Source organism: Cohnella sp. GCM10020058 (assembly GCF_042683485.1).
Taxonomy (GTDB): Bacteria; Bacillota; Bacilli; order Paenibacillales; family Paenibacillaceae; genus Cohnella.
This window is the reverse complement of record NZ_JBHUJV010000009.1, coordinates 948,206-1,005,876: the sequence shown is the minus strand read 5'-3', so window position 1 is coordinate 1,005,876 and position 57,671 is coordinate 948,206. Positions and strand designations below refer to the sequence as shown.

Sequence of the window (57,671 nt, the reverse complement as noted above, 5' to 3'; positions counted from 1 at the left end):
TGCTGCCGAACGTGGCGATCGCCTTGGTGTCGAGGTCCAGATTCTGCAGCAGGATTCCCGCGAGCAGGCCCAGCACCAGGCCCGTAATAACGCGAAGGCCGAAGCCGACGCGCTTTTTGGCCAAGAAATAGAGAATGAAAAACACGAAAATTGAAACGACGAAGCTGTACCAGTTCGTCTCGATGGCGGATAGCAGATTGTTGTCTACGTTGTTCATAGGCTTGATATCATCTCTTCCCGATTAAAATCATTCGACGAGCGATTCGACGACCGAACGCATCTCGTCTTCCTTCATCGTGCCGAGTTTACGGTAAGCGATGCGGCCTTCCTTGTCCACGAACACGGAGACGGGTATCGAGGTTACGCGGTAGGACTTGGACACGCTTTTGTCCGAATCGAGCAGCACCTGAAAAGGGTAACCGCCCCGTTCGATGTACGAAGCGACCTTGTCGCGGTCCTCGCCGATATCGACGGCGACGATCGCCAGGTCCGTGCCTTTGAACGACTCGTAAACCCGCTTCATGGCAGGCATTTCTTTTTTGCACCATTTGCACCAGGTGGTCCAGAAGTTGAGGTAGACGGCCTTGCCCCGCAGATCCCGCAGCGACACGACGTTCCCGTTCAGGTCCTTGAGGGTAAAATCGGGCGCCTCCTCGAGCTCCGCTTCTGTCCGATCGGCACCTTGCCGCCCATCGGGAGCTCCTTGCCCATTCGGACCAGCCTCCCCCGCCGAGGCTCCCTGCTTCTCCAAACTTGCCAGCCCTTCCAGCATTCCCGGTCTATCCGGACTCCCCTGCCCTTCCAGCGTTCCCGGTCCATCCGGACTGTCTTGCCCTTCCAGAATCGCCTGCCGCTCCTGCCTGGCCTGCGCGTAGCCGCCCTCTTCGCCGAAGTTGCCGGAGACATAGAGGGCAACGGCAAAGAGAACGAGCACGGCGCCGAGGATTATCAGTTTACTTTTCATCGCCCTGGCTGCTCCTCGCACATCCGCATCAACACGGGCGGAATGGACGGCCGTAGGCCGCCCATTCGCGCTTCTTGCTATTCAAGTCATCGTTCGTCTTGCTCATTCATTCGTCTTGCTATTCGTTCGTCTTGCTCATTCGTTCTTCTTGCTATTCGTTCGTCTTGCTCTTTCGTTCGTCTTGCTCTTTCGCTCGTCTTGCTCATTCATTCTTCTTACTTCTCACGTCTCCATCCAATTACTTGGACAACAGGTTGAACAGCACCTGCGCGACCTCCGCACGCGTCGATACGCCCGCCGGAGACAGCTTGCCGCCGTTGCCCGATACGACGCCGCTCTCGACGAGCGCCTTGAACGCATCCTGTGCATACGCCGCAATCGCACCCGCATCCGAGAAGCCGGTCACGGTCGCGCCCGTCTTGGCAGTCGGGAGCTCGCCGAGCACATTCAGCGTGCGGTAGAGCAGCGTGAACAGCTCTTGCCGCGAGATCTGGCTGTCCGGGGCGAAATTGCCGCCGGCGCCGGTCGCGATGCCGAGGCGTTTGGCCGCCGCCAGGTAGCCCGTGTAATACGTGTCCCCGGCGTCCGCGAAATTGTCCGCCTCGCCGGCGTCGGGCGCAATGCCGTAAGCCTTGAGCAGCAGCGTTACGAACTGCCCTCTCGACACGGTCGCGCCAGGGCTGTAGTGCTCGGCGTCCGTGCCGGTCGTGATGCCGCGCGCCGCCAGGAATCCGACAGCGTCCCCGTACCAGGACGAAGCCGCGACGTCAGCGAAGCTCACCGGATTGTAGCCGACGATGTATTGCGAGAAATGCGTGGTCGTGAACTTGACGGAGCCGTTAGAAGCGTCGAACTTGCCGCGGACCGTCTCGAGTTCGCCCGTCGTCTCGTTCACGTAATAAACGATGATCGCGTTCGCGGACTCTCCGCTCTTGAGCGTATACGGCAGGCTGACGTTCACCTTGCCGCCGCCGAATGCGGATATGTTCGCGTCGCCCACGGTGACCGCCAGATCGTAAACCGGACGGTCGCCGAGCACTTGCTTGCCTTCATCAGTCAGCTCGGATTTGGTAATCTGAATGCCGATGTCGCCCGTACCTTCGGCCGCGCCGATCGTTGCGAACGCCTTCGCATCGAACGTAATCGTGCCGAAGCCCGCATAGTTAATTTTCACTTCGGCCTGAGTCGTACCCGCTAGCGCCTTCAGCGCGTCGCGCGGCAGCGTCAGCAGCCCGGACTTGGTGTCCGCAGCCGCTTCAATGTTCAGCTCGATGACGGCAGCCTTGCCTTCCGCTTCCGCTTTTTTCGCGCTGTCGACCAAGCCCGAGACTTCGCTTGCCGTGACGGCTGCGGAGGTCAGGCCGTTCGACGCATCGTATTTGGCGGCGAGCTTGACCGAGACGACAGTCTTGCCGTCGCTCGCGCCCGATCCTTCCGGCGGCGCAGTCGGCGTCGGGGTCGGCGTCGCCGTCGTGCCTGCCGGCGGTACATAAGGCGCTACGTATTCAGGTACCGTCACTTCGGCGTCGGCGCTGGCGTAGAAACCAGGCTTAGCCGCGACGCGCACATGATACTTGCCAGCCGCGAGGCCAGTGATCGCAGAGCCATCCACCGGCTTATAGGAATCCGCGCCATGCGCCTTATACTCCAGATCGGCCGTGACGCCTGTAATCTGACCGTCGTTGTTCGCCGCGCTCGTCGGCGCTACGCCTTGCAGTCCGGTCGGCGCGTCTTGCGCCTGCTTGGCCGGCACGACGACGTCGACGGACGGTCCGACCGCAAGCTTGTCGGTGGCCGCGTATCGCAGCGTGTATGTGCCCGGCTCAAGACCGGTCAGAATACCGTTTGTGCCATTGCCTTCGATTTTCGTATAAACGGCATCATCAATGGATGCATTCTTGTATTCCAGACCGCCAGTAATCCCCGTGATCTGTCCGTCCTTCAGATCCGGTCCGCTCGGCGCGATGCCCGCGAGACCCACCGGCGCAGATTGCTGGCCGTACTTCGGCACGGTCACGAGCGTGTCCGGGCTGGCGTTAATGCCGTCCTTCGCTTTTTTGCGGACGAGATAGTCGCCGTAGACAAGGCCCGTAATCGACGGTACACCGGCGTCCAGGTAAGCGTCCGCGCCGACCTTCTTATACTCCTGCCCGGCTGCCGTACCCGTGATCTGACCGCCGTATACATCGTTCGCTACCGTCGTCGCGATGCCCTTCAGGCCTTGCGGCGCGTCCAGCTGCAACGGCGTCGTGTTCTCCGGCACCGTGATGCGTACCGACTGACCCGGCTTGTAAACGATCCTGTCGTAGCTTTTCGTCGTCGAGTTTTTCTTTTGCGCACCGAAGATCGATGCGTAACGAACGTCGTAATCGCCGGGCGCGAGGCGCCAGATGGACGAGCCGGTGACAGCCGTATATTCGGTGTCCGACGCCTTCTTGTACTCGAGCGCCTTTCCGCCCACGCCGTCGATGCGTCCGTCCGTGCCGCCGAACTGCGAAGGCTCGACCCCGACAAGGCCGCTAGGCAGCGATTCGGTGCGGGACAGCACGCTGTTCAGCGCTTCGATGTAATTGGCATAGGACTTGGTCGCGTCCGCGTCCTTCTTGGACGTATCGCCCCAGCCGTACATGAGCTCGATATGACCCAGAATCGGCGCGGCGCTGCCGTCCGCGTCCTTGTTGTCCTTGTTGTAAGTGAAGAAGTAAGGCACTTGCAAACGAATGGCCTCTACCTTGGCGCCCTTGCCGTCCGTATACGAGATGTTGGAAGCCGCCCTCGTCTCGTATTCCGCGTGCAGATTGGTCAGATATTGCTTGGCCAGATCGACGTACAGGTAAGCATAAGCGTTTTTGCTGTCGCGAATCATCAGCTTGTCGTTGTCGTGATAATTGGCATCCGGCTTCGTGACGTCCAGGCCTGCGTCGATACGCGGGTCAAAGAAGTACACTTTGTCCACGCCGTACTTTTTCGCATATTCGTTGACGTACTTGACCGCCGCTTGCGTGTTGGGGCACCAGGAGCCGCCGAACAGCAGGACGTAGTCGCCCTCGCTGCGCAAAATGCCGATCAGCTCATCGTAAGTTACGTGCTCCAGCACGAGGTCCTTGTCGGACTCGTCGAAGATCGGGGCAGCTGTCGGTGCGTAAAACGGACCGTTGTGGTTAAAGCCCGGCGCGATCAAGTCGTACGCGCTGATGGTGCTGAACGCGTTCGCCTGGCCGAATACGCTGCGGATCTGCGCCTTGTAGGCGTCGATCTTGGACGCGTCCGCGTTGCCGCCCGTCTGGAAGTCCGCTGCGACCGCAGCGCTCTTGAAGCCTGCGACGACCGATCCGCCGTCGTTGTCTTTGTTATACACGAAGACGTAGGTTTGATTTTGCACGTTCGCCGCATCCGGCGCATTCGTCAGATAGGCGTGAATGAGATCCGTATACTTGTAGGCAAAAGCGTTGGCGCTGTTCGCGATATCCAGGTCGTCCTTGCCGTCGAGGCGGGTGTCGAAGTTGTAGACCTTCGCGATCCCTTTCTCTTTGGCCACCTGGTTAATGTAAGCGATCTGCGCCTGTGTGGACGGGTTGGCCGCGCCGCCGAATACGACGGCATAGGTGCCGGACGTCTTGAAAATCTGTGCGATATCCTCATAGGTAGTCGTCTCGAATACATGCGACTCGTTCTTGAGCGCAGGATAGACGTCACTGAAGTAATCGTAATGGCCGACGCCGCTGCCGCTTGACGTGACGACGCCTTCCGGCGCTTGATCGGCCGCGTGGGCCGCCAGTGCCGGGACCGCCACAAAGACGGCGAGCAGCAGAGCCAGGATCCGTTGTGCTTGTAATTTCAATCCGAACGCCTCGTTTCTATATCTTCTGGGTTAAATAAGAGCGGTTCGTGCGCGAGAGTACGAGTATAAGAGATTACGATATTATAAGGTGTCGCGAGATTGCGATTATGGGCAGATCTCTTCTTCCGGCGGGCAGATCTCATCGGAAGAGGACGAGGCGCTCGAGGAGGACGTTGATGCGCTCGAGGCTGCAGCCGCGGTCGTCGCGGACGCCTTAGGCGCATCTACTTTTTTGACGAACGTCGTCGCCTTGGCAGGCGCGGCGTCTGCTGCCTTTTCTACAGCCGCCGATGCTTGCGGAGCGGCTGTCGGCGCAGGCGACTTGGTCGGCTGCGCGACTGCAGCAGCAGTCGGCTTTGCGGTCGGCGCAGGCGTAGCCTTGGGCGCAGCCGTCGACTGTGCGGTTTTCTCGGTTTGCACGGATGCGGTCTTTACGACAGCTGCCGCAGCCGCCTTTTCGTTCGATTCGGCCGCAGCCGCTTTTTCAACCTTGGATTCGCTAGAAGCCGTCGTGGCCGCAGGCTCGTTTTGCTTCACGTCGGCGACCTTAACGGCGGCATTGGCATTGGTTTCGGTATTGGACGCGGCGGCGACTGCTTCTACGGCTTGGCCGGAAGCTTCGGCAGCGGGCGCGACGGCCTCGCTCGCCGGTGCTGCCGAGGCTACGGGCGCAGCAGCTTGTGCTTCGGCCGCAGGTGCGGCAGCTTGTGCTGCAGGTGCAGCGGCTTGCACTTCCGGCGCTGCCGTCGCTTGCGGCGCGGCTGCTTGCTGCTGCTCGGGCGCGGAAGCGGCGGCCTCTGTCTTTTGGTTGGCCGATACGGCGGCATAGGTCAGCCCGCCAAATACGACGGTAGCGGCTACTACGGAAATAGCCAGTTTGGAAAGCGTGAGTTTCTTCATTTCTAAATCATCCTCCCCAAGATGTATGAGCGCATCGAAAACAAAAAAGACCCAACCGCAGCGCTATTCGCGCTTCAGTTGAATCTCCGGTTCGTCCAGTCGATTCTTGACCTCTTTTTATTCCGATCGCCTTTGTTTACATTGAGTTCATATTATAGGTATAATCCCGACCTGTCAACTAGTATTTAAACTGAATTTCCCCTTTCGCAACCGCAATTTATCGAATGTTCACAACTACATTTTGTAGTGTGGCCGCGCCTTTATGTCGCTTCAAAACAAAGACGCCCCCGCTTGATCTGCCGATCGTCGGGTGGCGCCTGAGCGACTTGCCATATGTATGATACCTGCTGTTGCGATCTTGCGTATAGGCGTTACAGCGTCACCCAGCCGAACTTGATCGAATTGATGACGGCTTGCGTGCGGTCGTCGACTTCCATCTTCTGCAGGATGCTGCTGACGTGGTTCTTGACCGTCTTCTCGCTGATGAACAGGCTCTCGCCGATGTTCTTGTTGCTCTTGCCCTCCGCCATGAGGCGCAGCACTTCGGCTTCGCGGCGCGTGAGCGGATTGTTGCCCCGCGGCACGAACTTCGTGATCGTCTCGCGGCTTGCGGCGGCACCCGATGCGGCACCGATCTCGTCGAGATACGTCATGCGGCGCAGCTGATTGATCAGCTTGCCAGTGACCTTCGGGTGGATGTACGCATGGCCGTTGGCGACCGTGCGGATTGCCTCTACGAGCGACTCGGCCTCCATGTCCTTGAGCAAGTAGCCGGTAGCGCCCTTGCGCAGCGTCTCGAACACATAGCTCTCGTCGTCGTGGATGGACAGGATAATGACCTTGATCTCGGGAAAAATGTCGCGGAGCTTCTCCGTCGCGATCACGCCGTTCTCCGTCGGCATGTTAATGTCCAGCAGCACGACGTCCGGCTTTTGCCGGTTGCAGAACTCCAGTACCTGGATGCCGTCCCCGCACTCGCCGATCACCTCCAGGTCGGGCTCCATGTTCAAGATCCGCTTCAGTCCCTCGCGGAACAGTTGGTGATCGTCGGCAAGGAGGACTTGAATCTTGCGGCCCGAGGCGATGTTCGAATTCTTACTCTCCATTAATGTCCAACTCCTTCCGCATTTCGGCTTTGATAGGTACTTGAATGGTAATCGTGGTGCCCTGCCCGATGGCCGAATCGATGTCGATCTCTCCCATCAGCAGATCCACGCGCTCCTTCATGCCCATGAGTCCGAACTTGTTCGTCTTCTTCGCCTGCGCTTCCGCCAGATCGGTGTGGAAGCCCTTGCCGTTGTCCTTGATCACCATCCGGATCGTCTCTTCCAGATAAGTGATATCGAGCGACATGTAGGATGCTTCGGCATGCTTGAAGGCATTGTTGAACGCCTCCTGCACGAGCCTGAACATCGCGGCCTCCAGTGCGGTCGAGATTCGCTTTTCCCGCCCGCTCGTCTCGAAGACGGAACGGATGGAGGTGCGCTCCTCGTAGTCCTGCACGAACTTGCGAAGCGTAGGGATAAGACCCAGATCGTCCAGCGCCATTGGCCGAAGGTTGAATATGATTTTGCGAATCTCCCCCAGTCCGGAACGTATCTGCGATTTTAAATCGACCAATTCGCTGCGCACAAGCTCCAAATCCTTCGTGTCCAGCATTCTCTCGGCAATTTCGGTCCGCAGCACCAGATTCGCGAGCGATTGGGCGGGACCGTCGTGGATCTCACGGGCCATGCGCCTGCGCTCTTCTTCCTGGGCGAGAATGATCTTAAGACCGATCAGCTGGCGGTTCTTCGCGGACTCAAGGATGCGGGTAACCTGATTGAGGTCGCCCGAGAAGTAATCCAGCACGACGTTCATCTGCGATCCGATCATCTCGGCCCGCTCGATGGACAGCTCCACGTTGCGGACACGGCTCTGTAGATCGTCGCGGCGCGCCTTCAAGTAATTCTCTTTTTCCCGATACACGGTCAGATCCAGCTGTAGCTGAGTCGCCTTCTCGTAGGCGGACTTGATGTCTTTCTCCGAGAAACGTACGAAATCCCTGCTCACCTCGGTGAGCCGGATGCGCGATAGCTTGTAATCCCGTTCGAGGCCGTCGACCTTGTCGATCGTAGTGGAAGTCTCTCTCAGAACGTTCTCCAATTCCTTGCCCAGCGATACAAGCTCGCGTCTCGCAGCCTCACAGATCTCGAATACTTGCATCTTGCTGTCTTCCATGACGCGCATCGCGTTCTGTATAACCCGGTCAATCTGTTCTACCCGATAGTCCAATCGAGCAACTCCCCTCCGCGCCCTACTCCGGACCGTCTCGCGTCGCACGCTTCCAGCCCCGGCGGGCTTGAATGGAGACAAGTTATGCCTCCATCATATCATATTTGCGTGCGACGTGGACGGGCCTACTAGGACTGGCTGCGCAAGATTAGCGAATTGTAATCGTCTTGGTCTTCTGGTCCCATCCGACCTTGCGCCCGAGCTCCGTGGAAACGACGCGCACCGGCACAAGCACCCTTCCGCTTCGCAGGATCGGCGTCGCGGCGGCCGTCGCGCGGACGCCCGTATTGAGCAGGTCCGGCTTGCCGACCCACAGCTCGACGAGCTTGCCGCCGCCCGTGACGGTCGCCTTTTGCGCCGCCTGGTCCCAGCCGATGTCCGCGCCGAGCGCGTCGGACACGAAGCGCAGCGGCAGATACGTCGTCCCGTTCAGCAGCAGCGGCGCGATGTCGAGCGCTACGCTCTTGCCGTCTACCGTAGCGGACTTTTGACCCAATTGAAGCACGATGTTCGACTGCGCCCCATCCTCGACGACCGACGGGTACTGGAGCGACAGATTGTCAAAAGCTACCGCGCCGGTCAGCGCGCGCTCATCCTGCCCCTCGGCCAGGTTGACGACATAAAGCTTGGTGAGCGTCGCCGGATAAGTGATGCCGCTGCCCGACAGATCGACGCGGATCTGCTTCCAGCCGGTCCAGTTGGCCATTTTGGCGATGTCCACCAGCGCCAGCTTGCCGTCCGCGCCTTTGAACTCGGCGCGCAGCCAGTTGTTGGACCCGTCGCCGTAGACGTCAAGCGTCAGCGCGCTCGGGCTGCCCGAGATTGCCAGGCCCGTGCTGCCGTTCGGCAGGGCGTAGGCAAAGCGGTTGCCGGTGCCGACCGTAAAATCGTAAGTCAGCTGCAGCACCTTGGAAGTCTCGCGCCCCGGCAGTCCAGTGACGATCGCGGCCGTGCCGGCCGTCTCCGCCGGGAGCTTGTCGAACGTCACCGGATAAGTGGCGTTCTCGAACGTCTCGAAGCTCTTCTCCGCCCCCGCGCTCAGCGCGAATGCCGTCGAGAAGCCGTCATACCTGGCGATCGCGTAGCCTGTCTTCGTCTGTTCGCCGACCGCGCCGATCGTGATGACGCCGCCGCTCGCAGCCGCCGTGAAGCCTTTGAACTCCCATTTCACCGAGTCCGCCGGCACCTCAAGCGTGCGGCCGTCCGCGAGCGTCGCCGTCAGCTTGACCGTAATCTTCGCGCCTTGCTGGAGCACGGTCGTGTTGGGACTCGCCTTGAGCTGGTTGATCTGCGAGCCGCCGATTACCTCGATGCTCGCCTTGTCGCTCGCGGCGCCGGACTTGACCGTCAGCTCGCCCGTGCCCGCCTTGGACGCCGTCAAGACGCCGCTTGCGAAGCTGCCGAGCCCGCCGCTCACGCTCCACGAGGCCGTCAAGCCTCCCGGATCGACCGGGTTGTAGTACGTGTCGTACGCCTTGAGCGAATAGGTCGCCTGCTGGCCGATGAACAGCGTCTTCGACCCGCTGACCGTAATGCCCTTGGTCTCGCCGGCAGGGGCGGTCGTGAATACCCCGATGCCGTCAGCCACAGCCCGCTGCGTCGTGCCGTAAGTCGTCGAGTGCGCCAGCGTCGTCGCCGTCTCGCCGAGCGGCCTCGTGATCATCGTCGTCGATCCGCCGCCGTCCAGATTGACCGCTTTCCATACGCCAAGCGACGTCAGGATCTTCTGGAAATCAGCCAGCGTAGCGCCGTTGCTGGTCCCATACTTTTCAACCGTCACAAGATATGCCGTCATGCCGTCCTTCGCATACCCCACTGCCGTGCGGGCAGTGTTGGACGAACCGCTGACGCCGCTGACGTCCCGACTGAACGCCGAAGCCTTGCCGCCGTCCATGAGCAGCGTGTGCCCGCTCACGATCATCTGGAAGTCGCTCTCGCTGTACGTCTTGCCGCTCGTCTGCGACACCAGATTGTACGCGCTCGTCACCTTCGTGCCGACCGGCAGATTGTTGAGAATGAAGTTGCCGGAGTCCTTGCCCTTGTGCCCGCGCAGAATGTAGCCGTTCGCCGGAATCGGCGTCAGAATCTGCACGCCGTCGCCGATCTCCGTCACCGTACCGTCCACGACCAGCGCCTCCATCGGCGTCGTGCCGCTGTTGGAAGGCCGATTGGCCGCCGTCCATGCGCTCGTGTAGATGTACAACGCGTTCACGTGGCTTGCAGTCTTGTCCGGATACGTCGTATAGGAGGAGTTATTAAGTCCCGACAACTTGAACTGCGCCCCGTTGTCCGCCTGCACGCTGCCCGAGAACGCAAACTGATCGATAATCGGCGTCTTGTCCTTCGTCAGCGCAAAAGCATACATTCCCTGCAGCTGCGTCGGCGCGACGATCAACTGTCCCGACACCAGCTCCGCTCCGAGCGGCGCACCTTCGCTTGTGGTGCCCGTCTGGAACACATCCCCGTTCACGCCTGCCACCGCGCCGGTCGCCTTCGTCATGGCCCCGACCGATTGACCGGTCGTGACGCTGCCGCCCTTGCCGCTCATGGCGTTCATCTGCACGTACGGATTCGTCAGATCGATCTGCATGACGTGGACGAGCACCGTGCTCTTTTTCGTATCGGAAGGCACCCAGCTATAGTTGATCTGCTTGACGCCCGACGTCACGATGGCCTCCGTGGACTTCACCAGCTTGTACGTGACCGCTGCCGTCGCCGCCGAGGCGACGCCCAGTTGCAGCTGCGCAAACGGCGTGGGCCCGGTGCCCGCGAACGAAGCAACGACAAGCGTCCCGGCCAACATCGGTATACATACGACTCTAGCGGCTCTCAGAATATTAAACTTCGATTCAGACATTAGATGCAATACGCTCCCATGTTGTCATAGATTTGCGCGGGGCGGCACGGCAGCCGAATCCTACCAAACTCCCAATACTTCCCCTCTAATAGTAGACTCCGTAATCTACAAAAAGTTACATGCGATAAGAGAATTATATAAATTTCGTGTTTTCGCAAAATAAAAATAATCCCTGCCGCCTGGTGCGGAGGGATCATGCTTATAAGAGTTTTAAGAGTTATATAAGTTGCAAGTCCTCTTGCGCCAATCGATCATAGCCATTTGGATTTTGACTCTGCCATCGCCAGGCATCTGCACACATCTCTTCAATGCCTCTAGTTGCTACCCATCCTAATTCATCACGTGCCTTGGAAGGATCTGCATAACATACTGCAATATCGCCAGCTCGGCGCTCCACTAACGAATAGGGGATTGGGCATCCTGATTCAATCTGGAACGCTTGAATGATTTCCAGCACGCTATACCCTCTGCCAGTTCCAAGATTGTAAGCTTCGGAACCTGTTGTCGACATCACTCGTTCGATCGCTTTGAGATGACCATTCGCAAGATCCATGACATGAATATAATCGCGCACGCCGGTGCCGTCATGCGTCGGATAATCATTACCATATACATGCACCTGATCCAGCCTCCCAATCGCCACCTGCGTTATATAAGGCATAAGATTGTTAGGCCTGCCATTTGGATGCTCTCCAATCAAACCGCTCGGATGTGCGCCCACGGGATTAAAGTAACGTAACAGAACAATGCTCCATGTTTGATCGGAGACATAAAGGTCCCGCAACATTTCTTCAATCATCCATTTAGTGCGACCGTAGGGGTTAGAAGCCGTCAATGGAAACCCCTCTGCTACCGCTCCGTAATCCGAGGGGGCATAAACCGTAGCGGAGGAACTGAAAACAAGGCGTTTCACATCATTTTCTTGCATGACCTGACAAAGATTAATCGTGCTTATCAAGTTATTTTCATAGTACTTTAAAGGAAGAGCCACCGATTCCCCGACAGCCTTGGATCCGGCAAAGTGAACAACAGCCTCGATATTGTGCACCTTAAACACGGACTCAAGTTGCTCCCGATCCAGCAAGTCCATTCTGTAAAAAGTAATCTCTCGCCCCGTGATCTTCCGGACTCGATTCAGCGATTCCTCGCTGCTATTAGAAAGGTTGTCAACGACAACAACGTCATATCCCGACTCTAACAGCTCAACGCATGTATGGCTGCCGATATAACCTGCTCCGCCGGTTACCAGTATGGCCATCCAGAGGTTCCGCCTTTCTTTTAATCTATTGTGCTATTATACGCTTGCTCTTGAGTCTCCGGTAGACTACTATTGCTGCAAGCAGTACGACCTGACCGATCATAGCCCCGCTAATGTCCACCATCACATCGAGCGGCGTCGGCGTCCGGTCTCCCGTGAACGATTGGTTCCATTCGTCCAGACTGGCGAACAGCGCTACGACTACCAGCGCACCCGTTACACGTAACGCAAGGCTGTGAATCCACGGCACCAGCAACAAATGCGCCAGCAAACCGAGCATGAAGTACATGAACAGATGCGCGCTCTTGCGGAACAGAAACTCTACGAATCTGTACGGATCCGCCTTTGCATGAATTGCGCTATGATTATATCGAATCGTTACGTCCGGCACGATCTGCTGCAGACGATGCTCCGGTATACGCTCCCTCATAAACGGGATGATGCTCTGCTGCGAATACGTCTGCGAGGAAAAGTCGAAAATCAGCAGCAGCCACAGCACCAGCGGCATGGCGTACAGCAGCTTTTTCAGCGTAGAGATGCGTTCGTCCTCCTTGCGAGACAAGCTACCCGCTCCTCGCACATCCGCGGGAATGAATAGCTTGCCTTGTATTGCCATTATGTTACCTCATAGACTCGAGCACTTTTCTCCCCGATTCCATCTCCGCTTCAAAAGTCGCACGATATTCTTTAAGAACATCCGTGCTATAACCGTTGCTTGTCAACTTGGCGTCCGTAGCGGCAATAATCACCTCAAACTTCGCTTTGCAGGTATCGATCTCAGTCAGCGCCTGAGCTTGGATCGCTGTTTGCTTCTCAGCAGATGATGCTGCCTTGTATGCCAATGCCAGATCAAAAATCTTATTTACGCACTCGGACCGCAGCGCGTCCAACTGGCTATAGGCACTGGATGTAATGGAATCATAGCTTGGTTTGTTAGTCGAACTGCCTGTTCCAGTCCCAGTACCGCTGCCCAAATTGCCATTCGCAGCACCGGAATTACCGCTACCTGCCCCGCTGCCGCTTTGCCCGTCTCGTTCGCCATTCGCCTCTACATTGCGATACGCCTTCGATTCTCCCGACACCGTCCCCGTCTTCGCATCCCACAACACCATCGTTCCGACAGCTTCCGCGATGAAACGAATCGGTACGTAGATTGAGCCATTCACGTTATAGGCTTGCTGTCCTGCCGGCAGCTTTTTCTCCACGCCGTCAAATACCAATTTGACCGTCGTCGGTACCAGTTTGACCTTGGCCGCCGCCGGCGCCTGTCCTGTCGAAGCGCCAGCATTCGCCAGATACTCCTTCAAAGCGACCTTCTGTCCAGAAGTCGGCTCGGCAACAGTCACCGTTTTGGTCTTCGCATCGTACTCGACTTGCTTCTGCAGCGCATAAGAGGCGAACCGCAGCGGTATGTACACCTTCGACTGGTACATGAACGCCGCCTGCCCCGAAGGCAGCGCCAGCTTCTTCCCGTCAAACTCCATAACGATCGGCTTAGACTCCACCGCGATCGTCGTCGTGGCTGCAGATGCCGCTATCGGCACGGACAACAGCATCGCGCCGAGCAACGCGGCCGCTATGATGCTTCTCTTGCTCTTCATATTACAGCTCATCTCCCTATAGCTACTCAGCCTGCCAAGCGGCCAGAATCTTCGACATCGCCGATAGCCTCGACTGGGCTTTGCCGTTATCATACTCACTCTTCCACACTGCGAGCTTCGTATCTACGACTCCTGCGTCCTTATAAGCCTGCTCCGCTTGCGCCAGCGTCGTGCTAAACTGCTTATCGCAACTTGCCTCGGCTGCGGCAACCTTGCCCAGGAACTTCTTCTGCAGGTCCGCAATTGACACCTCGCCGTCCCCCGACTTGGCCCCTGCAATATAAGACGTCACTTCTCCGGTTAAGTTGCTAACTTTTTCCTGACAGCTGGAGCGGATGGAGGAGAATCTGGCTTGAAAGTCGGCATCAATCTCACTTTTTTTCTCAACTGACTTATCCGACCCAGAAGGCGAAGGAGAAATTGAGTTTGACGGCGAAGAACTTGAAGGCTTCGGTGTCTCTGATGCAGCAGGGGCCGTAGGCGCTATTTCAATACTTTGGCTTGAACCTGGCGTAGTTGTCGAGGAGAACAGTTCGCTTGAGTCCACACTATCCGATATTGCAGACGATGTCGGAAGAGCACTTTGTTTGGTCGCATCAGGAGAAGCCGTAGCAACAGTAGGATTATCGGTCGATTCCAAAGTTATTGTTTCATTGACTCGATTCTCTGACTTACATCCAGTCAATAAGGCAACTATTATAATAACGATAGCAGCTGTAATATAGTTCGTAGTTTTTCTCATTTACGGATTCTCGCTTTGCATTCCGGGGTCCTTAATGGAATCCTCATAACTTTTACCTTCACTAAGCCCATATTTCTTAGCAATTTTAATAAGATCGTCATATTCTTCTTCTGTCAGCTTCTGCAAGATGATTTTCTTGGCTTCAACCTTCTTCTCGCCGCTTAAACCGCCACTAGCCAATTGTGAAAGTGTCTTGATATCACTTGCGTCCAATCTTTTCAGCATGATTGTCATTAACTTCGTTTTTTCAGAAAAAGAGATGTCTTCTTTAACTGTTTCCGCTTTCTCTTGTGACACATCAGGCTCATATTCATATTTTGAATTCGACTGTGGCGAATTATTTGTAGTTTCAATAGGTGCATCATTATCATTCTTAGATTTAATTGGATGTATTGTAACCTCCGGCTTAGTTTCAGCACTTCTGTTATTTTCAGTTAAACTTTTCGGAGAGTTCTTCTCTTTGGAAGCGGACGCCGCCGGAACTTCCTGTGTACTTGATGTTGAATTTGTAGCAGAGTGATTTCCCTCATGAGTAAATGTTAAGTCGGCTTCAATTTGTTCTGAGCTTTGAATAGCAGAGTCAGCCAATTCTTTTATTAATTTATCCACAGTGTAATTTATAACAATGTAAACGCTTGTAATAATTACAATTACGAAACTCAATGCCCCTATTAACCATTGTTTAAGTTTTTTCCTTTTTTTCATAGAAAGTCTCCTATCTAAAAACATTTAGATTTATTTTAAAAACCGTCTCACCCTTCCGACCAAAGAACCTGAACAATACCGAAAAACAAAGCCGCAGAGGTAGAATTTATAATGTCCAGCCAAGTCCAGAAAGTCTGATGTAACAAAAAGCTAACGCCATAACAAATAGGCAAGTAAATAAAAATAACACTAAACGATATCTCATCCAGAAAGAGGCAATGAAGGATTTGATAGCTACAGAGTTCTATGCCAAAAATATAAATAACACCGCTCCAAGTTCAATTCCCCATCTACCACCATTAATACACATTCATCTGACTTAGGCGCATAAAAGTAATCTCAGAATATGGAGTTATTGTTTTTACACAGTTATTTTAACTTATAAAAAATACACTAATCGTATTATAGATTTTTTACAAGCAATATACGAGATCAACATACTAAATGTAATGTAAAGAATTTATACAGTTTGTAGAAAAGCCTACAGACTTTTCGATTCCCCCTGCTTTACTTAGAATAATACACCTGCTCAACAGTAACGCTATGAATAAGAGTTTTTATAGTAAAAGATTAAAAATAGTACTAAAGCCTAAAAAGTTAATATTACAAGCCCTAGCATCGCCACTAGTGAAGCGACTCCTTGTTGAGTAATACCAGTTTCTTTATAGAGCTTGGCTACTTCTTTAATAATTTCAAGTACTGATATTTTTTTTACGCTTCTTTAATTCTTTTAAAAAAGTCATAAATCCTCTAGTAGTTGAATTATTAAAAACAAAGTTACCAATAAATAAAATAACAAATGATGCTATACCTAGAAAAAACGAAGCCTCCACCCAATCCGCCCAGGTTCGGGGAATTAGCCTACCATAAAAAAGAACACTATTAGCAATGGCTACTGTAATTAACCCCAATATTAAGTTAAGCAATATAGGCTTTTTTGACTTCCAGCAGCTTCTACGTAAAATTTTGTTATTAGCAAAAATCAAAATAGAGAATATTCTATATAATGCTGCACAGAGTGCTCCTACTAACACGCCAGAGATACCTAAATACTTTACCAAGCTTAAAGAAACAACAAGACTAATTACAACTTCGATAATTGCACTAGTTTTTGTTTCTTTAAAACGACCATCTGCATAAATTAATGTCAGTGCAGGCACTCTCAAATTATTTATTAAGTTCACTGCGACAAATAATATCGCCACCGTTGGTTGAATATAATTGGCATCCGTTATACCTGCTGTATACAAATTCATAAATGGAATAATGAGAAGAGAAGCAAGACTATATAACCAAAAAGTAATAAAGTAATAGGCAAACTCAAATAAACTATAACTCTTGTTTAGGACGTCCCCCTCCCCCTTTGCTAGAACATTCCCAAAGCCCGCAATAAGTCCATTTGAAAAAGCAGTTGCCATTGAAGTTAGAATTACAAAAACCATATTATAAACCGAATAAACACTGACATTGCTTAAAGAAGTAAAAAGTGTGAGTATTAAAACCGGAGAATTAAAAACTATCATGCTTGCAATTTGATGTATGAATGCATCCCATCTTTGTGGAATTAACTTTTCTGTTGTCCCAGATTTAAAGTTAATATATTGATACTTTTTTTTGATAAATACTATTAAAACAGTCACCATTAGTATATTTAATATTGAAGAAGACCAAAGAATTATTAGGATGTCATACTTCATAAATACAAGAAGCATACTTAAAACTGTGTTGAGGATCGTAGTTATTATTTGTGCAATACTTATTATGTAATTCCTTTGGTCCGCTACTACTAGAACTCTATACTTACCGAATAGCAGGTATTCCATAATCCCACTAATACCTAGTACGACTACCATAGACATTACATATATATTAGAGATATACTCTCTCACGGCGAATGGATAAACACATGTAAGAACACAAATCAACAATGAGAATAAGCTTCCTGACTTCAAATAAAACTCTTTTGTCGATGTAAGAACTCGATTAATTTGCTCTTTATTATTTTGAGCGAGTGGGTTATATAAAGCCTGTGCTGAAGATGTTGCAATTCCAGCTTCAACTAAATACAAATAAGAGAGAACTTGTTTAATAGAATTAATTAATCCGTTTATAGTGGAGCCATAAGTACTTATAAAAAGCCGAGGCAAGATTAACCCAGATAACGCATTGACTACTTGCAAAATCAAACTAAATAGCAAGTTATTAATCGCTTTTTGAAGTCTCATTTTTATTTTCGCTTTCTTTATATTTCATATAACTCAGGTAATCACTTGGCTCATATAATAACCCTATATTTTTTCCTATATTCTTCTCCGACCAATTCCACCATGGCTCTTGAATCTCTAATAAAGATTTTATAACCTCTTTATTATATCTATACTTTATTATTTTTGCAGGTATTCCTCCAACAATTGAATAAGGCTCTACATGTTTAGTTACAACCGACCCGCTAGCAATTATGGCACCATCCCCAATTACTACTTTATCTTTTATTGTAACATTAGCTCCAATCCAAACATCATTACCGATAACAATCTCTTGTCCACTACCAGGCTTAGATATATTTTTAAATTTTGAATTGCCTTCAATGAAAAAATTCTTTCTCCAATATTGCTCATACAAAATGGGATGAGTAGTTACAGTATGATATTGATGATTTCCTAGTCCAATAAATACATTCGGTCCTATGGAACAAAACTTCCCAATCTTGACCTTACCTTCAACAACGATTACACCCCAACCTCCATCATTGAAGTACGTATAAGACCCTACTTCAACTTCACTACCAATATGCACGTTTTTCCCCACAGATACCCTATATCCAATATCGGATTTTTTAGCAACATATGGACTGCGAACTGCTGATTTGGATTTACTATAAAAGTAAATTAAATTGTATATTTTTTTATACATCCGTGTGTATATCCGCACTCTAATTCTTCTTTCTGTATTTAAATGTATACAGCATTAGTGCTAAGGGAAAAGAAATAATCAATATTGACTTCGACAATCCTGGAAACCAAATCATATCCCGCGAGATAAAACAACAATTTATATATCTTGCTGCATTTAAATAAGTTTGAAAATTAACTTTACTACGACTTCTCATAACCCGATTCCGAAAAAACAATGCATATCCTTTTGGATTCTTTATCAATAACTCTATTGCTCTTGCAGAATATCCATCTGCTTGATACTCAACTAAATAAATCATTTTATTAATCAATTTCCATTTATAATGCACATCTAGTATGTCATATAAGTACGCTTCTGTAATAAAAGTTTCATTCTCAATAATAGGATAGGGTACATTAACTATTCGTTCTGTACAAAACACCATTAATTTGTCGCCTTTAACCTTATGCTTAAAGTAAAGATCCTCCACAGTACTGTTGTTAACACTTGGAAGTTCGCTCCCTAACATCGAACCATCCATATTTCCTTTACAGAATATTAAACCTACTATCTGACAATCCTCAGACCAACCATTAATAATTTGCTCTATGGCTTCTTCAACAAGTGAGTCATCAGAGTCAAGACAGAAAAACAACTCCCCTTCTGCCTTTTCAACTCCTACATTAAATGCTTTATGTTTACCCTGATTTAACTGTTTAAAGTAACTAATCTTTATTTTTTCTTCGAAGATCCATGCATTAACAAGTTCTTCAGTGTTGTCTGTTGAACCATCATCCACAATAATCCACTCAAACGATTTTGAGGTCTGCGAACATAAAGAATAATAACATCTTAATAGGGTAGCGGCTCGATTATATGTTGGAGTAAACACTGATACCTTCACCGATATTTCCTCTTTCGCAAGCTATCCTGAATGTTTTGGATAATAAAAATAAGGATTAGTGGCCCAATAACATAGAAAATAAATTCTCGAAACAAAAGCAACATGTCTCCTCTAGCAGAAGCAATCAAAAAGTAGACCATTACCGATATAAATGCTGGCTTAATAATATTGAATCTTTTCCAGTGTGCGTCTAAATTTAAGCACTTTAAAAATACAAAACCGATTAAGGCCATAAAGCACGCTCCAAACACCCCGAAATTATAGTAGCCCTCTGCCAGAAGTGAAAAGCCTGGTCCATAATCCATATTTAATGTCTCCATAAGCCAATTTGGTAATGAGACCCTACTTATAAATGGCTGGATCATAAAATTGGGGAAAACTGCAAGTAACGCAGAGATATACGACTCTCCATATTTATAAGCGAAGCTTTGAGGTAGTAGCTCAGTTACTTTAATTAAAGGGAACATAGATCCCCCCATTTCCCCGATAGTATTTACAACCGGGTTATTAGTAATCAATTCGTGTAAAAAGACCAGAAAAATAGTTTTCCCATCCCTACTTGATTCACCTCTTAATACACCAACTGCTGTAAATATACTAAACAAGGATAATCCAGATATCCCAATTACAATCAATTGTTTGATTTTTAACTTTTCCTTGTTGCTTAACCATAAAATCAAAGCGCTTATAAATAAGGCTGCTGCATCTGTTCTTAAACCCGCCGCGAAACTGGCAACTATTGAGAACATAAGCGTAATCAATGTAAGCAGTCGAATCAAACTATTTTTATATAACAATAGTATAAGAAAAATTGATGGAACAAAAAAAAGTTTTAAAGTAAGAATTAAATTAGTTGTCAAAGAAGTTGAAGTATATTGGTTTCTACTATAGTCATAGAGTGACATATATCCGTTAAGCATAGAAGCCTTCAAATTATTTAGCAATGAGGAAAAGAAAAAATAGGATGACGCTAACATCAAAATAACAGCAACAATTCTGGAAGCTTCAACTATGCTGGAAATGTCGGATTTATCTTCTGTATATAAAACCTTCTTCTCATAAGCAAACATCGCACCAAAGTGCAAAAAAGTTATTCCAACAATAGTGTAATAGTGTGCTTTTAATAATACCAAGCTATCAAATAGAGAATAGAGATCCCATGGTCTATACTTTATTCCAAAAGAGTTTAAAATACCTTGACCAAAGGAAAAAAAATAAAAGGAGATTAGAAAAAAGATGTATGGAGAAAACAGCTTCCCTGTCATTCTCTTCCAAATTATTATAGAAGTTATAAATATAAAATTGCCCAACCAACATAGAACAAATAATTTTGTTTCGATGCCACTATAGCTGTTTTCAGCTAATATGCCCAAACCAAATAAAATTAGGCAAATAAAACTATAATGGAGCATATTTTTGTATTTATTATTCAAAATAATTTTCATTAAATGCAAAATTCACTCCCTTAATATTACTTTCACTTTCCATGCATATAAAGATTCATATAAATACTAATAGATTTAGCCATATCAAAGCCACTTTCAGAAAATATCCTTTCTAGTTGCCGATCATTAATATCAACAGTCATTTTACTTAATTGGAGTATTTTATCAACCCATTTATCAATATCCTTTTCTTTGTTAATCCCTATAAAGTTTACTAAATTAAGGCCTATATCAGATTCCGTGGTGATAGTATTAGAAACAATGCAAGGCAATTTAGCAGCCTGTGCTTCAATAAGAGCGACCGGCAATCCCTCGTATATTGAAGGCATAATAAATATATCTAAAGTATTCAACAATTGCGGTATGTCCTCTCTCAATCCTAAAATCGTTACGTATTTACTTAACCCCAGCTCTGATATATTTAATTCTAATGACTCTTTCTTATTTTCAGTAATTCCACCGATAAACAACATACGAAAATTCATTCCTGTTTCGAGAAGTTTTTCTGCAACTTTCAAGGAGAACAAATGATTTTTTACCGGCTTTATATTACCAACTTGCCCAATTATCGTGTAATTTTCATTTATATTAAGTTCTTTTTTCAGCTTGTAGATCATTTCTATATTTCGAGTAGAATAATCTCCAATGTTAATGGCATTGGGAACGACTTTCGCCTTCCTAGCGTTTTTTTCCCCGAATAGATAAACCCCTGCTTCTTTGCTACATGCCAATAAAATTGTTGAATTCTTGAAAATCAGAAATCTCATAATTTTCTGATAATAAATTCTGACTATCGAATCTTTTAAAGTATCACGAGTACTATGAGAGTGGGCTATTTTAAGTGGTATTTTAGCTATTCTAGAAAGCAACAAAACAATTCCAATATTAAATAGAGTATGAACATGAATCGCATCATAATAGCGTTTTTTTTTACTAAAAAAGCTTAATAAACTCAAGAAAAATGACCATGGATGTCTAAATCTCATGGGTGTAATATAAAAAATCTCACCTCCAAGAGCTAGGATTTCATCATCATAATCAGCCTTTTTATCGGCTAAAGATAGAAAATGAAAATTAATTTTTTCTCTATCAATCTTTCTAAATAAGTTCATAATGAGAGATTCAGCCCCGCCACGATTCATCCCCCCTGTAACATGTAAAACGACCTTTCTTTTCATAAGTCACTCTTCCTTGAATTTAATTAAATTTCATTAAACAGGCTTTTTTTCTTAGTATTTTTAATATATAGGTACAGGATGAATCCAAAAGGAAACGCGAGTGCTATTGTCATTTTTTTTGGCATTCCTGAAAACAAACTGTAATTGTTAGAAATCAGAGAACTTGCCACGTAATGTGTTGAATTTCGGAAGTTAATTTTAAAAGAAGTATTATTGGATAACATTAAAATCTCTTTCCTAAAAAACGAGAAACCCTTGGGGTTATTACGATACTGAATTAAGTTATTTCGCGTTCCTCCATCAGGTAGATACTCTACATAGCAGAGGATTTCATTCAAAACCAAGAGTTTATAATTCATATCGATCTTATAATATTTACAATCTAGAGGAACATATTTTTCACCTTCAAATAAAGGCAGAGGATCTCCCTTTAATAATTCACTCCGAAAAGCGATTTTGTAGTCACAATTTAGTCTGAGTTTTTGTCTAATTTCAAAAGTTGTAGTCTCTTTCATTTCTAACTTAACACTTATTAAATCACCATTAGGGTATGCATCCCAGCCAATAACCCCACTATGTCCTTCTTTTCCGCAACTATTCCACTTTTTTATAATAGATTCCAATGCTGTATCACTTAAATAATCGTCAGAATCGCAGCACAAGCATAATTCCGTCATAATATTGCTATACGCGGTATTATGAGCGCCATGCATCCCTTGGTTTTCTTGATATAAATATTTTATTTCTATAGCCCCATCCTTTATCCATTTATCTACAAGGTCCCTCGTATTGTCAGTTGAGCCATCGTCTATAACCAACCAACAAAAATCTTTTCTAGTTTGTCGTAATAAACTGTTATAGCATTTTTCTAATGTGTATGCACGATTATAAGTTGGAGTAAAAATAGTTATCGTAGGATTCATCTATACATTTCTCCTTAATCAGTTGCTGACAAAGTGATAAAGTTTAATGAGTCTTTGACTCATTAATTCCCATGAATAATATGTATCATATATTCTTTGAATCTCACTCTCCTTGTTTTTCCATGTTTCTTTTTCTCTAGTTAATTCTGCAAGAGCATTTTTAAAAGAGATTCTGTTATAGTCAATAACTAAACCCAATTCTAACTTTTCCACTATTTCATCAATCCCTGTGCCTTTACAAACAATTATGGGCTTACCGAGCATCATTGCTTCATATAGTTTGTTTGGAGAAGAATATCTGTGATTTTCAATTAAAGGATTGTAGGTGGCAAATAAAACATCACATTCAGTCTCAAGCTTTAATGTATCATTATATTTAATCCTTCCATAATATTCAATATTTTTATAGGTAGTAGAATAATTGTAAATCATCGTCTCTAGTTGGCCAAAACCAGCGATATGTAGCTCGCAAGCTTCAGATTCAGAAATTAGCTCTACCACTTCTTTTAACAATCTATTTTCACTAAGAATTCCTACGTAGACTACTTTCAACTTCTCGTTTGAACCTAAAGTGCTATTCATTTTTATTTTTTCAGGAGAGTTATGAATCACTTCCAAATATTTAGGTCTGCTTTTTTTGATTTGGACCCTCCTGCTTTCATTGGTGATTATTACGGCATTCGAATGATTAATTACTTTAAGATCCAAAAATTCAACTAGGCTCTTTAACAAACGAGGAACATTAAAGGAATCTATATAATAATCAAAGATATCATACACTATTTTTTTCTTTAATATTTTTGAACAAACTAACCCTGTAAGTCCCGTATCGAAATCACAAGCATGAATACAATCATACTTATTACGATTTTTTATTAACCAGTAACTTAACAACACTTGAAAAAAAATTATTGGTAAAAGTGTTTTTAAGCCATTACCGTAGTTAGCCTTAATATTTAACCAAGTGGTAGAGATAGAGCCGCATTGAACTTTAATATGCCCTCTCTCCTTAAGTCCTTTCCCACCATTTCTATTCCACGCAAGTATCTGAACCTCATATCCATTTTTAAGCAGTTCGTTTGCTTCTTTTTCAACTCTTGGATCCGGTAAAACGGGATTAGAACGCAAAATAACAACTCTCACTTGTTCACACCACTTTAAACTTAGTTTTATATCTCGTATATTTTTCTCATCTTACTCATTACTTCTTGAAGAGAATAGTTACACACAGACAAAGTTGCATTTTCAGAAAAAACAGTTGTCATTTTTTTGTCAGCAAACATTTTAATAACCAGTTCCGACATATATTCATAATTATTTAATGGAGTTAGAAATCCGTTAAAACCCTCTTTTATTAAATCTCTATTTCCCCTTACATTAGTAGCAATTATCGGTCTTCCTATGGCTAAAGCTTCAACTATATTGATTGGCAATCCTTCCTGTCTACTGGATGAAACGATAATATCACTCAATCCTATTAATTCTTTAATATCGGTTCTAAACCCAAGTAATCTCGCATTCTCTTCTAGACCTAACTTTTTTATTTTTGTTTGAAGTAATTTTTGCTGTTTCCCTTCCCCTGCTAAAAGAAGTTTCACATCAAGATTTAATAATTTTAATTTCTTTATCATTAGAAGGAGCATACTTTGGTTTTTACGTTTACTAAGTTCTCCTGCAAAAAACAAAATATAATCTTCAGTGCTGTATCCATGTTTTTTTCGAAGCAATTGCCTATGATAGTTATCTACGGGCTTAAATTTTTCTAAGTCGACACCTATTCCGGGAACATATTCAACTCTCGAACACCTAAAGTTGTTTTGGGCTATTTCAAAATCCTCTTTATTAATTGTTATTAGACAATCCGTGGATTTAGATAATAACTTTTCTATTGTATAATAGAAAAACCAGTATCTCCAGGGAGCACCTTTGTAAAAATGGAAACCATGTGCTGTATAAAACACTTTCCCACTTTTCCTTCTTACTTCTTTGCTACAAAGTCTTGTCAGAACCCCTCCTACTGGGGTATGACAATGTACAATGCTATAAGCATTCTGTTTGATTATTTTTTTCAACTTAATATATGCAAAAATATTATGAATATGAAATGGAGATCTTTTAAATAAGATATTATGCTTCTCATGTACATAAGAAAATTCAGAGTCACCGTTACTTGCTACATGTACTTCGTATCCACTCTCATAAAACATTTTTAAATAAGGAGTATGAAAAGATTTAATATGTCCATCAACGGTTGCTACAAACAAAACTTTTTTCAAATTCGCCCCTCCCTTCACTTCCAATTTTCCTCAGTATTTTTAAGAGCACTTTTAAAGTCACATTTTATGTATTTCCAGTCAAAGTAACCAGATTCCTCAATATCATACACCAGACTTCCAAATATTTTATTTAGAATACTATTTCTATGTATAGCCTTGGCCTCAACAAGTACCTTCCCTAACAGTTTGGACATATAGATAGGACTCTTATTTAGCTTTGCAATTTCTTTAACCAGAATGCTTATATTCATATAATTTCTATCTTGAGGAACCAGAACACCTTCCGTTCTGTTCTCAATCACTAATCTAACAAATTCAGTTAAGTTATCTATGTATATCATACTTCTAACATTATTGATCTCAGGAAATATTAAGGTAAACCGCACTAACCTACGCAAAAGAGAATAATTCCCTGGACATTTTGGGCCATAAATCATGGGTATACGTATAGAAGAGACGATAAACTGCTCATCCATTAACTCAAATACTAGCTTTTCTGCAACCAATTTACTTCTACCATAGTCACTTCCAGGCGCTTCTAATGTATGTTGTTTAATCTGCGTGTTGAAATTCATTTCGTTACCATAAACTGCTAAAGTACTTATAAATACAAAATGACTAACTCCTTCACGTTTAGCCTTTAGAGCAAGCTTCTGTGTCAACTGGCTATTAATCGTAAAGTACTCTTCGCTAGAAAATTTCCCACTCTTTTGATGAACTAAACCAGCAGTGTGCACAACCACATCGAATCCCTCAAAGGACTTCTGTTCCCACTCTTTACCTCTCAAGCTTATTTGTGTTACTTGAAAATCAGTCAACGAATTCAACCAATCTTTGAGCTTCGTACTTAAATATCCATTTATACTTGTTAAGAGAATCTTCATACAACACCTTCTATTACATTATCAACCATTTACTGATTGTTCGAAGCGGAATTTTTAAATTCCCCCTCTTTGTAGCCACTCGATAAAATCACTTTTTGAAAAGTAAAAATAATGATTTTGAAATCTAACAAAAAACTAACATTTTTTTTGTAAAAACCATCATATTCAGCTTTAAATTCAGATGAAACTTCGTCTCTTCCATTAATTTGGGCCCATCCAGTTAACCCAGGAAGAATATCATTCGCTTGAAACTTTTGTCTTAACATAATCAATTCTTCTTGGATAAATAATGCCGGACGAGGCCCCACAAAGCTCATTTCGCCTTTAAGAATATTTACTAACTGTGGAATTTCATCTAAGCTAAACTTTCTTAACAACTTACCGGATCTTGTAATAAGTTTTTCAGGTGAGGCTAAAAGATGTGTAGGAACACTGTGCGGAGCAGATGTTTTCATAGTACGAAATTTATAAATGTTGAACTTTTCCAAAGCTCTCCCTACTCTTTGTTGTTTAAATAATATTGGCCTTCCTGAGTCCAACAATATGACAATTGAAATTACAGCCCAAATCGGCAGTAACAGAGCTATTAAAATCAGTGAAAACGCAACATCAAATAGTCTTTTAATTTTTAAATATTCCAATGTGCTCACCTTTCAAGATACAAACTCATAATTTGGAATTATGCAATCTATCACACTTTTAACATGCTCTGGGTCCCCATTTAAAACTGATTCAAGTCTATGAAATTCAATATTCATAATACTTTTTTCAATAACAATTGGTTTTCCTATATAAATTCTTTCATGTTGTGTTTTTGTTGCTCCTTCCTCACTTGTGAGGAGTTCTTCAAATAATTTTTCACCATCACGTATTCCCGTAAAATGAATTGGAATTTCCATATATGGCTCATATCCAGAAAGGCGAATAAGATCCTCTGCCAGCTTTACTATGCTGACCGGCTCACCCATATCTAAAATAAAAATTTCTCCACCTTTTGATATAGCACCAGCCTGAATGACAAGTTGTACAGCCTCCGGAATAGTCATAAAATAACGCACCATTTGCGGATCTGTAACAGTAATGGGACCGCCGTAGGCAATTTGTTCTTTGAATCGTGGAATGACGCTGCCTCGGCTACCAAGTACATTACCGAAGCGAACAGAGGCAAAGTTTGTTTTGCTCGTAGCATTGAGGCTCTGTACATACATCTCAGCGATGCGTTTGGTAGCCCCCATAACGCTGGTTGGGTTCACCGCTTTGTCCGATGAAATTAACACAAATCTCTCGCTCCCGTACTTGTCTGCACAGTCTGAGACATTTTTCGTGCCGAATACATTATTTTTGACGGCTTCCGCCGGGTTTTTCTCCATTAAGGGAACATGCTTGTGAGCAGCTGCATGAAAGACGACCTGCGGACGATAGAAGTCAAAAATCTCCTCGATGCGCGTGCGATCCTGAATATCTGCAATAATGGGTTCAAAAAGCATGCCAGGAAACTTACGTTTCAATTCCATCTCAATGGTGTAAATACTGTTCTCGCCATGTCCGAGCAATAGCAGCTTGTCAGGCGCGAAAGAAGAGATCTGGCGGCAGAGCTCGGATCCGATAGAGCCGCCGGCGCCAGTCACAAGAACGACTTTTCCATGTACATATTCTGCGATGCCTTGTAGATCCGTCTTGACAGGCTCACGGCCAAGCAAGTCCTCGACATCGACGTCACGGACGTTGTTAATAGAAACTTTTCCTTTAATCAAATCATTGATTGCTGGGATTAACTTGACTTTAGCACCGGTGGATATGGAGAGGTTGATAATGTCGGAGGTAGCCGCTCGCGAAGCAGAAGGAATCGCGATGATAATTTCTTTGACCTTGAGTACTTCGACGATGGTTTCTAATGCTTTACGATCGCCCAGTACGGGAGTGCCGTGGACGGTTAGCAGATACTTATCGGGAGCATCGTCAATGAAGCCAACCAGCTTGTGATCGGCCGTGAGCGGCCCCATCATCTCTCTGGCGATAAGTGCACCGCAGTCCCCTGCTCCGTAGATAAGCGTAGGAATACGTTGATCCCCGGATTTATTGCGTCGCAGACGAATCAAGCGCCAGAATCCGCGTACACCGCCTACTAATAGCAAGCTGGTCTCCAAAGTTCGAAGCGCGATCTCTAGAGGAACCCTGAAGCCGGAAAGCATGGATACGGATATAAATGAAAGTGCCCAGCCCAAAATGACGGCCTGGCACATCGCGAACATCTCTGCGATGCTCGCATACTGCCACATCTTGCGGTACATCCCGAAGAACGCCATGCACACACCGCTCAGAACGGAGGAAATAATGCAGTAGAGGAGCAATTGGCGCGTATATTCAGGAGGAATATTCCCTGCAAAACGCAACAGATATGAGCTGCAGATACTGAACCAGATGATCAACAGATCCACAATGAATAATACGGCCAATTTTTTCTTCACTGCCATTTTAACGAATGCCTCCGCTAGATTGCTTTATTTAGACTCGCCATAGTAGTAGTAATAATAACCTTCACTCTTTTTACGCTTTACATTGTTGAGTACGACACCAAGAATCCGAGCACCGACCTTCTCCAGATTGCCTTTAGCCTTAATGGCAATATCTTTTTTCACTTTGCCTTGATCCAGGACTAAAATATAACCGTCGCATTTGGCAGCTAAGACTTGTGCATCAGTAACTGCTAGAAGTGGTGGCGTATCAATCAGAATAACATCGTATTGTCCGCGCAGCTGATCAATTAATGCGCTCATCCGCTTGGACGCCAGCATTTCGGCTGGATTTGGTGGTATGGGTCCGGATGTGATGATGGACAAGTTGGGAACACTTGAAGAATTTTGAATAACGTCCGCCAGCTCCGATTGCTGTGACAGCACGGACGATAATCCCCAACGATTCGACACGTTAAATGTATGATGCTCCGTAGGTTTGCGAAGGTCTGCGTCAATCAACAACGTACGACGTTCAGACTGGGCATAAGCAATCGCGAGGTTCCCAATCGTGGTCGACTTGCCTTCGCCTGGGCCAGCCGATGTCACCGCAATGACTTGCATACGTTCATCGATTGAAGAGAAATCGATACTCGTGCGAAGAGACCGATAAGCCTCGGACACAGGAGATTTGCTATTCGTCAGGGTAATTAGAGGACGTTTGTTATTTGCCGGTTGAGACATGGTTAAGATCTCCTGCCTTTGTGACTTGTGCATGCCGTCCGGAGGCATCCGCCTGATGTTCATCAAAGTTCACCTTGGATATTGAAGCAAGCACTGGCAATTCCAAATAACGCTCGACGTCATTCTCTGTCTTGATGCTGTCGTCTAAGTATTCCATAAGAAAGGCCACACCAACGGCAAGCATCAGCGATACAATAAAGGCAATAATTATGTTCAGAGGAATATTGGGTGAAATAGGGCTAGGCTGTTGAGCGGGGTCAGGTTTTGCATTATTTAGGATCGACACGTTCTCTACATTGAAGAGGCTCGGTATTTCTTGCCGAAAAACTTCAGATACGGCGTTTGCTATCTCAGCAGCTTTTTTATAAGAAAGGTCGGTGACGATAACGGTCATGACTTGCGTATTGTTGACCGAACTCACTGTAATCTTATTCGTCAGTTGCTCTGGCGACTGCCCTAGGTTCGGATATTGATCGACTACTTTATCCAGAATGGCCGGAGTTTTAATAATTTCCTTGTACGTATTGATCATCTGAATGTTAGTATTAATCTCACTCAAATCCGGTTGTTGATTAGGCGATGCACTCGTCGCTGTACGGTTTACGATAATCTTGGTTGAAGCCTGATACACAGGATCCTTCACATATACACTGTATAGACCTGCAGCAATCGTCACGATCAGGACAAATCCGACGATCCACCACAACCGCTTCCGTATGATACGAAAGTAGTCTCTCAGGTCCAATTCGTTTGCCACTTGAATTCCCTCCAAGGTATAAGTCCCCAGTTGCAGGCACTATTCTATAATACCATAATTCGCCAAGATTGTCCGACCACAGACAACATCCTCCCCTCAATATTGAGAGGAGGATGTTATTATGTCGAAAGCTGGCCGTTAAACAGTATCTGAATGTCGATTAAACTTGCGGCTTGAAGTTAATCGCGCGATAGATGATAACGGCAGCTTCGGCACGCGTCGCGTTGTCGTTCGGCAGGAACTTGCCGTTAGCGCCGATGATGATGTCGCTGGCAGCAGCCCATGCTACGCTCGAGCGGAACGCGGATCCGATCTTGCTCGAATCCTTGAATACCGACAGCGCCGCTTCGACATTGTCGATGTCCTTCAGCCCCTGCGTGACCTTAAGCGCACGAGCGATCATCGTTGCCATCTCGGCACGCGTGATCGTCGCGTTCGGCGCGAACGTCGATGCCGTCTTGCCGTTGATGATGCCCTTCTCGGCAGCTACAGCGATGTACGGAGCAGCCCAGTGAGACGCAGGCACATCGGAGAACTTCGAAGAGGTCGCCAGCGTGTTGTCCAGGTTGAGCGCGGTAATCAGGATCTTGGCGAACTCGGCACGGGTGATCTTGTCTTGCGGAGCGAAAACGCCGGCTGATTTGCCTTCGATCGCGCCCTTAGCCGCTACGACCTGGATCTGACGACCCGCCCAACCTTCGACTCTAGCAATATCGTTGAAGGTAACCTTGTTCTCGATGACGACATACTTAGAGAACTTATAGCGAGGCTCGACGAGGAAGTCGCCATCCAGCGTACCGCCTTGTACCGACAGCGAGCCGTCTGCTTCATAGCGTGCCGTGGTCAGCAGTTCTTTGTCCAGTCCCGTCAGATTCTTCAGTGGCAGGCGCAGAATAATCGGTTTCGAGAATTCATCCACAGTCTTTCCGCCAACTTGCAGATCGAAGCCGTACACGTCGGAAGCGACGGATTTACCGCCAACGGACGCATTATCGCCGGATTCAATCGTAAGCCCCAGAGTGACGGCTTCGGTGAAGGTACCAACAGGCAGCGTCGCGCTAAGTGCGCCCAGCTTGATAGCCACGCCATCAGCCTTCACATCGGATGCGAGTGTCCACAGCTCTTGCGGAAGCGCAACGGATGCACCCGATTGCGTAATCGCACCAACGTTGATTGTGATATTGCCAACCTTGAGTCCGTCTGCATTGCCGACAGCGTCAGCCAGTGCCTTCTTCGCATCGGAGACAGCGGAGATCAGCTTAGTCACGTCCGACGCGGACAATGTCAAGGTCGCTTTGCCGTCTACAGTTTGAACTTTCGAGGAGAGATCAAGCGTCAAGATCTTAGTCACAACGTCGTTTGCCTTAGTCACGGCTTGTGCAATCAGCTTGTTCTTCTCTTCGCCCGTTGCCGCTGCAATCTTGCCCTTCAGGTCAGCCAGGTCTTGAGCCAACTGAGCGACGGAAGGATCGGTGACGACAGTGGAGCCGCCAGAACCGCCAGTACTTGGATAGTAGCCGTTAGCGTTGAAGGCTTGACGGTATGCGGTGAACAACTCGGCCGTTGCCTTGTCAAAGATAGCAGGACCTACATGGAAGCGGAAATTGCGAATGACATCAGCGAAGTCTTCGCCGTCAATCTCGCTGTCTTGAAGGAGCTTGACAACCTTCAAATTGGCGCCGCTTGCAAATACAGAAGTAAACAATTGCTCAAAGAATTGATTGCGGGCTGCAGCATCGGTTCCGAGTGCGATGACTTGGTCGACTGTCAGACCGTTCAGCTTGTTGATAATCGTCGCTTGAACGCCGGAGCTGGTATCGAACAAGAACGTATCCAGATCCGTGAAAGTTAACGTAGGATCGACCGCATAAACGGCATCAACGATACTTTGCTTGTCGCGAAGTGTATTAAAGGATGCCGTATCCTGATCAAAGATAAACTTGATGAGGCCCGCTACCAGGTTAGAGAAGTCTTCGCGGTGATCGCCTTTGTCATCGACCAGATTAAGCTTGCCTACAACAGGTTCAGCTATATCGTACACAGAAGTAGATACAGACAGATTAGGAGCTCCGTTATAAACCGCGTATGTAACGCTGGCAACGCTGAAACCGGCTTCGCCCTTCAGATAAACAGCATTTGCGACGCTTTGCGCGTACACTGCTTGGTTCGCAGACAATTTTGCCTTAACCGCAGAAGCCCACGCTGCGAGCTTCGTTGAATCCGCTGCATAAGCTACGCTAATCCCGAGCTTCTCAGCGAGTCCTTTGTTGCTGAGTGGCAATCCGGCAAGGGCCGTGAACGCCAAGCTAGCCGCGATTGTACCGGCAATTACTTTTTTCTTCATTACCAAGAATCTCACCTCTACCATTTTTTTGTTTTAATAGTGTTAAAAATTACTTGCCTTAACAAGTATTCTATCGAATACTTAGTGGCCAGGTCAACTTTTCCTGAGAATTTTTGCGAGTTTCATCCACAAACTCTCATTTCGAGCAATCGGAGGATGCGGCGACATGTCATCATTATACAGCACGGCTTCTGCATTTTTTCTAAAAAAAAGCTCAAAATTAACGCCCAGCAAACGGTTTATTTTGCAATAACTCTCTTGGAGTAAAAATCCCCGCTTGGTCACATGGTGCGCGTCGGAGGATACGAGATGAATAAGGCCTTCCCTGCATAGCTGCCAGGATGCCTGCTCGATTCGCTTGCCGAAGGCGCCCAGCAGCGAATGCGTCGTCACCTGACTGTATGCGCCAGCCGCTACAAGCTCGGCAAGTCGTTCGGGATGGCTGACAATCTCGGCATTGCGTTCGGGGTGCGCGATGATCGGCGATAGATTCAACAGCTTGAGCTCGTGCAGCAGTTCGGATAGACCGCGCGGAATTCTGGAGGTGGGCAGCTCGATTAAAATATACCGCGTACCGGCCAAAGTAAGCAGATCCCCTCTCGCCCAGGCGTCCAGCAGGTCGTCGTGCACCCGGATTTCCTGTCCCGCCCGCACCGTCAGCCCGATTCCCTCGGACGTCAGTCGCTCGTTCATCGCCTCCACTGCCGGCAGGATGCTCGGCCCTACATTGTCATACTCGCCATTGGCATGATGCGGAGTCGCGATAATCGTCTCGATTCCTTGGGCTGCCGCCACACGCGCCAATGCCAAAGCATCCTCCCAGTCCTGCGCACCGTCGTCGAGACCAGGCAAGATATGGGAATGTATATCTATCATCAACCTATACCCACTTTCGACAAAAATGTAACAGGGGCGCTATGGCGCCCCCGACTATTTTACAACAATTCTACATACTCCAGAAACCGCTTGACGATAATCGCCGCTTGCGCGCGCGTCGCATTATCCTTCGGCTTCAGCTCTGTCGTCGTCACGCCTTTGATGAGCCCCGTCTTAACTGCTGCCACGACGGCATCCTTTGCCCAGCTGCTCACCTTGGTGCGGTCCTTGTAAGCGTTGATCTCCGTACCGGTAACGGTCGGCATGACGCCTACATACGACATCGCCCGCAGCATCATCGTCGCCATTTCCTCGCGCGTAATCGTGGCGTTCGGCCGGAACTTTCCGTCCGTACCGCCTTGCACGATGCTCGCCTTCACCGCCGCGCCGATATAAGCAGCCGAGGTGCCGCCGGTGCCTACGTCGGAGAAGCGCGTTGCGGATGCCGAACTGCCGTTCAGCCCCAAGCCTCGCACGATAAATTCGGCAAACTCCGCGCGCGTAATCTTGCGTTCCGGCGAAAAGGCAGCGTTGCTGCTTCCTTTCACGATAAACTTGGATGCCAGCGAAGCTACGTCAACGCCCGCCCAATGTTTGCTCATATCGCTGAACAGCGTGATGGGCTTCGCTACGACCGCATAGACGCTGTTGCTTTTGCGCATGAAATCTACGCGCAGCGTCGATCCTTTGACTGCAGCCTTCGTCGGAACGTATACAATCTCTCCAGAGTCACTGTCCAATCGGACGACCGCAGCCTCTGATGCAGTCGCACTCGTGGTCGGAAGTAGGAACGATCGGGTCACATACGTGCTGTAATCATCGATAGCACGCTCGGCTCCGCCAACTTCGACCGAAGCGGTGAAGTCTGCTGCGGGAGACTTCATTTGGACGTTGCCGGCATTGAGCACAGAAGCCAACGATGTATTGGACAATTTTTCAATTTTGAGCAGCAAATACGCGCTTGTCATATCGCCGCCACTGGTCTGGACCTCTTTGCTGTAATTAATAGCTTTCAGCGGCAAGCTGAACAGCAAGTCTCCATAATCTAACCTGAACACGGCGGAAGCATTCTGCGATACCGCACCGGCCAGCGCCATCATCGGTATGGCGACGATCGCGCCGGCTTCGCTCTGCGGAACGCTAAACGTAAGCTGTGGAACGCTAATCGTTCCTGCATTTAGCGCCGTACCAAGCGTTGTATACGCCATTGTAACTTTGTCTCTGTCTAAGTTGTACCTTCCTGCGACTTTGCCGGAAGGCGTAGTTCCCGATATTTTCGACGCGGTCGTCTGACTTAGCAGCAGGCCGCCTGCCCCATCTAACGAAAGGTAATCCGGCAATCCGGCGGCTGCGGACGTTTGATTGGCCGCAGCAACGTCCGCAAAGGCGGCCACAGCTTGGCCCGCTGCATCCTTAAGCGCATTGCCGGCCGTCGAGTAGCTCACCGTAGCAGCTTTGCCGGAAACTGCTGGCGCGGTGAGGGTCAATACGACTTTAGAACCATTGACACTGATGTTGCTAATGCCGAACAGTCCTCCGTCCGCGTTTTTCACCGTATATTGAGCGGCATACGGAATGATCGACGTGCTAAGTGCGCCCGAGTACTGAAGCGTTACTGTCGTGCCGTTAATCGACACGCTTGATAATGTTGCAGCCGCCGTCGAACTCGCAATCACCGAGTAACCGGTAAAGAGCGCGGCAGGATTCCCCGCCAAGTCTTTGATCGGCGTCGCGCCCGGAATGTAAGTAACTGTGACTGTCTGATTCGGAATCACTGCGGACAATAAAGTCAGCGTGACCGTATTGTTGGAAATGGCAACGCCCGTAATCTCCGCAGCCGCTCCGCCTACCAACACGGAGAAGCTCGATTTGGGAGGCACGGAAGCGGCCATGAGTCCCTCGTTATAGGCAAGGACAACCGACGTGCCGAGCACCGTTGCCCCCGTAAGCGAAGGCGCCGTCGTATCGTTCGCATTTTGTACATAGAAGTCTGTAAATCCTGCCGCATCGTTTCCCGACAAATCCGTGAGCTTGTAACTTCCAGCCGAATAACTCACCGAAACGGACTGGCTGCCCGCAATCGCACTATACAAAATAATAGTCACATTCGCGCCGTTCGAGGAAATGGACGATATGCCCTGCGCGGTTCCATTCACCTTCACCGTAAATTGACTGGCAGCGGATGAAGACACAGCAGCTAGTGTCTTGTTGAACGTTAGCGTCACTACGCTTCCCGACACCACGCCGCTCAGCGGACGCGGCAGCGTCGTATCAGCGGTATTCGCGACGCTAGTAGCGTTGAAGGCCCCTGCGGCATTCCCCGACAGGTCTTTAAGCGTAACCGCGCCTAGCGTATAGGATACCTTCACCGTCTGACCGACGGCCACACCCGATTGAAGCGTTAGACGAACCTGCGTTCCTTTGACTGAGATGGCATTGATTTGACGAGGGACATCGTTGACGGTCACATAATAGTTGGATGCAAACGGGACCGAGGACTCGTCCAGCGCTTCATTGTATGTCAGCAGTACGACTGCCGCTCCGTCCATCGTTGAACTCGCGAGCCCGGGAGCCGTCGTGTCCGTACCGATTGTTTGGAAAGTCCAACGATAGTCGTTTAAAATGCCCGGGTATCCATTGCCTGCCAAATCGACAATTGCATTGGCTGGCACGTTAACGACATATCGGGAAGCTGCGGCAAAAGGCGTATCCGGCGTCAAAATTACGATCCGCGGATCGGAGTTGTCGATGGCGAGCGCGAGCTGAATCTTGACGGATGCGCTACCACTAGCGAGGATTGCACTGCCAGTAGCCGAGTTGGACGTCAATTTTACCGGCTCACTGAATACCATCCGCAGAACCGCGTTGGTACGCACGCTGTTAAGCAGCGGGGCCGGATCCGTGGAGACCAGCTCAGGCGGCGTAGTGTCCGATGCCACGCGGAAGCGCCAGGTCGTCAAGTCCGTAGTACCGATGCCTAAATAATAGTTGCCGGACAAATCTGCGAATGCCATCGTACCGATCTGCACGGCGTACGAGGTATTTGGAGACAGCGAGGCGCACGGCTTGATCGAGATCGTCGCGGTGCCGCCGCCCGTGATCGCGGTCGACGTGACCGGGATCGAGCAGAAGACAGCGTTGGTGTCGGCGTTGCGGATCACAACGTTGCCGGAACCGGGCACGACAGGTTCGCTGAATTGGATGGTGAGCGATCCGGTGATATCCGTCGTAGAACCGCCGGCGGCAGGCGTCAGCGTCGCGACCGTAGGACGCGTCGTGTCCGCGGAAGCCATGGTCGAAAAGTACCAGCCGGATGGATCCACGATTCCTTCATAGGAAGCGCCGCCGGTCGTCAATAAAGCGCCGGGATCGATCAATACATAATAAGACGTGTTGCGTGCGAGCGCGACCGACATCGGTATATTTACCGTTGCACCGTTGATCGAGATTCTACCCGCGTTTGCGGCGATCGATTCGACTGTCTCGTTGTTCGATACCTTTTTCACCGTAATATTCCCTGTCGTGCCTGTCCTCATTCCCGTCTGGAATTGAAGCGACAACGTAATCGGCGAATCGCCGTTCACGCCGGAGGCGCCGCGAAGCGGGTTCGCAAATTGCGGCGCTGCTACATCCGAAGCCGTGGTGGCAAACGACCATATGTAGGGACCGGAAATGCCGGCATACTTGTTGCCGACGGCATCGACAAATGCGCCGTTGTCGATCAGTACGTCATACTGCGTGCTCGCCACCAATCGCGTCGGCGGCTGGATGCGAACTACGTTCGTGCCCGAGCCGGTCACGGCGGAAGACAGCACCGAGATGACCTGCGCGTCCTGCGTGTCGCGGCGAACGATCTGAATGCTGCCGGACGCAGCTTGGACCGCTTCATTAAATGTGAGGGTCAGGGCGCCGGTTGCACCCATCGTTCCGTTCTGCTGCGGCGAATAGTTGCTGACTGCAGGAGGCGTCGTATCCGCGGCTACGACATGGAAATTCCACGCCGTCGCATCCGTAATGCCGCCGAAGTAACCGCTGGCTCCGGTAAAAGCGCCGGGCGTAATTTGGACATAATAATCCAGACCGGCCAGAAGCGTACCGGTATTAGGATAAATGTTCAGTCGGTTGTTAGGGCTAATCTGCAAATGCGTGGTGTCGGCCGCTACGTCGAAGCTTGCCACCGTATTGTTGGACGCCACTTCCTTAATGAGTACGGAACCGGCGGAGCCGCGGTAGATCTGCTCGTCGAACGTGACGGAGAGCTGCGCGTTGGCCGGCACGACCGGGCTGTTGTCTGCGGGTTGAACAGAGACGATGGCGGGACCGCCGCTGGCTGCAAATGCGCCCCCTGTCGGGCCGAACGACTGGGCCAGGAGCGTGAGCAATAATAGTACAGGTACAAAACGAAGACGCTGCAATTGCGATTCCTCCAGATCCTAAAGGCATACTGTACTGTATATGTCGGCTCTTGGAAGGTGGAAATTAAGTCTATACGCAAAAACCGCCGCTACGGATTTTTGTCCGTAGCGGCGGCGCATGTGGTGATCGTATGAATGAATTAAGCCCAAGCGCCGGATTTCAGCAGCTCTACCTTGTCGGTACGCTCCCAAGGCACGTCGATGTCCGTACGGCCGAAGTGGCCGTAAGCAGCGGTTTGCTTGTAAATCGGACGGCGCAGGTCGAGCATCTTGATGATGCCGGCCGGACGCAGGTCGAAGTTCGAGCGGATCAGCTCGACGAGCTTGTCCTCGGCGATCTTGCCCGTGCCGTAAGTGTCGACGTTGATGGAAACCGGGTTCGCTACGCCGATCGCGTAAGCAAGCTGGATCTCGCACTTGTCGGCCAGGCCGGCAGCGACGATGTTCTTCGCGACGTAGCGCGCTGCGTATGCAGCGGAGCGGTCGACCTTCGTCGGATCCTTGCCGGAGAATGCGCCGCCGCCGTGGCGAGCGTAGCCGCCGTAGGTGTCGACGATGATCTTGCGGCCGGTGAGGCCTGCATCGCCTTGCGGTCCGCCGATAACGAAGCGTCCCGTCGGGTTGATGAAGAACTTGGTCTCGTCGTCGAGCCATTCTTCAGGTACGACCGGCAGAATGACATGCTTCTTGATGTCCGCTTGGATCTGCTCGAGCGAAGTCTCTTCGGCATGCTGGGTCGAGATAACGATCGTGTCTACGCGAACGGGCTTGCCTTCGACGTACTCGATCGTAACTTGCGTCTTGCCGTCCGGGCGAAGATAAGCAAGCGTCTCGTTCTTGCGCACTTCGGAGAGACGACGCGACAGGCGGTGCGCCAGCGCGATCGGCAGCGGCATGAGCTCGGGCGTCTCATTGGTCGCGAAGCCGAACATCAGACCTTGGTCGCCGGCGCCGATGTCGGCGTTCTCGACGAGCACGTCCTTGCCGTCGCGGCTCTCGATGGCTGCGTTAACGCCCTGCGCGATGTCGGCCGACTGCTCGTTGAGCGACGTCAGGACTGCGCAAGTCGTGGAGTCAAAGCCGTATTTAGCGCGGGTATAGCCGATCTCGCGGATCGTCTTGCGGGCGATCGACGAGATGTCGATGAAGTCCGCGGAGCTGGAGATCTCGCCGATAACAAGTACGAGACCCGTAGCGACGGATACTTCGCAAGCGACGCGCGCGTATGGATCAGCCGCAAGGAATGCGTCGAGCACCGCGTCTGAGATTTGATCGCAAATTTTGTCCGGATGGCCTTCCGTGACCGATTCGGACGTGAAGAGATGCCGGCCCTTAATCGTCGACAATATCTTCAACCTCCCCTACACAAAAAATGAACCTTTTCCGGTAGGAAAAGGTTGTTAGACAGACCTTCTGATTAATGATACCGGAATTGTCGAGGGGTGTCAATGTGCGGAAAATGCGTTCGAGCCTTTTGTCAACTGGTTATTATCCAGCAGTTAAATCAGCGATTGCTGCGCTTGCTGGATCAATCTTTTCGTGACGCCGCCGCCGACCGCACCCGCTTCACGCGAAGTGAGGTTGCCCAAATACTGCGAACCGCCGCCGCCAGCCGAGAATGCGCCGAGATCCCCCGCGAATTCCGTATCCCCTGCACCGGCTGCACCGCCGTATTGACCAAAGTCGACGCCAAGCTCCGACGCGATCTCGTATTTCAACGCCGCCAGCGCCTTCGCGCTCTCCGGAACCAACTTGCGATTGCTTCTGCTTGCCATGTCGCCATGCACCTCCGTTGAATTTGACAGACCTAGTATGACCAGGTCCGCTTCGCGGGAGGCATATGAGTTAATGGGTAAGGGGGAAAATAAAGGCGGTCTCACTGCTCAAGCTTATTTGTGCGACTTTTTATGATCCATCTGCTCAAAAGAAAAGTAAGAGGGGTAGTAATTATAATCGAAACCAATAATGCAATGCGCTCATGAATCATTAAATGATGGACAAAAATGTATAAGAGCAACGTATTCAGTCCATATTGAACGACGTATATGAGCGGAAATTTAAAAAAAGATTTCCAAGAGAGCTTTTCTTTGAACACTAATAGCGAGTTCAAGAAGTAAGAGATAATAATGCCAAACCCATAAGATATAGAATATGCTGCAATATATGGAAGGTAGTGCAAGAACCCTAAATAAACAAAATAAGTAGTAAATGTATTTATAAGACCCACTAACACAAATTTAATAATCTCAGTCAAATACTTCATCGATAATATACGCCGGACGCTGCCTGCTTTCATCCAATATTCTCCATAAATACTCTCCTATTATCCCCAACATCATCATTATGATTCCCAGCAAAAACGTAATTACGGCTACAATAGAGGTCCATCCCTGGATGCCTACGTTTCCGACAAATGCATTTACAATCGCAAAAATGCCATAAAGGAAACTGATGACCGCCGTGATAAAACCAATAGAGGACATAAATCTGATTGGCGCATACGAAAAACTGACAAATGAGTCGATGAACAGCTTCACTTTCTTCGACAAGGTCCATCGGGACTTTCCAAATTTTCTTTCCTGACGGACATAAGGAATAATACTACGATCATGACCGAGCCAATAAATAAGGCTCATGATATTCGTGTTCTTTTCTTTAATATTGTTAATCTCCTGAACTACTTGCTTATCGATTAGCACAAAATCGAAACCGCCTGCGGGATATCCTTTTAAGGCATACTTTTCCATCAAAAAATAATAAGTATTCGAGAACATTTTCTGCGAAAATGATTCGTCACGGTCCGACCTTGAAGCAAGCACTACTTTATGACCACTTCTCCAACGTTCAATCATATCAACGAAAAGTTCCGGCGGATCTTGAAGATCCGCCGAGATAATGCCCACGCAATCCCCACTTGCCAAACCTAAACCTGCCTGAATTGCAGACATCGAACCAAAGTTTTTACTCAGCTTGATGACTTTAATTCTTTGATCTATTTCCCTTTCGCTTAGCAGTAATGCTAGCGATCGATCTTTGGAGCCATCATCTACAAATATAAACTCCAGTTCAAATTCAGGCAGCGATTCCTGAAGCAGTTTCAGTCGAGGAACCGTATGTTCTATATTTAATTCGTTAAAATAAATAGGAACGACGATTGAGAACTTAAGCTTAGTATTCATTTATTGCTTTCACCACTGCTTCCGCTTGAGTCAACTCCATAACTGGACTGATAGGCAAACTGAGCACTTCACTGTGGATACGTTCAGAGATCGGATAAGAGTGATCCTTCCATTCTAGGTAAGCCTGTTGTTTGTGCGGCGGAATAGGGTAATGAATCAATGTTTGTATATTGCGTTCGAGTAAATACTCGCTTAGGTGTTGCCTATCCGGACAACGTACGACAAATAAATGCCATACATGTTGCAATTCAAGTTGTGGAACCTCCGGAAGAATCATCTTTGGATTATGAATGTGGCGTAAATAATAATTGGCTATTTCTCTTCTTCGCTCGTTCCCCTCTTCCAAATACTTTAATTTTACCCGTAGAACAGCGGCCTGGATCTCATCGAGACGACTATTAAATCCTTTTTCTACATTTTCGTATTTCTTCAGCGAGCCGTAATTACGAAGCGCCCGAAGGCGTCTCGCCAAATCTCCGTCGTCGGTCGTAACGGCTCCTGCATCGCCAAGGGCACCGAGATTTTTGCCTGGATAAAAACTGAATCCAGCTGCATCTCCTAGACTTCCGGCCCTTTTTTGATTGTATTGAACGCCATGAGATTGAGCGCAATCCTCGATAAGTTTTAAATCATGCTTCTTTGCTATTTCTCGGATTGGATCTATCTCGCATACCCGGCCGTACAGATGAACAATTAAAATGGCTTTAGTTCTTTTCGTTATTTTGTTATGGATTTCTTCTGGATCTATATTAAATGTACGCAAATCCGGTTCGACCAGGACAGGCGTCGCACCAACCATCGAAATGGCAAGAATTGAAGCAATGTAAGTGTTCGAAGGAACGAGAACTTCATCGCCCTCTTGAATGCCATACCCCCTTAATATCAGCATTAATGCATCGAGACCATTGGCAACCCCGATACAATGCTCCGTGCCGCAATAAGTCGCAAATTCTCTTTCAAAGCTCTCTACTTCTTTGCCAAGGACATACCAGCCCGAGTGAATAAAGCGATTCATTGCCTCCTTTATTTCTTCTTCCATCAGCAAGTTCATGCTTTTTAAATCTAGAAAAGGAATCATTTCATTTGCACCAACTTTTCATTTTGCATGCCAAACTGAAGCCCACAGTTCTTACATGAATAGTCTGTTTCCAAACTATTTCCGCAGCAACACACGTACCCTTTCATTCTTGCGGGATTGCCATACCAAAGCGTATGGTCCGGAATATCTTTCGTCACGACCGAACCGGCTCCGATCATGGCATAACGTCCAATCTCTATTCCTGCTACAACAGTCGCATTTGCTCCCAGAGAAGCCCATTCTCTAACTACTGTTTTAGCAAAGGATTCAGGATACTGTTGCGAACGGGGACGAAGGTCGTTTGTAAAAGTTACGTTTGGACCTATAAAAACGTGATCTTCGATCCGAACGCCGTCCCAAATATACACGCCTGACTTGACGGTCACATGGTTTCCAATTATAACGTCGTTTTCAATAAAGGTTTGATCATTAATGTTGCAATCCGAACCGATACGGGCCATAGGTAGAATGTGAGCAAACGCCCAAACTCGCGTATTGTCGCCGATATTTTCGGTTTCTACCAGTGCATTCGGGTGCTTGAAATAAGACAATTCATTCACTCCTGTTCGATTTACGAATATACTTCTACGAACCTTGCATATTCTCTTATATAATCCTGTGGGTCATAATGATGCGAGGCCAATACCAGCAACACGCAGTCATGCGAAAAATCATACATTTCATGCCAATCATTGGGTTCCAGAAGTAATATCTTCGTTGGCGAGTCTAATGTAACATCAGTTTTTCGTTTTAGATTGTCCAAATATACCTTACAAGAACCAGAAACTGAAACTAGCATTTGCCTCGTCTTTAAATGAGCGTGAAAACCTCGACGGACACTTTCTTTAGTACCATATATATAAAAAATACGTTTAATAGAAAAGGGTACCGACATCCCCTCTTCGAGCACTGCCAATAACCCTCTTTGATCTCCAAGCTCTTTTATTTCAAAAATTTCACTATCATATAATGTTTTCAATATTATCCTCCCTAAGAAAATTACATTTATTCATAAAATTTGATGTGAATCTGTGTAAATTCCGATGTAGAAGGTGGATCCAATCGTATTGATTTGAGATCTTTAAAGTCAGAAGGAACTTTACAGTATATTAGATTCGTTCCCCTTATGACATTGTAGCGTCCGCTATTCGATTCATTAAATTCTTCATCAGACTGCCTAAGAAATATTTGGATCTCTCCTTCTATATCTGATGTAAATTCTAGCGTAATATATTTAATTGATGTGTTAAGAGGAGAATATTTATTAAAGAACGATACGTATGGATCCGTAACGCCAGAATTTAATACAAGATGATTCTCTTGATTACGAAGTGATAAATCATTAGTAAATTCTATATCTTCCTGTTGTGGTGAATAACTATAAATAATCTTATCGACTTGACTATTAATCTTGTCTGGCGAAATTTTAATTGAAGAACTTAAGCTGCTCGCCGATAAATTAACAATGACTATACCATGTTTTAAAGCTATTGACCCAGATTCAGGCCAAACTGGCATTTCTTTTGCAAGTTCGATCGCCTCTGTCATTTGATCAGGAGACGCAAGTATAAAGTTATATCCTAGTGTATTTAAAAACGAATTCATTCTCCCTGGATTCCCTTGATCCCACTCAAAAAAAGAAAACCCTAGTACTTCTTGCTTAATTATATTAGGTAGGAGGGGTTGGGGATGCTGTCCGATAAAAGCTATTGCTTGCTTAGGGGACTCGCTGCCTGTTTGCTTTTGTATTTCAGAACCAATTTGATTGGCTAGATTAATATCTTCTTGATATCTACTATAATCACTAAAAAACAATTGTGATATTGAAATAGACTGATAGAATGAAAATAATATAGCAATTGATAAGACGAGAAATTTTATTTTGCGCCACTCGATTGCTAGATATAAAAATACCCAGGTGCAACCTACAAATAGAGCACAAACTAAATCCATTCTAATAAGCAAAGGGGTACCTAAAAAGACAGACATTAAAAACGGGGTGCTTAAGAAGCCAAAACACAATATAGCCAGACTAACTCCAATACCTCTCAACTCTTTGTGAATAACAATACGCCACATGTATATTAGTATAATAATGGCATTGAACGCAAACGTAGGAAGGAGTATTCCGCTTCCGTATATAGTATTTCCCTGAACGTATTGTTCAAAATGCCTTAGTAGGTTTTTCATTATTAACCCGGGAGACTGCGTCCCCCAAGCTACAAAGTTATTTATATAAGGGGAGGAAGGAATAAAAATCCCTAAAGTTTTGTCTATTATCTTGTAAACAATTAACCCTAATAATATCGTGAGTATAAATTTCAATACAATAATTAAACCTCTAGAATAACTACTATTAACTTTTTCTTTATACTGTTGGCTTAATGCAAGAAGTGCGACAAACATGCAACCACAGATAATAACAGGTAAAAAGGCTTGATATATAGAGGTAACAAACATTATTAATACTATAGAAATAAACATATAAAGCCGATTTTTATCATATACAGCCCATCTCGTGATAAACAAAACAGATAAAGCTGTCAGTACCCAACCTACTCCAAGTTCAAAGCTCATCATTGAAAAACCAATATTTTCGGCGTACGCAGGAAAGGTGAAAAACAGTGATGCAACAATTATTCCTTTACTATCATTTTTTTGCGCTTTTTTATCCGGAGAATAATTGCTTATGATATAAGCCCACAATAAACTTGCTAAACCAAGTAAAGTTATTGCCAAAAAAGTACTTGTAATCGAATTACTCTTTTCTAAATGAAATAACCACTTTAATGAGCTGATACCATACCTACCTTGGGATGTCCAAACTGAAAGATTTTGTTCACCGCTTCTTAATAACGCATGCTCCTCGTCAATAGATAATGAGTATTGAGTTAGAGGTAGTCCATATGCCAATAAAGCAAAAAAAGATATAATAATGATTAAGAATTTGTTATTTTTAAAATAATCGATTATGGATTGAAACTCTCTTTTAAACTCCGCCAATCCAGCCCTCATTTACTTGACTTCCCTCCAAAAATGGAACACGGATTTGTGAATAAATACACTAACCTAAAGAATTAATAACGATTACAATTGTTATTTAGGATTAAGAAAAGACTTAAGTGCTGATCTCCAATGCGGAAGATCGTTAAATCCATTTTGCCTTATTGCTGAATGGTCCATAACGGAATACCTTGGACGATGAGCAGGACGTGGAAATTCTTCTGTAGTACAAGATGTCAGTTTAATTTTATTTTGACTTTCTTCAAAGATAGCCTCTGCGAATTCAAACCAACTGCATTCTCCAACATTTGAAGCGTGATAAACACCGTAGGCCTCGGTTTGAACTAGTTCAATTAAAAACCGGCTTAAGTCCCACGTATAGGTGGGAGAACCAATTTGGTCATTAACAACTGTTAAACTATTCTTCTCTTGAGCAAGCTTGAGCATCGTTTTAACAAAGTTGTTGCCATATTGGCCATATACCCAAGAAGTTCGAACAATAAAATACGATTGACTTAATGATTGAAGTAACAACTCGCCTGCAAGCTTAGATTTCCCATACACTGATTGAGGATTCGTTTTGTCATATTCATTGTATGGTTTATCTCCTTTTCCATCAAATACATAATCCGTGCTGATATAACATAATTTAGACCCAGCTTCTCTAGATGCGACAGCTAGGTTTCTCGTTCCTATTGCATTAATTTTGTAAGCTTCATCTGATTCAATTTCTGCTTTGTCCACAGCAGTGTAGGCTCCAGCATGTATAATAGCATATGGGCAATAAGCGACCATTGCCCGCCGACACATCCCGAGGTCCGTTACATCAAGCTGATTGCGATCTAATCCTACGATATTTAACTTATCGGTCTGGAAATTGACTAACTCTTGACCTAGCTGACCTCTTGCGCCCGTCACCAATACTGTTGGTTTAAATTGCGCCATTAGTCAGACCCCCTATGGAAATAATTACTAAAAGCTTTACCGATTAGCTCTCGAGAGGATACGAGTCATCCATTCTTGATTGGATAGGTACCAGCGAATTGTTTCGCTTATTCCTGTTTCATATTTAAATTTAGGACTCCATCCAAGGCTGGTACGGATCTTTGTAGAATCAATTGCATATCGACGATCGTGTCCTAGTCGATCTTCTACATATTCTATAAGAGTTTCTGGTTTGCCGAGCTCTTCAAGTATCGTTTTGACCACATGCATATTAGTTCTTTCATTGTTTCCGCCAATATTATAAATTTCTCCACTCTCCCCCTTACGAGCAACTAAGTCTATGGCACTGCAATGGTCCTCAACAAACAGCCAGTCGCGAACGTTAAGACCGTCTCCATACACAGGAAGCTTTTTATTTTTTAGAGCATTCTGAATCATCAGCGGAATTAGCTTCTCCGGAAACTGATAAGGCCCGTAATTGTTTGAGCAACGAGTAATATTAATATTGAGTCCAAATGTTTCGTAATAAGCACGAACCATAAGATCGGATCCAGCTTTGCTAGCAGAATAGGGGCTATTCGGTGCAAGCGGTGTTTCCTCCGTAAATAATCCGGTTTCACCCAACGTACCGTAAACTTCATCAGTCGATACATGGACAAACTTTTGAACGTTAAATTGCTTTGCAAGATCAAGCAGTACTTGCGTACCCAGTACATTGGTGCGCACGAAAACATCAGGCTCTGTAATACTGCGATCTACATGTGATTCGGCCGCAAAATGTACCACTACATCGATGCCGTCTACAAACAATGGTTTAATTTTATTATGGTCTGTGATATCAGCATGGAAAAACTGGTAGTTTGGATTTTTTTGTACTGATACCAAATTATCCAGGTTACCTGCATAAGTTAGAGCATCAATATTTACTACCTGAACATCAGCATATTCACGAAGCATATAGAGAATAAAGTTACTACCGATAAACCCTGCACCACCAGTAACTAGGAGCTTCAAGTCAAAGTTCTCCCCTCGCAAACGAAATTAGACTCCGCGTTTAATAATACTGGATGATTCGCATCTTTCTCCGACAGAATAGGTTCCCGCGTCGGCCAATCAATGCCTAAAGATGGATCGTTCCATGCAATTCCACGGTCATGATCTGGAGAATAATACTCGTCAACCTTATAATGCACTTCTGTGTTAGTCACCAGCGTACAAAAACCATGAGCAAATCCTTTCGGAACAAGTAATTGATGTTTGTTAGCCGCCGATAAAATGAATCCTTGCCATTGTCCATAAGTTGGGGAGGCTTTACGTATATCTACAACTACATCATAAATAGCGCCATTTGTTACCCTCACCAACTTAGACTGTGCCTTCGGTTCCATTTGATAATGCATTCCTCGTAGAACACCTGCTTCAACTGACAAGGAGTGATTGTCCTGCACAAAAACAATGTCTATTCCGTGCTCAATTAAAGTCTTAGTATTGTACGTTTCCATAAAAAAGCCTCTAGCATCAGCGAATACGACAGGGTTAATTATTTTAACACCCGGAAATTTTGTTTCCACTATTCTCATTAAATTCTTCTCCAATCAAATATTACAATTTAAGCATTCCAAATTCGTCACCAAAAAGTAAATCTTTTGCTAATTCGTTTGCATGGGTTAATGAAGCATGTGTACCGGCATCTGTCCACCAACCCTTTAAGATGTCATAGCCTAACTCCCCTGTTAAGATATATGCGTTATTTACATCCGTTATCTCTAGCTCGCCTCGATTTGAAGGTCTAAGTGTTCGGATAATTTCAAAAACTCTTGCATCAAACATATATATGCCTGTGACAGCGTAATTGCTCTTGGGCTTTTGCGGTTTTTCTGTAATCGAGACAATTCGACCATGTAGCAATTCAGGCACGCCATAACGCTTAGGATCGTGAACCTCTTGAATTAGTAACTTAGCACCGATCCCTGTTTGCCTAAAAGAATTTACATATGGAACAATACTGTCCGAGAAAACATTATCGCCTAAAATGACAACCATTGAATCATTGTTTACGAAACCCTCTGCAAGACCAAGCGCTTGTGCAATGCCCCCAGCCTCATCTTGTACTTTATATGTAAATGAGACACCCATTTCGCGGCCACTTCCTAGTAAGTTAACAACATCCCCCATATGGTCTTTTCCGGTTACTATGAGAATATCAGTAATATCAGCTTCTTTAAGCTTGGCAACCGAATGAAAAATCATTGGATACTTTCCAACTGGGAGCAAATGTTTGTTTGTTACTTTTGTCAATGGGAACAAACGAGAACCCGTTCCACCAGCTAATATTATCCCTTTGATGTTTATCATCTCCAATAATTCATTATAAAGGCCTGGCCAGGCATACTTTTCTATAATTTAAGGACTCTTTTTATTTTTGATTTCGCTTTGTTCTTAAGCTTAAAGAAAATCACATCAAATCTTCCTCGTTTAATGTGATTAATAACAACAATTCCTTTATTCATAAAACCCTCAATATCCGCCAATACTCCTTTAACAGGCAGCATTGCTCCGTTAGCGGCGTGTTTATTTCTAACAATATGCAGATATCGATCAAATAACAACTGTCTCTCCACTCCAATGGTTTGATCCATTGGAACCCTATACATTGAGGTTACCTTCTCTACATAATGGAAATCCTCGTTAAATGCGTATCGTAACCATAGATCCCAATCTTCTAACACCTCTAAATTCGGATCAAAGCCTCCGAATTTATCATATAGTTCTCTTGAAAATAAAACTGTCTGAATCGGAAAGTAATTGTGATGAAGCAAAATCAATCGATTAAATGCTTGCTTATGGATTACATTATGAAAAATTTCTTCATATTCATAAGGAGATTTCGATTTAACTCGAATTGGTGTTTCGAAAGCCATAGCATAGGCAGCACCACAGTAAGAGTTCTCCGTAAGCTGAGTAACTAAAACCTCAACGTGATCGCCAAACATTACATCATCATCATCTAAGAAATTAAAATACTCCCCATTTGCGTTTTCTAAAGCTATATTTCCAGCCAGACAACGTCCTACATGGGTTATCGTTGAAAAATATTTTATATTAAGATCACTAAACTCATTCACGATCATTTCCTGTGACATATTTGGCCCATCTTCAACAACTACTACTTCAATATTAGAGTAAGTTTGGTGTCGAACAGAGAGCAAAGCTTCTTTTAGAACTTCTGGTCTCCCACAAGTTCTAATAATGATAGAAACTAGAGGATGATGTGAGGGAATTCTATTTTCGTAAAATGCACCCTCACGCACAAACTCATAATCCCATATTCTAAAGTTTGGCCGAAATCCTTTATTTCTTATTTGTCTATTTTTATTTCTAAACGATAAACCATTTGAAAAACTTTTAATGATCGATTTTAATATTCGTTTACGATGCCCCTTAAAAGGGCTTGGAACAGCCAGCAAGCCGGAATACAAAATATAACCATTAATAACATCTTTCCAATCTCCGAACTTATAACGTAACATTAGATTATTATATGTACTATTGTAAAATTGGTTAGGTTTAACTTCTCCAGCACTTTGGTAAGTATAATGATTAACTATGCAAGCTGGAACATAGAGAAGCTTATATCCTAACGCACGCAATCTCCAACTTAAATCAACGTCCTCGGCATACATAAAAATCTTCTCATCAAACATACCCACTTCTTGGAAGGCGCTTCTTCTAACAACGCATGCCGCGCCGCTGGACCAAGATGTTTCAAGAGTTACCGGATTGTAGTATTTAGGATGCTCATAAGGAAATTGTCTGCACTCCCACAGCCCTGTATCAGCACTGCTTCTTTGAATTATCTTTTTCAGCTCGGTAAAACAGCTAGAGTGAATTTCAGTATCAATATTTAAAAAGAATACAAAATCTTCTTTGCTGTTTTTAACACCTAGGTTGTTAGCCTTGCCAAAACCTAAATTGGACTCTGAAAATATGCATTGAAAATTTCCAAACTCATTTTTCCGGGAATATGACGATAAAAGTTGTTTGGAATCATCAGATGATCGATTGTCAACAACTGTAATAAATAGACTTTTTGAATCATATTCCGATTGCAGTAGACTATCCAGACAGAGGTTTATCCACTTTGATGAGTTATAGGTCACAATCACCACATCAAAATTCATTGTACATCTCCTTTAATATTTCTTATCCACCTGGTCCATTTCCAAGTTCTAGAATTTTTAACATTAGCGAGTTCATTCTCCAGCATTTTCTTTTTATTTTCAAGGCTTTTAAGTTCATCTCTAAATTTATTACTTTCTTCTTTTTGTCTATGGAGTTCTTCTTTAAGCGCATGTTGAGCCTCCATGAGGCTGTCATATCCGGTCGTTAGTTTGTTAATTTCTATTTTTTCTTTTATCAGGTTTTCTTCTAACATCTGTTTTGAATTTACACTGCACTTAATATATTGATATAAATTATTCAACAGATTATTCTGACTTGATAGTGTGCTCAGATGAAGCTCAAGAATACAATCTTGCACTATAATTGGGAGGCTAATCTCCCACTGCGGATCATCCCCCACTGCTATCCAAAGAGAATCAGTGCTGCTTAATTCGCCAGATAGATGATGTAATTGATACAAGGAGGCCAATTTTGAGTGAATTTCTGTTTTTGACCATTCCAATATCAGTTCGCGTCTAAGGCTCAGAAAGCATATTTTTTTAACGGATATCAACGCCGGAAAATTCGTTGGATCTATTCTAATTACCTGGCCAGAATAAACACAGGGAATGTGCACCTTTAGAACCTGGTCTCCCCATGGTGATTCAATTCCCAACTTTATGGAAGATCGTTCGTTATATGGTTTGTCCAAAAAGATTTGAGCAAAGCTAGTGTATAAATATTCCCCATTCGTTACTTCGCTAATATTATTAGTAGTCGGGAGTTTTATCTTTTGCGACACCGTAATGTATTGGTAGACGTGTGATTCTGGATTCTCTTTTATAAACTCAGCCACGCTTGACGGCACATCGTAGTAACTCGTCTTTATTTCCGTTTGATCAGGAAGAACCCGGGTCGTCATCCAAGCTACTGCAGTTAACCCCGACTGTTCCAAAAGTCTTTCAATCGAGCGTTTTGTATAGAACTTGAGATGGGTATTATCTAACAATCCCAAGGATCTATATTCAAAATTTCCTCGCAGCAATTCCAACACGACAGCTGCATGTGCCATATTGGGGATCGAGGTCAGCACTTCCCCATCGTCTTTCAACATCTTTATGGCAGCTTTTAATACAGCTTCGGGTTGCTTGAGATGCTCCAAGACATCTGCAAAAACGACATAGTCATAAGGAGCACCTTTCATTAGCTCTTCGATCCATAGCATTTCGTCTAAATCCCCTACGAACATTCTGCTTGTGAGGGGTTCCGTTAAACGAGCGGCATCCGCATCAATTTCTACACAAGATACAGAACAATTTTTTTGCTCAGTCAGTATGCGTGTCATATAGCCTTTAGCCGGTCCAAATTCTAATACATTTGAATGTGGAGCAATCCGGTTAATAATGTAGGAGAGGGAAGTATCCGCATCAAGGTTGATATTATAATCATACTTCAACGGATTCCCTCCTTATCTACAGACCAGGCATGATCGAAACAGACCAGACCCTCGGCAAAATAATCGCTGGATTGAATTCTAAAACTAAGGCACCTCGCTTTATAATCCAACCTCACCAATCCGGAGCTTTCAAAAAAGCCTACATCGATAGCATAAGTGCCCGGCATTAGCTTCATATTGGAATAAGACAATCTCAATGTATATTGGCCTACTCGGCCTTCGAGGACATAATGGTCTAGCTTCGTATTTAATCCACAAACCCAGGTGTTTATAGAATCAAAAATGGATATTCCGCCTACTAGCCCTTCTATCTGATTGCTAACTTCATATTGAACGAATATTTCAAAGGGCTCCCCATAGCTCAAAACGTCTGTCGGTTGTCCTTTACTATTTTTCACATATATATCCTGGATGTTTAACTCCGCATTCTTAACTTCGCTTTGCGGCGCTTGAACGCTCCCCTGTATAAATCCACTCTTCATGTAGCTCTCAAACTCTTTTGTTACTGTGTTGACATTCCCCCGTTGAAAGATGGAACCGTTCATTAACCATATCGCGGAGTCACAGAAATTTCTAATCGAATACATATCATGACTAACAAATATAATCGTCTTTCCTTGTTCTTTAAACGCCTTCATCTTCTCAATGCATTTAAGTTGAAACTGCATGTCGCCGACAGCCAACGCTTCATCTACAATGAGAATGTCCGGATCGACATGGACCGCACATGCAAAAGCCAGTCGAACAAACATGCCCGATGAGTATGTTTTAACCGGCTGGTCTAGAAACTCTCCGATATCGGCAAAAGCAGCGATATCCGGCAATCGTTCTTTTGCCTGCTCAATCGTTAACCCCATAATCGTTCCATTAATGATTGCATTTTCACGGCCCGTGAATTCAGGGTTAAACCCGCTTCCTAGCTCCAGCAGCGCAGCTATTCTCCCGTCGATTTTCACATTTCCCGTTGTGGGCGTGAGCGTGCCTGCTATAAGTTGGAGCAAGGTGCTCTTACCGGAACCATTTTTTCCGATGAGGCCGATAGATTCACCTTTTTCAATTCTTAGATTGATTTTGGATAATGCCCAGAATTCTTTATAATGCTTTGCTTTATTTCTCGACCATATATGTTTCAATCGATCTACCGGCTTTTCAAAAATACGATACATCTTTTCTGTCTGAACAATATCGATTGCATACTCAGAGGACATCGGCAAAGCCTCCTCTCAGTTTCCTAAACCAGACATAGCCCAATATCGAGACAACTAATCCTAGCAAAAAAGAAATTCCGATCGAAGACCATTCAGGCATCTCCCCGGTGATTAGAATATTACGCATATTTTCTATAATGCCCGTTAGCGGATTAAGTTTATAAATAAACCATAGACGTTCCGGAATAATAGATAAGGGGTAAAAAACAGGACTTAGAAACATAAGCGCTTGTACTGCCAAGCCAAGAAATTGTGTAACATCCCTAACGAATACGCCAAGCGCGGCAAAAAACCAAGAGAGTCCAAGCGACAGTAATATCAATGGGATTAGCACGATAGGCAACAGTACAATGGTCCAGTGTATAGTTCCATAGCATATGACTACAGATATCAGAAGCAACACGAGACTAATGACCATATGAAATAGTGCGGATCCGATTGAGGTGACTGGAAGGATTTCAATTGGGAAAACTACTTTTTTGACATAGTTTGTATTAGAAATAATCAAGCTAGGCGCTCGATTTATTACATCTGAGAAAAAGTTGAATACCGTGAGACCGCAAAACAAAAAGATGGCGAATTGAAATTTGCCTCCGTCATCTGCGCCGGATCCCCATTTATTTTGAAAAACGACGCTAAAAAAATAGGTATATATTAATAGCATAAATAGCGGCGTTACGAAGGACCAAAGTATGCCTAAATAAGAAGACTTATATCTTAGCTGTATTTCCCTTTTTGTAAATGAGTAAATTAGTTGTCTATAATTAAGCAGGCGAAGAATTTCAATCAACTCATTTCTAGTTATGAACGATTATTAGATTATTTTACTGAAGCTTATACCCGCCCCGCACCAAAACCGTCAACCCATTCTTCTGCTTCGAATCCGGCTCAATCCCTCTGCCGTCCCGCGGAAACAAGATCAAATGATTTGTCGCAATTGGCGAACCCGAAGCGATATCTGCGCCGGCCGTGAGATCCGATAGTCCGTTCGTGTCCGAGCTATAAGCGATGGCTTTGCCAGTACGCACAACAACTTCTCCGCCGGCACTGACCATTAGTTTAGCTCCGAATGGGACAGTAACGACTTCGAGCTTTGTTGCAGACTCGGGAGTCTGCGTGCCTTCGCCAGCATTACCGCCATTCTTTAAATCCGCGATCTTCTGATCCACATAACTCTTCGTTACAATCGGATCATCCGCGAGTCCTGGCGTTGTCTGTTGAACGTCTGCGTATGCGGATTGATACCAGTTAACGCCTCCTGCGACAATAGCAGCTGCGACAAGAATGCCAAAAGTCTTGGTATATCGATTCATGATGACCATCCCTTCATGCTCAATGATTGCTGACCGATTGCGCCTCTGCTTTGAAAATAACGGGATCTCGCACAATCTGCGACTTATCGTAGTTAGACCAGAAGTCCGGGTGCATACTGAAGCGTCTTCTAAACAGCACAGGAAGCTGCTTGTAAGATACGCCCAGTCGGTATCCCAAATACTTAGCAGCTGCTTCACCGACCCATCGCGGAGTCCATCTCCAGTTCCCTTGTTTCCACAAGCGTCCTAGCTGCTCCTTAACAAGCCGGCCGCCCTCTTTTTCCGCTCGCGCATATTGGAAGATCCATTCGTTCATCCGCATGGATACGCCGATATCGAAGTTGCGTTTGAATTGTTTTTTTAGACTGTAGTCGTGAGAATGAATGACGCTGGCGCGCGGGTTATACACGACGGCATAGCCATTGGTAATACACTTGGCCGCAATCATCATATCCTCATTCAAAATAATTGGTGCCGGGAAGCCGCCTAATTGGATGAACGTATCTCTGCGAATCGCCGAACACACATTGGTGAAGAAAAAGAGTTTGATGCCGAAACGGTCCAAGTCGGCCAGCGTTTTATGAATATACAGTTCCGGGTAGTTAATATCACGGGTCATCCGTTCTAGCACGTTTGACTCGGGTCTTGCGATCTGCCTTCCGCACACTGCCGCAACCTTCGTGTCCGCAAAGGGCGCAATGATTTCTTCTATGAATCTTTCGTGCTGCGGAACCGCATCCTGGGTCATATACACGAGCACGTCGCCGGTAGCCTTCTGCGCAGCATGGTTTCTCGTGCCGCCATGATCGAACTCCTTGCGCTCTACCGACATGACTCTAGCACCCAGCCTTTTAGCAAGTAGAATAGTCCCATCATCCGAACGAGAGTCTACGACGATAATCTCGTGCGGTTTCACTGTTTGTTCCTGCAGCTTGCCGATTAACTTGACCAGGTACTTCTCCGCGTTCAGCGTCGGCAGGATAACCGATACTTTCACTGTTATCCCTCCTTTCTATTTAAGCTGCTCTAGTTGGTTTGCTTCTTTTTCATCAGCTGCGATTAATTTATCATATAAAGCTTGATCGTCTTGGCCTAGCTTTCGTAATGCGGCCGAGTAGTATCTGGCTACCTTACGATTGACGCCCTCCGCACTCAAATCCTCTTGTAAGGCAGGCTTTAGAGTTTCGGCGGACTGTCCATAATCCCCATCACTATAAGCTATTTCTCCAACTGCCAGTCTTGCAGTGTTAGAGATAACGAAGGCACGATTAAGCTCGACTGTCTTGGGCAGTTGTTGTACGACGCTTTCTTGTTCAATGATCTTTTGATAATATTGCTTAATTGCCTCGGCCGTTGCCTTAGCCCCTTCGGTATCGCTAGCTTGTCGCTGTTGCTCCCACTTGGTGAGCAGCGCGGACTCGAGCTGATCGTAGAAGGTTTGTTCAAAAGGATACTGAACGACAGCTTTCTGCATGATTTTAATCGCAGCATCCTGGTTGCCGCGAATCATCTGGATTGTAAAGTCCAAATCCACGCCTGGGCGATAATACGGCTCAATCTTCACGAGCTTCGCAAGATAATTCTCCGCTTCCTGCAGGTAACTCTCGTCCTTGGATTGATCGTATGCCTGGTAGTTCCAGCTCGTTAACTGTTGAAGCAATACGGGATTCCCCGGTGTGATCTTCAGTCCTTTTTTCAACGGGGCCACAATCTCGGAGAAAGGTCTCTGCTGCACATAGGCATCGTTGGCATTGTCAATTTGACTGGAGCTGTATAGCCTTAAGCTAGCAATAACAATGAGCGCTATGCCCAGGACAGCCAATATGCCTGAACTGGCTTGTTTGATCCATCGAGCTTGTTGGACCGTCCATTGTTTTACTGGCGACAGTGCCCCGCTGAGCACGCCAAGACAGAGGAATACCAGGACATCATAGAGCAAGTAACTCATCTCAAAGTCAATTGAAGCATGCAATAGAATTGTAATAGGTACGACGAAGTAAAAGATATATTTGTTGCGATACGCTTCGGACATTCTCCTGTACTTCACCACAAAGGTAATTAACGAAAATAGGATAAGGCCGACAATGGCAACTGTACCGACTATACCGACTTCTACTAGTAATTGTGTAATGAAGCTATGCGTTTGTGCGCTTAAGTATGGATAGGATTGATACTTCTCATAGGATGCTTCCCATGCCCCGCTGCCGCCTCCAAGAATCGGATAGTCCTTCCACAGCTGGATTGCGTTCTTATACATTCTTAGACGCTCGTAAACGCTATGTGTTTCAAGGTTTACGCCTTCAATCCGATTTCGAAGCACCGGCGGCAGCAATTTTACCATCGTATCTGATAGTATAGCAAGAGCACCTAAAACAAACAGAATTAGAAGTCCGATCGGCAGCCAAATACCCGAACGATTCGACGCTCGTGCACCAATCTTCGCTTGGAGCTTAGGCTCTATGTACCTCTCTATTGCATAGGTTATAGCCCCCATCGCTAACGATGCAACGATTAGAATTGCCCAGTACCCGATTGCATCCCCGGAGAAGATGGAGACAGTTTTGTAACTTTGCTTGGCAGCTGTCGCAGATAGAATGCCATTGACGACCTCGATCCCTCTGTCAGCCAATTTGGAATATATTAAAAGTGAGATCCCCATACCGATAACCGAGTATAGGATTAGCTTGATTTGAATTTTTAGACGGAGCATCGCAAGTGTGACGATTGCGATAATGGGCAGCACGACAAGTGCGCCTCGAGACAATGTCAGTAAAAAGGAAACCAGTACCGGCACAAGCATCATTCCGTGGAGGATCTGGATCCCTCTGCTTGGCGTACGGTTGATTTCGAGCAGCATTACGATCCACATAATAAGCAATAGAACAGCATACGCATTGGCATATTGAAACACAGAGGTGATTCGAATGCCGTCTTGCGGGGTCAAGGAATCTAGTAGATAGGCATTGCCAAACATGGTAAGAAACCCGTACACAACCAGAAGATAACCGAAGATGAGAAACGCAAACGGAAAACGCTCGGTAAGTTGGTCAGATCTGGACCAGAACGTTCCTGCTGCATAAAATAAAAACAAAGCCAGGTGGATAAGGATTCCGATCTTGGCCATATAGGGGGAAAAAGCTTGAAAAGAGCTCAATAAATATACGAGAGGAATTAAAATCGCTAAAACACCTATTACTATATTAGCCCGCGTCCATTCAAAGTTACGGGCACTTATCTGGAAGATAAGCCAGACTGTAATGAAAGCCGAAACAATCAATGCCAGCAAGGCCGGGCTCTCGAATTGATACTGGTTTGGACTATGAAGTCCGTACCCGAGGAAGATGCCGTTGTTAAACATCGCAATAAACATGATGAATGCGATCCATCCCCAGGCAAACCACTCTCTAAAACCCGACTTCTCTTGACGCTTCAACATGGCCACTCCTCATCAATACGCGCCTGTGCCTTTAATAACCACAGGAATCGTTTTTAACAATATTTTCATCTCCAGCGCAATGCTCCAGCGCTCAATATACTGAATGTCCAGATCAATCCATTCCTCAAAATGAAGATCGCTTCTACCGCTAACCTGCCAAAGTCCTGTCATTCCAGGAAGTACATCCATCCGGCGCCAATGGTAATTCGTATATTGGGCAACCTCATCCGGCAATGGTGGCCGTGGTCCGATCAGACTCATGTCGCCTCTCAACACATTCCACAGCTGCGGGAGCTCATCTAATGAGTATTTGCGCAGCCATCGACCGGAGCGCGTAACTCGCGGATCCTCTTTTACTTTAAAGGCTGGACCTCCGCTGACTTCATTAGATTTGACCAAGGTCTCTCTCAGTCGCTCAGCATCTGTGCACATGGATCTGAATTTCATCATGGAAAACGGAACGCCGTTCTTACCGACTCTTACTTGCTTAAAGAATATGGGACCGTTTGAGTCGAGTTTAATCCACAAGCCCAATATGAAGAACAAGGGGGATAATAGAATAAGTAGAATGGCGCTGATCATCATATCGAATAGTCGCTTTAATACGATATTTATACCCCTCAATGGTGTTTTTACGACTTCCATATACGGTTGAA

At 46.1% G+C, this 57,671-nt stretch carries 48 protein-coding genes (2 of these 48 running past the window's edge); all 48 read right to left on the bottom strand.

Annotated features, from left to right (window positions below):
- A protein-coding gene (locus ACFSR7_RS19640) for a dicarboxylate/amino acid:cation symporter (RefSeq protein WP_378164450.1) crosses the window boundary here: on the bottom strand, window positions 1–217 show its 5' portion. 1,148 nt of this gene lie to the left of the window's left edge; only the first 217 of its 1,365 coding nucleotides appear in the window; it begins with the start codon at window positions 215–217; its stop codon lies off the left edge, out of view.
- A gap of 30 nt (window positions 218–247) precedes the next feature.
- Window positions 248–964, bottom strand: a complete 717-nt coding sequence (locus ACFSR7_RS19635; protein ID WP_378164449.1) for a TlpA family protein disulfide reductase — start codon at window positions 962–964, stop codon at window positions 248–250.
- A gap of 238 nt (window positions 965–1,202) precedes the next feature.
- Window positions 1,203–4,805, bottom strand: a complete 3,603-nt coding sequence (locus tag ACFSR7_RS19630; protein WP_378164447.1) for an S-layer homology domain-containing protein — start codon at window positions 4,803–4,805, stop codon at window positions 1,203–1,205.
- A 105-nt stretch (window positions 4,806–4,910) separates the two neighbouring features.
- Entirely contained in the window at window positions 4,911–5,705 is a 795-nt protein-coding gene (locus ACFSR7_RS19625) for a hypothetical protein (RefSeq protein WP_378164445.1), read from the bottom strand.
- Window positions 5,706–6,076: 371 nt separating this feature from the next.
- Complete coding sequence (locus tag ACFSR7_RS19620; protein ID WP_090116230.1) at window positions 6,077–6,811, bottom strand: response regulator; 735 nt, start codon at window positions 6,809–6,811, stop codon at window positions 6,077–6,079.
- A complete protein-coding gene (locus tag ACFSR7_RS19615) occupies window positions 6,801–7,979 on the bottom strand; it encodes a sensor histidine kinase (protein ID WP_378118658.1) in 1,179 nt (392 codons plus the stop codon). Before ACFSR7_RS19615 ends, ACFSR7_RS19620 begins: the two co-directional genes overlap by 11 nt.
- 148 nt (window positions 7,980–8,127) lie before the next feature.
- Entirely contained in the window at window positions 8,128–10,836 is a 2,709-nt protein-coding gene (locus ACFSR7_RS19610; RefSeq protein ID WP_378164443.1) for a stalk domain-containing protein, read from the bottom strand.
- A 217-nt stretch (window positions 10,837–11,053) separates the two neighbouring features.
- Window positions 11,054–12,094 (bottom strand): UDP-glucose 4-epimerase GalE, encoded by a 1,041-nt coding sequence (gene galE, locus ACFSR7_RS19605; protein WP_378164441.1) that lies wholly within the window; start codon window positions 12,092–12,094, stop codon window positions 11,054–11,056.
- A 25-nt stretch (window positions 12,095–12,119) separates the two neighbouring features.
- Window positions 12,120–12,656 (bottom strand): VanZ family protein, encoded by a 537-nt coding sequence (locus ACFSR7_RS19600; protein ID WP_378164439.1) that lies wholly within the window; start codon window positions 12,654–12,656, stop codon window positions 12,120–12,122.
- A gap of 58 nt (window positions 12,657–12,714) precedes the next feature.
- A complete protein-coding gene (locus tag ACFSR7_RS19595) occupies window positions 12,715–13,695 on the bottom strand; it encodes a copper amine oxidase N-terminal domain-containing protein (protein ID WP_378164437.1) in 981 nt (326 codons plus the stop codon).
- 22 nt (window positions 13,696–13,717) lie between these two features.
- A complete protein-coding gene (locus ACFSR7_RS19590; protein ID WP_378164436.1) occupies window positions 13,718–14,437 on the bottom strand; it encodes a hypothetical protein in 720 nt (239 codons plus the stop codon).
- Complete coding sequence (locus ACFSR7_RS19585; RefSeq protein WP_378164434.1) at window positions 14,438–15,142, bottom strand: hypothetical protein; 705 nt, start codon at window positions 15,140–15,142, stop codon at window positions 14,438–14,440.
- A 692-nt stretch (window positions 15,143–15,834) separates the two neighbouring features.
- Window positions 15,835–17,367, bottom strand: a complete 1,533-nt coding sequence (locus ACFSR7_RS19580; RefSeq protein WP_378164432.1) for a lipopolysaccharide biosynthesis protein — start codon at window positions 17,365–17,367, stop codon at window positions 15,835–15,837.
- A complete protein-coding gene (locus tag ACFSR7_RS19575; protein WP_378164430.1) occupies window positions 17,345–18,055 on the bottom strand; it encodes a CatB-related O-acetyltransferase in 711 nt (236 codons plus the stop codon). Before ACFSR7_RS19575 ends, ACFSR7_RS19580 begins: the two co-directional genes overlap by 23 nt.
- Before the next feature lie 19 nt (window positions 18,056–18,074).
- The gene (locus tag ACFSR7_RS19570; RefSeq protein WP_378164428.1) at window positions 18,075–18,941 is read right to left on the bottom strand and encodes a glycosyltransferase family 2 protein; all 867 of its coding nucleotides are present in this window, start codon (window positions 18,939–18,941) and stop codon (window positions 18,075–18,077) included.
- Complete coding sequence (gene wzy / locus ACFSR7_RS19565; protein ID WP_378164426.1) at window positions 18,938–20,386, bottom strand: O-antigen polysaccharide polymerase Wzy; 1,449 nt, start codon at window positions 20,384–20,386, stop codon at window positions 18,938–18,940. Before wzy ends, ACFSR7_RS19570 begins: the two co-directional genes overlap by 4 nt.
- 32 nt (window positions 20,387–20,418) lie before the next feature.
- Window positions 20,419–21,564, bottom strand: coding sequence for a glycosyltransferase (locus tag ACFSR7_RS19560; protein ID WP_378164424.1), 1,146 nt, complete (start codon window positions 21,562–21,564; stop codon window positions 20,419–20,421).
- A gap of 23 nt (window positions 21,565–21,587) precedes the next feature.
- Window positions 21,588–22,487: a glycosyltransferase family 2 protein gene (locus tag ACFSR7_RS19555; RefSeq protein WP_378164422.1), complete on the bottom strand. Its 900-nt coding sequence runs from the start codon at window positions 22,485–22,487 to the stop codon at window positions 21,588–21,590.
- Between the two features lie 18 nt (window positions 22,488–22,505).
- On the bottom strand, window positions 22,506–23,630 hold the full coding sequence (locus tag ACFSR7_RS19550; RefSeq protein ID WP_378164420.1) for a glycosyltransferase family 4 protein: 1,125 nt from the start codon (window positions 23,628–23,630) through the stop codon (window positions 22,506–22,508).
- A 26-nt stretch (window positions 23,631–23,656) separates the two neighbouring features.
- Complete coding sequence (locus ACFSR7_RS19545) at window positions 23,657–24,763, bottom strand: glycosyltransferase family 4 protein (RefSeq protein WP_378164418.1); 1,107 nt, start codon at window positions 24,761–24,763, stop codon at window positions 23,657–23,659.
- Between the two features lie 14 nt (window positions 24,764–24,777).
- Window positions 24,778–25,647: an NAD-dependent epimerase/dehydratase family protein gene (locus ACFSR7_RS19540; protein WP_378164416.1), complete on the bottom strand. Its 870-nt coding sequence runs from the start codon at window positions 25,645–25,647 to the stop codon at window positions 24,778–24,780.
- Between the two features lie 29 nt (window positions 25,648–25,676).
- Window positions 25,677–26,297 (bottom strand): sugar transferase, encoded by a 621-nt coding sequence (locus ACFSR7_RS19535; protein ID WP_378164414.1) that lies wholly within the window; start codon window positions 26,295–26,297, stop codon window positions 25,677–25,679.
- 3 nt (window positions 26,298–26,300) lie between these two features.
- Entirely contained in the window at window positions 26,301–28,121 is a 1,821-nt protein-coding gene (locus tag ACFSR7_RS19530) for a polysaccharide biosynthesis protein (RefSeq protein ID WP_378164412.1), read from the bottom strand.
- A gap of 27 nt (window positions 28,122–28,148) precedes the next feature.
- Complete coding sequence (locus tag ACFSR7_RS19525) at window positions 28,149–28,844, bottom strand: CpsD/CapB family tyrosine-protein kinase (protein WP_378164410.1); 696 nt, start codon at window positions 28,842–28,844, stop codon at window positions 28,149–28,151.
- Entirely contained in the window at window positions 28,825–29,601 is a 777-nt protein-coding gene (locus tag ACFSR7_RS19520; RefSeq protein WP_378164408.1) for a YveK family protein, read from the bottom strand. Before ACFSR7_RS19520 ends, ACFSR7_RS19525 begins: the two co-directional genes overlap by 20 nt.
- Before the next feature lie 160 nt (window positions 29,602–29,761).
- The gene (locus tag ACFSR7_RS19515) at window positions 29,762–31,945 is read right to left on the bottom strand and encodes an S-layer homology domain-containing protein (RefSeq protein ID WP_378164406.1); all 2,184 of its coding nucleotides are present in this window, start codon (window positions 31,943–31,945) and stop codon (window positions 29,762–29,764) included.
- A gap of 93 nt (window positions 31,946–32,038) precedes the next feature.
- Window positions 32,039–32,821, bottom strand: a complete 783-nt coding sequence (locus ACFSR7_RS19510) for a tyrosine-protein phosphatase (RefSeq protein WP_378164404.1) — start codon at window positions 32,819–32,821, stop codon at window positions 32,039–32,041.
- 59 nt (window positions 32,822–32,880) lie between these two features.
- Window positions 32,881–37,236, bottom strand: coding sequence for an Ig-like domain-containing protein (locus tag ACFSR7_RS19505; protein ID WP_378164402.1), 4,356 nt, complete (start codon window positions 37,234–37,236; stop codon window positions 32,881–32,883).
- A gap of 140 nt (window positions 37,237–37,376) precedes the next feature.
- Window positions 37,377–38,582, bottom strand: coding sequence for a methionine adenosyltransferase (gene metK, locus ACFSR7_RS19500; RefSeq protein WP_378164401.1), 1,206 nt, complete (start codon window positions 38,580–38,582; stop codon window positions 37,377–37,379).
- 153 nt (window positions 38,583–38,735) lie between these two features.
- A complete protein-coding gene (locus tag ACFSR7_RS19495; protein WP_378164399.1) occupies window positions 38,736–39,011 on the bottom strand; it encodes an alpha/beta-type small acid-soluble spore protein in 276 nt (91 codons plus the stop codon).
- Between the two features lie 101 nt (window positions 39,012–39,112).
- Window positions 39,113–39,499, bottom strand: a complete 387-nt coding sequence (locus ACFSR7_RS19490; RefSeq protein WP_378164659.1) for a GtrA family protein — start codon at window positions 39,497–39,499, stop codon at window positions 39,113–39,115.
- A complete protein-coding gene (locus ACFSR7_RS19485; protein WP_378164397.1) occupies window positions 39,483–40,415 on the bottom strand; it encodes a glycosyltransferase family 2 protein in 933 nt (310 codons plus the stop codon). Before ACFSR7_RS19485 ends, ACFSR7_RS19490 begins: the two co-directional genes overlap by 17 nt.
- Complete coding sequence (locus ACFSR7_RS19480) at window positions 40,405–41,493, bottom strand: DegT/DnrJ/EryC1/StrS family aminotransferase (RefSeq protein WP_378164395.1); 1,089 nt, start codon at window positions 41,491–41,493, stop codon at window positions 40,405–40,407. The genes ACFSR7_RS19485 and ACFSR7_RS19480 overlap by 11 nt, the downstream gene beginning before the upstream one ends.
- Window positions 41,490–42,044 carry an acyltransferase gene (locus ACFSR7_RS19475; protein WP_378164393.1) on the bottom strand — a complete coding sequence of 185 codons (555 nt, stop codon included), beginning with the start codon at window positions 42,042–42,044 and terminating at the stop codon, window positions 41,490–41,492. The genes ACFSR7_RS19480 and ACFSR7_RS19475 overlap by 4 nt, the downstream gene beginning before the upstream one ends.
- Before the next feature lie 20 nt (window positions 42,045–42,064).
- Window positions 42,065–42,472: a sugar 3,4-ketoisomerase gene (locus ACFSR7_RS19470; RefSeq protein ID WP_378164391.1), complete on the bottom strand. Its 408-nt coding sequence runs from the start codon at window positions 42,470–42,472 to the stop codon at window positions 42,065–42,067.
- Between the two features lie 26 nt (window positions 42,473–42,498).
- Window positions 42,499–44,508 carry a glucosyltransferase domain-containing protein gene (locus tag ACFSR7_RS19465; RefSeq protein ID WP_378164389.1) on the bottom strand — a complete coding sequence of 670 codons (2,010 nt, stop codon included), beginning with the start codon at window positions 44,506–44,508 and terminating at the stop codon, window positions 42,499–42,501.
- Between the two features lie 81 nt (window positions 44,509–44,589).
- Entirely contained in the window at window positions 44,590–45,441 is an 852-nt protein-coding gene (rfbD, locus tag ACFSR7_RS19460; protein ID WP_378164386.1) for a dTDP-4-dehydrorhamnose reductase, read from the bottom strand.
- 36 nt (window positions 45,442–45,477) lie between these two features.
- Window positions 45,478–46,455 carry a dTDP-glucose 4,6-dehydratase gene (gene rfbB, locus ACFSR7_RS19455; protein WP_378164385.1) on the bottom strand — a complete coding sequence of 326 codons (978 nt, stop codon included), beginning with the start codon at window positions 46,453–46,455 and terminating at the stop codon, window positions 45,478–45,480.
- Window positions 46,452–47,021, bottom strand: coding sequence for a dTDP-4-dehydrorhamnose 3,5-epimerase (gene rfbC, locus ACFSR7_RS19450; RefSeq protein WP_378164383.1), 570 nt, complete (start codon window positions 47,019–47,021; stop codon window positions 46,452–46,454). Before rfbC ends, rfbB begins: the two co-directional genes overlap by 4 nt.
- A gap of 22 nt (window positions 47,022–47,043) precedes the next feature.
- Entirely contained in the window at window positions 47,044–47,787 is a 744-nt protein-coding gene (locus ACFSR7_RS19445) for a sugar phosphate nucleotidyltransferase (protein ID WP_378164657.1), read from the bottom strand.
- A 50-nt stretch (window positions 47,788–47,837) separates the two neighbouring features.
- Window positions 47,838–49,622 (bottom strand): glycosyltransferase family 2 protein, encoded by a 1,785-nt coding sequence (locus ACFSR7_RS19440; protein ID WP_378164381.1) that lies wholly within the window; start codon window positions 49,620–49,622, stop codon window positions 47,838–47,840.
- Window positions 49,619–51,058, bottom strand: coding sequence for a class I SAM-dependent methyltransferase (locus ACFSR7_RS19435; protein WP_378164380.1), 1,440 nt, complete (start codon window positions 51,056–51,058; stop codon window positions 49,619–49,621). The genes ACFSR7_RS19440 and ACFSR7_RS19435 overlap by 4 nt, the downstream gene beginning before the upstream one ends.
- The gene (locus tag ACFSR7_RS19430) at window positions 51,055–52,266 is read right to left on the bottom strand and encodes an ABC transporter ATP-binding protein (protein ID WP_378164378.1); all 1,212 of its coding nucleotides are present in this window, start codon (window positions 52,264–52,266) and stop codon (window positions 51,055–51,057) included. The genes ACFSR7_RS19435 and ACFSR7_RS19430 overlap by 4 nt, the downstream gene beginning before the upstream one ends.
- Entirely contained in the window at window positions 52,256–53,056 is an 801-nt protein-coding gene (locus ACFSR7_RS19425) for an ABC transporter permease (RefSeq protein ID WP_378164377.1), read from the bottom strand. The genes ACFSR7_RS19430 and ACFSR7_RS19425 overlap by 11 nt, the downstream gene beginning before the upstream one ends.
- Before the next feature lie 34 nt (window positions 53,057–53,090).
- On the bottom strand, window positions 53,091–53,579 hold the full coding sequence (locus ACFSR7_RS19420; RefSeq protein ID WP_378164375.1) for a hypothetical protein: 489 nt from the start codon (window positions 53,577–53,579) through the stop codon (window positions 53,091–53,093).
- Between the two features lie 19 nt (window positions 53,580–53,598).
- Complete coding sequence (locus tag ACFSR7_RS19415) at window positions 53,599–54,576, bottom strand: glycosyltransferase family 2 protein (protein WP_378164373.1); 978 nt, start codon at window positions 54,574–54,576, stop codon at window positions 53,599–53,601.
- A 15-nt stretch (window positions 54,577–54,591) separates the two neighbouring features.
- Window positions 54,592–57,015 carry an O-antigen ligase family protein gene (locus tag ACFSR7_RS19410; RefSeq protein WP_378164371.1) on the bottom strand — a complete coding sequence of 808 codons (2,424 nt, stop codon included), beginning with the start codon at window positions 57,013–57,015 and terminating at the stop codon, window positions 54,592–54,594.
- A 12-nt stretch (window positions 57,016–57,027) separates the two neighbouring features.
- A protein-coding gene (locus tag ACFSR7_RS19405) for a sugar transferase (protein ID WP_378164370.1) crosses the window boundary here: on the bottom strand, window positions 57,028–57,671 show its end. The gene runs 862 nt beyond the window's last position; the window shows 644 of its 1,506 coding nt (coding positions 863–1,506); its start codon lies off the right edge, out of view — the gene reads right to left on this strand; the stop codon is at window positions 57,028–57,030.

Excerpts from the sequence above, each read along its gene's own strand:
- ACFSR7_RS19635 (WP_378164449.1), bottom strand. The coding sequence starts at position 964 with ATGAAAAGTAAACTGATAATCCTCGGCGCCGTGCTCGTTCTCTTTGCC.
- ACFSR7_RS19625 (WP_378164445.1), bottom strand. The coding sequence starts at position 5,705 with ATGAAGAAACTCACGCTTTCCAAACTGGCTATTTCCGTAGTAGCCGCT.
- ACFSR7_RS19620 (WP_090116230.1), bottom strand. The coding sequence starts at position 6,811 with ATGGAGAGTAAGAATTCGAACATCGCCTCGGGCCGCAAGATTCAAGTC.
- ACFSR7_RS19610 (WP_378164443.1), bottom strand. The coding sequence starts at position 10,836 with ATGTCTGAATCGAAGTTTAATATTCTGAGAGCCGCTAGAGTCGTATGT.
- galE (WP_378164441.1), bottom strand. The coding sequence starts at position 12,094 with ATGGCCATACTGGTAACCGGCGGAGCAGGTTATATCGGCAGCCATACA.
- ACFSR7_RS19595 (WP_378164437.1), bottom strand. The coding sequence starts at position 13,695 with ATGAAGAGCAAGAGAAGCATCATAGCGGCCGCGTTGCTCGGCGCGATG.
- ACFSR7_RS19590 (WP_378164436.1), bottom strand. The coding sequence starts at position 14,437 with ATGAGAAAAACTACGAACTATATTACAGCTGCTATCGTTATTATAATA.
- ACFSR7_RS19585 (WP_378164434.1), bottom strand. The coding sequence starts at position 15,142 with ATGAAAAAAAGGAAAAAACTTAAACAATGGTTAATAGGGGCATTGAGT.
- ACFSR7_RS19580 (WP_378164432.1), bottom strand. The coding sequence starts at position 17,367 with ATGAGACTTCAAAAAGCGATTAATAACTTGCTATTTAGTTTGATTTTG.
- ACFSR7_RS19575 (WP_378164430.1), bottom strand. The coding sequence starts at position 18,055 with ATGTATAAAAAAATATACAATTTAATTTACTTTTATAGTAAATCCAAA.
- wzy (WP_378164426.1), bottom strand. The coding sequence starts at position 20,386 with ATGAAAATTATTTTGAATAATAAATACAAAAATATGCTCCATTATAGT.
- ACFSR7_RS19560 (WP_378164424.1), bottom strand. The coding sequence starts at position 21,564 with ATGAAAAGAAAGGTCGTTTTACATGTTACAGGGGGGATGAATCGTGGC.
- ACFSR7_RS19555 (WP_378164422.1), bottom strand. The coding sequence starts at position 22,487 with ATGAATCCTACGATAACTATTTTTACTCCAACTTATAATCGTGCATAC.
- ACFSR7_RS19540 (WP_378164416.1), bottom strand. The coding sequence starts at position 25,647 with ATGAAGATTCTCTTAACAAGTATAAATGGATATTTAAGTACGAAGCTC.
- ACFSR7_RS19530 (WP_378164412.1), bottom strand. The coding sequence starts at position 28,121 with ATGGCAGTGAAGAAAAAATTGGCCGTATTATTCATTGTGGATCTGTTG.
- ACFSR7_RS19525 (WP_378164410.1), bottom strand. The coding sequence starts at position 28,844 with ATGTCTCAACCGGCAAATAACAAACGTCCTCTAATTACCCTGACGAAT.
- ACFSR7_RS19515 (WP_378164406.1), bottom strand. The coding sequence starts at position 31,945 with ATGAAGAAAAAAGTAATTGCCGGTACAATCGCGGCTAGCTTGGCGTTC.
- ACFSR7_RS19510 (WP_378164404.1), bottom strand. The coding sequence starts at position 32,821 with ATGATAGATATACATTCCCATATCTTGCCTGGTCTCGACGACGGTGCG.
- ACFSR7_RS19495 (WP_378164399.1), bottom strand. The coding sequence starts at position 39,011 with ATGGCAAGCAGAAGCAATCGCAAGTTGGTTCCGGAGAGCGCGAAGGCG.
- ACFSR7_RS19490 (WP_378164659.1), bottom strand. The coding sequence starts at position 39,499 with ATGAAGTATTTGACTGAGATTATTAAATTTGTGTTAGTGGGTCTTATA.
- ACFSR7_RS19485 (WP_378164397.1), bottom strand. The coding sequence starts at position 40,415 with ATGAATACTAAGCTTAAGTTCTCAATCGTCGTTCCTATTTATTTTAAC.
- ACFSR7_RS19480 (WP_378164395.1), bottom strand. The coding sequence starts at position 41,493 with ATGATTCCTTTTCTAGATTTAAAAAGCATGAACTTGCTGATGGAAGAA.
- ACFSR7_RS19465 (WP_378164389.1), bottom strand. The coding sequence starts at position 44,508 with ATGAGGGCTGGATTGGCGGAGTTTAAAAGAGAGTTTCAATCCATAATC.
- rfbD (WP_378164386.1), bottom strand. The coding sequence starts at position 45,441 with ATGGCGCAATTTAAACCAACAGTATTGGTGACGGGCGCAAGAGGTCAG.
- rfbC (WP_378164383.1), bottom strand. The coding sequence starts at position 47,021 with ATGAGAATAGTGGAAACAAAATTTCCGGGTGTTAAAATAATTAACCCT.
- ACFSR7_RS19440 (WP_378164381.1), bottom strand. The coding sequence starts at position 49,622 with ATGAATTTTGATGTGGTGATTGTGACCTATAACTCATCAAAGTGGATA.
- ACFSR7_RS19430 (WP_378164378.1), bottom strand. The coding sequence starts at position 52,266 with ATGTCCTCTGAGTATGCAATCGATATTGTTCAGACAGAAAAGATGTAT.
- ACFSR7_RS19420 (WP_378164375.1), bottom strand. The coding sequence starts at position 53,579 with ATGAATCGATATACCAAGACTTTTGGCATTCTTGTCGCAGCTGCTATT.
- ACFSR7_RS19410 (WP_378164371.1), bottom strand. The coding sequence starts at position 57,015 with ATGTTGAAGCGTCAAGAGAAGTCGGGTTTTAGAGAGTGGTTTGCCTGG.